Raw genomic sequence first — 57671 nt, forward strand, 5'->3', positions numbered from 1 at the left:
CTCCCGGGACGGCGTCGTCGCCGGTATGTTTCTGCAGGCCGCGCAGGAACTCGTCGCGCAGGACAGTTGCCATCCGGTAGGTGACGTCTTCACCGGTGAAGCCCGGGCCCTTGGCGTAGAAGTCCTCGGCATCGTTCGTGTATGCGAGCCACTGCGCGTCAGCAGGTTCGATGAACCGCTCGAAATTCCACTTGCCTTCTTCGGCCATGCCCGGAGTGATGATGTACGTGTTGTACAGCATGTACGCGGCGTCGACTTCGTTGTCGATCGTGCTGGAACCCTTGCCACGGTCGACGAGTGAGAACTCGCCCGCACTCAGCCGGTTCACGAAGTCCTCCGAGTAGAGCCTGAGCATCATGTGCCGCGAGACCTCGCGGGTGCGGGGAAGATCGGCGATCTGGTCGTCGACGGCTTTCAGTCGAGGATCGGACTCTTCGTAGTCCTTGTAGTCGGCGTTTGCATCCGAGTCGTGGAAGTAGAGAAGGTCGGCATCCGTGGTCACCGGTGCAACATCGCCGGCGACGGCTGGAAACGCACCGGTCAGCCCTTGCGCGAAGTTCTCGGCGCTGTCCACGGCACGGTCCACACCCGACGAGGTCAAGGTGATGGTGCCCTGTTGCGCTGCGATGGCGTCGAACAGTTGGGGGAGGCGTTCAGTGACCCGCGCGCCGAGCTGTCTGTGTTCGGTGATCCCGCGTCCGCTGAGGTTGCCGTACCCCAGCTTCTTGTTGGCGGCCATGAGATCACGGAGGGCCGGGCCGAATTCCTTGCCGACGGGAGTCAATGCGTTCTCGGCTTCGGCGATTTCCCACAGCTGCAGGCTCAGGTCGTCGTACTTCAGGCTCGACAGTGCTCTGGAACCATGGCGCGCAACACTTTCCGTGTACACGGGGGAGTATCCCGTCGGCGGCGCCTGATAGTCGGCGATGCGCTGGCCGGGAGTGTAGGGCGTCTTGGACGTGAAGCCGCCGTCGCTGACGGTTGGTATCTCTGTCGAACCGGAGCTCGAACCGGCGTCGAGCGAACCGAACGGTGACGCCGTGGCGATGGACTGGACGCTGCTGGTGACAAGCACTAGTCCGACAGCGCCGGCAGCGGCCAGCACGCCGAAGCGTGAGCTTCGCATGGTGAGTTGATCCTCTCCGTCGGTGCCGAGGTGACACGACGGAAGGAAAGTTAGAACAGCTAAGCGTCCGAATTGCACCTATTTGCCCATGTGCAGATGGACGCGGGGTTACAAGTTTCGGATTCGCAGAGCTCAGGAGGGTTTGGCGGCAATCCCGATCGACACGGAGAGCGACAAAGCGATGAGGGTCATGGCCAGCCACTGGTAGCTCTTGGGCGTGGGCTGCTTCTTACGTCCGAACTTGCTCACTGATGTCTCCCGTTTGTCCGTGGGTACTCAGCACATATTACTGTTCCATTACCCCAATGGCGCGGTCGACCGGAAACTGTGCGCGATCAGACAGCAGGCGGACCGCGAAGTCCGCCCGCTGCCCCGCGATCAAGAGATCGTGCGCAGTTCCCGTCGCAGTATCTTGCCGGTGACGGTCTTGGGCAGTTCCTCCACCAGCACCACGGAGCGTGGGTACTTGTACGCCGCCATCCGCTGCTTGCAGTGATCGATCAGATCTTCCGGGGTGACGGACGCCCCCGCGACGAGGCTGACAAACGCCTTCACCGTCTCACCGCGGTATTCGTCGGCGATCCCGACGACTGCCGCCTCACGGACTGCGGGATGCTCGGCAAGAACGTCCTCGACCTCGCGTGGCCACACCTTGTAGCCGGACGCGATGATCATGTCCTTCTTACGGTCGACGACGTAGAACCAGCCGGCTTCGTCCATGAAACCGACGTCGCCGGTGTGGAACCACCCGTCGCGAATGGCCGACGCACTCTCCTCCGGCTTGTTCCAGTAACCGCGCACCACCTGTGGACCTCGGACGACCAGTTCGCCGATCTCTCCGATCGGCAGGACCGCACCGCCCTCGTCTTCGATGCGGACCACGGTGTTGGGTACTGGAACGCCGACGGACAGTGCTCCGGATGTGGGGTCGACGGGGGTATCTGCCCCGACGGGAACGGCGTGAGTGGGCGACGTGGTCTCGGTCAGCCCGTAGATGTTGTGCAGCGCAGCACCGGTCATGGCGCGGACTGCTTCGGCGGCTGTCGGCGAGATGGGTGCGCCGCCGGAATACAGCAACCGCATGGAGGTGAAGTCTTCCGGCGCGCAACCCGGAGTGTTGAGCAGTGCGGTGAACGCAGTGATGGCGCCGACTGTGAATGTCGGGCGGTGCTCACGAATCGCGTCGAGCATCACCTCGGGCTGGAAGCGATAGGCCAGCACCAGCGGCATTCTCGCCAGGACGGACACCGCGATGTGACCGATCAACCCCGTGATGTGGAAGAGCGGTGCGACGCCGAGAACCGTGTCTTTCGGGGTGAGCCCCAGCCAGTCACGGTAGACCTGGGCGTTGAAGGTCATGTTCGCGTGAGAGGTCATCGCTCCCTTCGGCGGACCTGTGGTTCCCGACGTATAGGTCAGTACCGCAATGTCTTCCGGTGCAGCGTCGGTAGTGATCGGATCGCCGAGACGATGCTGGTCGATCAGCGTCGCAAGATCGTCGGTACCGAGGTCCTTCTTCACGATTCCGTCGAAAATCCTCGGATCGTTGCGGCTTTGGTACTCGAGTTCCGAGGTGGTGATGACTCGCCTGACCGGCGAGTCGGAGACGACATTGCGGCCGACGGACTCGTAGAGCCCCTCGAGAGCGATCAGAACCGCTGCTCCGGAATCTTCGAGTTGGTATCCCAGTTCTCGTTCACGGCTCATGGGATTGATCGAGACTGCGACGCCGCCGGCTTTCCAGATTCCGGCGAGCGCAAGCACGAACTGCGGAACGTTCTGAAGGAACAGAGCGACGCGGTCACCCTTCACCAGTCCACCGGCTCGGAGTGCTCGGGCCAGGGCGTCACTCTGCTGATCCAGTTCGGCGAAACTGAGTTGACCGTCGAAGTACTTCACAGCCGTGGCGTCCGGATCAGAGCGGACCGCCGCTGCCAACATTTCGAGCATCGTGGGGTGTTCGACGTCGATGTCGGGGGGAACGTCGTTGCGGTACAACGCCAACCAAGGGCGATCTTCGTATGTCATTTGATGGCAACCGGATTCACGGGAGAGCCGCTGGCCTTGGCAACCTTGAGTGGTGCGGCGACGTACAGGAACGTGTACTGGCCGTCGGCCGCGCAGTCCGCGGCCAACTTCTCCAGATCGCAGATCTCGGTGAATACCACTCCGAGGTTGCGCATCAATGCGTTGTGGAGAACCAGTGCCACACCGTTTTCGGGGTCGGTGGTGACCTCGTTGGCAATGGTGTCAGTGACAAGGTTGGGGATCTCCATGTCCTGGAACCACTGCACGAGTTCGGGGCTGTAGATCAAGCCGGGCTCGCAGAAGCCCTCGTAGAAGGCTTCGCCCTGGTCGAAGAACAGCTTGAGGAAGTTGGTGCGGATGACGAGGATGTCACGCTTCTCGATGGTGACGCCCTGCGCTTCGGCACAGGCCAAAAGATCATGGTGCGTGAATGTTTCGGCCTTGTCGAGGTTTTCCTTGCCGCGGAACTTCGCCATGTCGAGAAGTACTGCGCGTCCGACGACGCCACGGTCGGCAATCGGTTCGACGCTGGCCTTCTCGAGGCCGCCGACAGTGGTGTCAGCGGAGTATCCGTTCCACAGGGCGCCGTCGTACCAGACATGGCCGAGTGCGTCGTACTGCGTCGAGCCCTGCAGGAACGCGTCGATCTTGTCGTCCGCGTAATGCAGGCCGCCGGGGAAGTTGGGTGCGTCGTCGCCGTCCCAGCTGCTCTCGTCGAAGATCTGTGTGCGCTCGGCGGGGCTCCGGCCCGGCCAGACCGGATCACCCTTGGGGTCGCCGATGAGCCGTTGAAGCGTGAACACGGAACCCTGCTTGATGGTTCCGACGCCACGAAGCACCTGTCCGGCGTCGAGGTAGTTCAGTGAACCGACCTCGTCGGACTCTCCCCACTTGCCCCAGTTGCTGGGTGCGTCGCGCAGGAGTTCTCCAAGATATGGCGCCTCGGTCATGGTGATTCGATCCTCTCGCTACCGACACCGAACGATCGCTCGGGCGGACCTGGGTCTTTGTGATCCACATCATGTTCAGGCCGATAATCAGTAGTCAACAGGTTCATCGATTGCCGTGGTCATCGCATTGTTGGAAATCCAATGTTCGGGAATACTGAACACTGTGACCGAATTCGAGAATGCCGTCCTGATCGGAGCGTCGATCCGGCAAGCGCGGCGTCACAGCGGGCTCTCGCTGCGTGAATTGGCCAGGCGTCTCGATGTCAGCCCGGCTACCCTCAGCGCTGTCGAGACCGGAAAGACCAGAGTCAGCGTCGACCGGTTGGCGGCAATCGGCGGGATTCTCGGAGTGCGTTTCGACGCTCTGCTCCCGGCTGCGATAGTGCGTCCGCCAGAACAGCCACGATGGGGAGGCGACGACGCCGACCCGAACGCACATTTTCGCCCGAACGAGTGGCGAAGGTTCGGCCCGAGTTCGTTCGATCCGGTGTTGGCGGCCGCGCTCGCGGAGATGGTGAAGACCGGATATCACGGTGCTGCGATGCGTGAGATCGCCAAACGTGCGCAGATGAGTGTTCCGGGTCTGTATCACCACTATTCCAGCAAGCAACAGATGTTGGCCGAAATTCTCGACCTCACCATGGCTGAACTGAACACGAGATCGTTGGCGGCTATCGACGAGGGCGAAAGTCCCTCCGAAAGGCTGGCTTTCCTCGTCGAATGTGTGACCTTGTTCCATATCTATCGGCGTGATCAAGGATTTCTCGGTGCCAGCGAAATGCGCAGTCTCACAGCCGAGAACAGGTTGCGCATCACGGAATCACGCAACTACCAGCAATGGTTGATGACGAAGCAGGTCGACGACGGAATCGCTGCCGGTGTGTTCGGGACGGATCGGCCGCGACAGGCCGCGCGTGCAATAGTCGTGATGTGTGTCTCTGTCGCGCAATGGTATCGGCCGAGCGGACCACAAACGCCCGAGGAAATTGCACGCGACTACGCGCGTTTTGCACTGGATCTGGTGCGCCTTCAGCGACCGTGACGGACGTCATCCGGTTCGGGTGATGCGCCAGCGGGCAAAGGGGTCCATGCTTGGAAGGTATCCGTACCGCGACTCGAGTAAGGAACGAAACCCAATGTCTTCCAAGCTGTCTCACAAGGCCTACATGATCGGTGCCGGCATCGGAAACCTCTCGGCTGCCGTCTATTTGATTCGAGACGGTGAGTGGAGCGGTGAGGACATCACCATCATGGGGCTGGACATGCATGGAGCGAACGACGGCGAATCTGCCGCTACCTTCCAGCACCAGTACGGTCATCGCGAGCTGGGCAACGACGCGGGCTTCGTCAATCGTGGCGGTCGCATGCTCAACGAGGAGACCTATGAGAACCTCTGGGACGTGCTGAGTGTGGTTCCGTCGCTGGACAACCCGGGAAAATCGGTGACGGATGACATTCTCGATTTCGACCACGCGCATCCAACGCACGACGTCGCACGATTGATCGATCGCGACGGCATTCGCAACAAGGGTGAAAACGACTACAAGCACATGCAATTCGACAACAAGGATCGGTACTTGTTGACGAAGCTGATGACGATGCCGGAGTCGGACGAGGCAAAACTCGACGACATCAGTATCGAGCAGTGGTTCGAGGACACTCCGCACTTCTTCACCACCAACTTCTGGTACATGTGGGAGACCACATTTGCTTTCAAGCGGGTGAGTTCGGCGATGGAGCTGCGCCGGTACATGAACCGAATGATTCTCGAGTTCAGTCGGATTCAAACTCTTGCCGGTGTCACCAGATCCCCGTACAACCAGTACGAGAGCATCATCTTGCCGATGCGGGCCTTCCTCGAAGGCAAGGGCGTGAAGTTCGTCAACGAACTGAAGATCACGGAGTTCGTGTTCAAGGACACCCCGCTACGAGACGAGATCATCGTGACGGGACTCGATTACGAAAACGTCCGCACCGGTGAGAAGGGCCGAATCGACGTGGCGGAAGGCGATTTCGTCTTCGACACCAACGGCAGCATCACCGACAGTTCGTCGATCGGCGATCTCGACACCCCGATCGTCGAAGACATGAGATACGCACCGAGTGCGCTGCTGTGGAAGCAGGCCACCGAGCATTTCTACGATCTCGGGAATCCCGACAAGTTCTTCGGGGACCGGGCGCAGAGTGAGTGGACCAGCTTCACCGTCACCACTTCGTCACACGAGCTCATCAACGAGATTTCCCGAATCACCAAGCAGCTCCCCGGAAATGCGCTCAACACATTCGTGGACTCGAACGTGCTTCTGTCGATCGTGGTCCACCATCAGCCGCACTACCACGCGCAGAAGGAGAACGAAGGAGTCTTCTGGGGTTACTGTCTGTTCCCGCGCAAGGACGGCGACTACGTGAAGAAGCCGTTCATCGAGATGACCGGGCGGGAAATGCTGGAAGAGACGCTCGGACACCTCGAGGCGCTCGACGAGAGCGGTGCGCTCGCCGCGCGTCGACAAGAGATTATGGACAGCGTCGTGAATTCGATACCCAGCCATATGCCTTACGCCAGTGCGCTGTTCAATCGGCGCGCCGTCGGCGACCGGCCGCTGGTGGTGCCGAAGCACTCCAAGAACCTGGCGTTCATCAGTCAGTTCGCGGAGCTGCCGTTCGACATGGTGTTCACCGAGCAGTACTCGGTGCGCTGTGCTCAGGTAGCCGTCTACAAGTTCCTGGGGATTCCGGAAGACAAGCTCACCAAGATGCATCACTACGAGAAGGATCCGAAGGTCCTCGCCAAGGCCGCAGTGACGATGTTCCGCTGAGGGGTGCTCAGCGACCGTGCCGCTTCTCGTAGTCCTCGCGAGTGCGATCGGCACGGCGCTGGGCCTTCTCGTCGAGCAATTCGGGATCGAGTCCGTGGCTCAGCAGGCGGTGACGGCGGTAGATGGTCCCGAGCGCCACGACGAAGTACGCGAGCGGGATGAGCAGCAAAGCCATCATGGCCAAGGGAATCCAGATCGGTCCCGGAATCAACAGGAACAGCAGAAGAATCAGCGTCGCCGGCACGGTGAAACGAATGATGTAGCGAGCCTGCGCACCCGGTCCGACCAGATCGTTCCGCACCCAGTCCTGGTACCGGTCGGGGAGCGTCTTCCCCAGGAGGTATCCGCAGTACTGGGGAAAGTTCGGGCGAGTCTGTTCGGCCATGGCCTCCAGGATAGTGCCTGGTACTGCCGCTTACGCCGGTGCCTTGAACGTGCGTCGGTAGGCGCTCGGTGAAACGCCGAGCGCCTCGTTCATGTGTTGACGCATCGATGTCGCGGTCCCGAAGCCGGTTCGAGCTGCAATTGCATCGATCGACAGATCGGATTCCTCCAGTAGTTCCCGCGCCCGATCGACGCGTCTGCTGGTCAACCAGCGGTTCGGTGTGGTTCCGACTTCGTCGCGGAATCGACGGCTGAACGTGCGGACGCTCATGTTGGCGCGCGTCGCCAGGTCCGCCAGGGTGATCGGGTCGTCGAGATGTTCGAGGGCCCAGTGCCGAGCGTCGGCAGTCGATTCCGAAGGCTTGTCGGCCAGGGGGCGTCGGATGTACTGAGCTTGGCCACCGTCGCGCCACGGCGGTACGACGCAACGCCTCGCGACGGTGTTCGCCACTTCCATGCCGTGGTCACGCCTGACGATATGCAGGCAGAGGTCGACTCCCGACGCCACCCCGGCCGAGGTCAGGATGTGGCCTTCGTCGACGAACAGCACGTCCGGATCCACGTTCACCTTGGGATAGACACGCTGGAAATGGTCGGTGTTGCGCCAGTGCGTCGTGGCGCGGAGTCCGTCGAGCAGACCCGCCGCGGCGAGGATGTACGACCCGGTGCAGATCGAGACCAGCCGAGTGCCCGGCCGGATGTGTTGGAAAGCTGCGGCCAACTCGGGGGAGAGGTAACCGTCTTCGTAGGCCGGACCCAACTCGTACGACGCGGGGATGACGACGGTGTCGGCGGTGGCGAGCAACTCGCTCCCGTGGTCGACCGAGATGCTGAAGTCTGCGTCGGTCTGCACGGGATTGCCGTCGACGGTGCACGTCAGGATCTCGTACAGCGGCCGATCCTCGACGTCGAGGGCACGTCCGAAGATGCGCGCCGGGATGCCGAGTTCGAAGGGGATGACTCCATTCAGAGCCAGTACGACGACGCGATGCGGACCAGACATGGCTTGATTCTTTCATATATTGGCAATCTGGCCACTGTTCTCGATCGAATCCGAACTGCAGAATTCTCTCTGTGACTTCTGAGACCGCTCTCCCCGAATCAGGCCAACAGCAGGTGAGCCCGCCGCGCTTTCACCGCGCCTGGTCCGTCGCGATCGTGGCATTCCTGGCGTTGGTCGGTGCGGCGAGCTTCCGCGCTGCCCCATCGGTGCTGATCGATCCGCTGCACGAGGATTTCGGGTGGTCGCGCGCCAGCATCTCGGCGGCCGTCTCGGTCAACCTGATTCTGTACGGGTTGACCTCGCCGTTCGCTGCTGCCTTGATGGAGAGGTTCGGTATCCGGGCGGTCGTCACCTCGGCGTTGGCGCTCATCTCGCTCGGCAGTGGTCTCACCATCTTCATGACCTCGAGTTGGCAGCTCATTCTGCTGTGGGGTGTCTTCGTCGGTCTCGGTACCGGTTCGATGGCGCTGGCGTTTGTCGCCACCGTCGTCGATCGCTGGTTCGTCGAGAAGCGTGGTCTCGTGACCGGCATCCTGACGGCCGGTGGTGCTGCCGGTCAGCTGGTGTTCCTTCCGGTCCTGGCGAAGATCGCCGAAACGTACGACTGGAAGAGCGTCGCCTTCACAGTTTCGTTTGCCGCACTGGCCGTTGTGCCGTTCGTTCTGCTGTTCCTGCGTAACTATCCGTCAGACGTGGGTACGACGCCTTACGGCGCGCCCGCCGATTACGCCCCACCAGCCAAGCCTGTCTACCAGCGCGGCGGTGCCGGAGGCCGGGCGATCTCGGTGCTGGTGATGGCGTCGAAGACCAAGGTGTTCTGGCTTCTCGCCGGTACCTTCGCGATCTGCGGCGCGAGCACCAACGGCCTGATCGGCACGCACTTCGTCCCGGCGTCGCACGACCACGGAATGCCGATCACGACTGCCGCGTCCCTGTTGGCGTTGATCGGAATCCTCGACATGGTCGGCACCATCGCTTCGGGTTGGTTCACCGACCGCATGGACTCGCGAAAACTTCTCGGCATCTACTACCTGTTCCGCGGAATCTCGCTGCTCTTCCTGCCGTTGTTGCTCGCCAACACCGTGAATCCGCCGATGATCGCGTTTGTCATCTTCTACGGGCTCGATTGGGTGGCGACGGTTCCGCCGACCGTCGCGCTGTGCCGTCAACACTTCGGCGCCGACGCCCCCATCGTGTTCGGTTGGGTGCTGGCATCGCACCAGATCGGTGCGGGTCTGGTGGCCTTCTTGGCCGGTCTCGTTCGTGATCAGATCGGCTCGTACGACGCTGCCTTCTTGGTGGCCGGCGCGCTCTGCGCGATCGCTGCAGTCATGTCGTTGTTGATCGCAAAACGTCCGAAAGAGGCAGTATTGGTTGACTCTGTCTGATTCGGCACTGTGATCGGTACCACCGACGGGGTAAGTTGTGTGTAACTCCAAGAACTACTCACCAGTAGGGGTACTGAAATGCCTGCTCCGTCCGCTGCGACCTTCTCGCGGCTCGCCGATCTGATCGCCATCGACAATGTTGCCGATCGCCCGACGAAGTCCATCACCGAGGTGTTCACCGGCAAGGAGCTGGCGACCATCCCCGTCGGCACCGCCGACGACGCACTTGCGGCCATCGCCCGTGCCCGCGTCGCCCAGAAGGAATGGGCCAAGCGCTCCGTCCTCGACCGCGCTGCCGTCTTCCACCGCTACCGCGATCTCATCCTCGAGAACCGCGACGCCCTCATGGACATGGCTCAGGCCGAGACCGGAAAGTCGCGTACCGCAGCTCAGGAAGAAGTCCTCGACATCTCGATGACGTCGCGGCACTACGCACGTGTGGCTCCGAAGCTGCTGCGTCCGCGTCGCGTCTCCGGCATGCTCCCGGGCCTGACGAAGACCGTCGTCCGCTACCAGCCCAAGGGCGTAGTCGGCGTCATCTCGCCGTGGAACTACCCGATGACGCTGGCCGTGTCCGACGCCATCGCCGCGCTGCTCGCCGGTAACGCCGTTGTCCTCAAGCCGGACAGCCAGACGCCGTACTGCGCGCTCGCCTGCGTCGAACTGCTCTACAAGGCGGGTCTGCCTCGCGACCTCTTCGCCGTGGTTCCCGGGCCGGGCTCCGTCGTCGGCACCGCCCTGGTTGAGAACACCGACTACCTCATGTTCACCGGTTCCACCGCGACCGGTCAGCTCCTCGCCGAGCAGGCCGGCCGTCGACTGATCGGCTTCTCCGCCGAACTCGGTGGCAAGAACCCGATGATCGTCGCGGCCGGCGCAGACCTGCGCGAGGTCACCGACGCCGCTGTGCGTGCGTGCTTCTCCAACTCCGGTCAGCTGTGCATCTCCATCGAGCGCATCTACGTCGAAGAGTCCATCGCACCCGAGTTCATCCGCATGTTCGGTGACCGCGTCAAGAAGATGAACCTCGCCGCCGGATACGAATTCGGAATCGAGATGGGCAGCCTCGTCTCCGAGGCGCAGGTCAAGGCAATCTCCGCTCATGTCGACGACGCAGTGGTCAAGGGCGCCACCGTCATTGCCGGTGGCAAGGCTCGGCCGGACATCGGACCGCTGTTCTACGAGCCCACCCTGCTCACCGGGGTTCCCGAAGACGCCGAGTGCTACCGCGACGAGACCTTCGGGCCGCTCGTCTCGATCTACCCCGTCAAGGACGTCGAAGAGGCCATCGCTGCGGCCAACGACACCGAGTACGGCCTCAACGCCAGTGTGTGGGCGGGAAGCAAGGCTGCCGGTGAAGCCATCGCAGCGCGCATCCACGCCGGCACCGTCAACGTCGACGAGGGTTACGCACCGACCTGGGGCAGCACCGCAGCACCGATGGGCGGTATGGGTGTCTCGGGCGTCGGTCGTCGTCACGGCGCCGAGGGGCTGATCAAGTACACCGAACCGCAGACCGTTGCCACCACTCGCGTCATGAATCTCGGTGGACCGCGCGGACTTCCGGCCAAGGTGTGGGCAAAGCTCATGCCTCACGCCATCAAGATCATGTCCTGGGTTCCGGGCCGGTAACGGGTGGAAACCGCCAGCGCGTACATCGAGGCAACGCCGGTATCGGTGTGGAAGGTTGTCAGCGACATCGAAGGTATGGGTCGCTTCAGTCCTGAAAATACCGGTGGAACATGGACTTCCGGAACTCCGGGCACTGTGGGTGCAAAGTTCAAGGGCACCAACAAGCATGGTCTGATTCGGTGGAGCACGCACTGCACGGTGGTCGACGTGGTCGACTGCCGGAGGTTCTCCTTCGAATCGGACGAGCCGAAAGCGCGGTGGACCTATGTGCTCGAGCCTTCGGGAACGGGCACCGTGCTTACCGAGACTCGTGAGATCTATGCGACGCCAGCGCTTTACGTGCGCATGATGTCGGGTAGCGGCCTACTCGGTCGGGGTCGAGATCAGCTGATGCAGACCGGAATGGAAACCACCCTGGCGCGCATCAAGGCGTTTCTGGAGAGCTAGAAACTGACACAAGTGGGGCTGCACTCGATTCGAGTGCGGTCCCACTTCTGTTGTTGGAGATCTAGTTTGCAGTGCTGATGAGCGCAGCGTCGATGAGCGCGGTGTAGACACGCTCCGGTTCTTCGGCGATGCGATTGAGTACGTACAGCCACCACTGTGTTCCGAAGATGACGTATTCGCGTGTGGTGAAGCCCGCTCCTCGGAGTGCGTCCAGTTGCTCGGTGCCGAGGCCGAGCAGCATCTCGAACTCGACGTGCTCGCCTCTGAGCTTCGAATCATGTTCGGCGCGTAGTGCTTCGAGGATGTCGCGGTCATGTGTCGCGATGGAGACCTGGTGACCCGAGTCGACGATTCGGGCTGCGTAGTCGAGATACGCGCTGCGCAGTTCGGCACTACCGCGTGGGTAGGCGACGGACTCGGCTTCGAGGAAGGCGCCCTTTACGAGACGGATGCGACCGGGTCGGTCCAGCAGAGCGGTGAGATCCTTTGCCGTGCGGTGCAGTCGGGCCTGAACGGTGATCCCCACGTGAGTGAACCGCTCGGCCAGTCGCGCGTGCATGTCGAGGACCAGGTCGGTGCGGTCGGACGCTTCGGCGGAGATGATCAGCTCAGCACCGGCGCGTTCAGTGGTCTCGGCCAGGCGCACGACATTGCGAAAGCACTGCTCTGGATCGATCACCAAGCCGATGTGCGAGAGGTCGAACGACACGGTGCTGTCGACGCCCGACGTTCCGATCCGTTCCGCCAATTCCACGAACACATCGGTTTCGGCGTTCGCGAGTTCGGGATCCCGGACGCTTTCCCCGGTGTATTCGATGCTCGCCTTGTGTCCTCGCGCGAAGATCGAGGGGAGTCGGTCGAAAGCGTCGTCGATGGTTTCGCCGCCGATGTAGCGAGCGGCGACTTTCCGTGCGAGTGCTGCCGTCGCAGCGTCCGCCATGGTGCGTTCTTTCAGGGATTCGTCGAGTGCGAGGCGGCGTAGGGCGTCCGCGGCCTGGGCTTGTAGATCCGTGTTCACGGCTTCAGCGTATCCGGACGAGGGTGCGGGAATTATTCTACGAACTCTTGCGTTCGATCTATTGTCGATATATCGTCGATACGTCAAACAAACACAGACAGTCCAGGAGGACAACATGTACGCCCCACACAACAACCCAGAAATGCAAGAACGTCGCGAGCATGGCCGCCGAGGCCCGCATCGTGGACACGGTTTCCGTCGAGGATTCGAGGGCGAGCGACCCGAGGGTCGCTTCGAAGACCGAGCAGAAGGACGCCCCGAAGGCCGGCGCGGTCGACTTGACCAGCGCGGACACGGTCGGCCTCACTTCGGTGAAGCCGGCGCAGCGCTCCGTCCCGCGATGGGCCTACTCCGAGGTGCCGCTGTCGCGGTAGCCGCAGGTGGGACCGCCGAGCAGGTAGCCAAGGCCGAGGCAATTCTCGCCGAGGCACGCCGAGCACTGTTCGAGATGCTGGCGGAAAAGCCGGCTGACGCGCAGCAGGCTCACGCAGAATCTACCGCCACGCTGCCGGCAGAGTGATCACGGCGCTCAGGCGCCGACGGTGACTTCCTCGCTGTTCATGCCGGAAACGTGGCCGTCGGCGCCCTCTCGCCAGTACCCGACAACATTGTGCTTGTCGCGAGCAATTCCTCGAACTTCCCTCAGATGCTTACGAATGCGACGGCTTGTTGCGCTTTCGCATGCCACCCACGCGTAGATGTCGGCCGATTCGGATTCGGGAAACTCGACCTTCTCCACAGCCTCGAACAGTGCGCTCGGCGCCTTTCCGAGGCCACTCCCCACGAGCCACGTGTACGTGACGTCGCCGCGAGTGACAAATTCCTGTCGATCCTCTTCGGTTTCGACCTCGATGATCGCCTGTGCGACATCGCCTTCACGAAGTTCTTCGACAATCCTGCCCAGTCCGGGGAGACCCGTGGCGTCTGCGACCAGCAGCTGCCAGCGAGGACCCGCCGGTGCTTGGTAGTGGGACCGCGAACTGTCCGACCAGAAGACGCCTAGTAGGTGACCTGGTTCGGCCCGCAGGGCCCAATCCGCTGCAATACCGCCAGGGTGCACGACGAAGTCGATGTCCAGACGTCGGCCGCCGTCGTGCACCTTGCGCACGGTGTAGTGCCGCCACGGTGGCTCGGTTCCGAGATCGGTCTTGCCGTAGTCGGGATTGTTGAAGTAGTCGTATTCTGCTTCTGTTTCACCGGGTTTCGGGAACGCGAGGTCGATGCGCTCGTCGCCTTGTCCGCCGGTCGGCCAGTGCCAGTCGCCTTCTGCCTCGATGCTGATTCGCCGCATGTGCGGGGTCAGGGACGTGACGGTGACAACGCGGGCGGGTTCGCAGAAAGACATGCCTCGACCCTATGGGTCCGGCGTGTCGAAGTGGAGACAGATGCTGTCGCAAGACGGACATCGAGCGCAGCTGAAAACGCCAGCGTATGCCCCGGGGCATGATTCTTCCCCGGTGCACACGCTGGCCTTTTCAGTTATGTCGGTTCACGCCGCTGTCGGTGGGCTGTTCCCGCCGATCGGCTGTTGATACGGATCAACCGACATCGGTGGATAGAACACCGATTTCCGATCCGGGCCGATCTCCACCCGCCACTCCGTGTGGTGCAGCGTCCGGTGGTGATGACCGCACAACAAGATCAGGTTGTCGAGATCTGTTGGGCCACCATCGTTCCAGTGAACAATATGATGGGCATCGCACCACCCCGACGGAGTTCCGCACCCGGGAAACGCACACCCGCCATCACGAACCGCCAACGCTCGCCGCTGCGGCACCGTCGCCGTTCTCGCTTCCTTACCGCAGTCGAGCGGAACACCATTCTCATCCAACAAAATTCGCGTGACTGTGCAATCGCAGGCCAACATCCGGGCAGTGTCGATACTGATCGGGCCCACCCAATCCGTCCACGCGAAACCCAGTTCCTGAGTCGACGGCAACATATCCTTCAATGCTTTGAGGTCGGTCATGTCTTTCGCCGACGCAGTCACCGTGATGTGCGGTTTCACCCCGCCCTCGATCGGACCCAACCCCGCCCGCTCGTACCGCCGCAGTAGTTCGCAAAACCCGTCCGCACGTCGTAGCGCCGGCGTACGGGTGTCCTTGACGCCGTCATTCTCCGGCGTCGGCGCAGACAGGCTCGACAGCAACGTGATCAGACGGGCCCCGTTCACCGCATCCAGGTCGCCCTTCACCGACACCCGCCCGTACAAGCCTTTCGAGGCGTAGAACTCGTTACGCTCCGAATCCTCACCGACCGGGACCCCGTCCTCACGCTTGCCGTACTGCTTCTCGATCCGCCGAATCGCCGCCCGCACCGCATCACAATCGGCGATGTTCTTCGACGCCAAACCCAACAGAATCCCGCGGGCCTTGTCCACATCCGCCAGGGTCATGTTCTTCGGCGGATGCTGACAAAACGACGCCACCTGCCGCGCCTTCAACGCATCAACATCCCCGCGGTGAAACGCATCCGCGACAACAGGTTCGAGCATCAACAACCGCGCCAACCCGACCAGCAGGCTGCACTCACCGATCTCCAGATTCGTCGAACCATGCAACCACTGTGCGATCGCCCGAAAACCCTTCCCGCCGAGAACGTCCCGGGAAAACATCTCCACGATCAACAACACCATCCGCGACTGCAACTCGTGCCGGGCGCGCACCAGGTCCAGAACCTCACCCTTGAGGTCCTCGCCATCCAGTTGCCACGCATCCCGACCGCCCATACTCAAAGTTTAATCGAACAAAGTTTCGAACACAAGAGAATCGCAGGCGAAAATTGCTGCTGTCCAGCTACTTTCGACAATTCGGGCAAATGTCATATCGAACCCAGCTCCCGCGCACGAGCTACCGCCGACGTCCGCGACTTCACTCCCAACTTGCCGAAGATGTGAACCAGGTGCGACTTGACCGTGGTCTCACTCAGGAACAGTTCTTTGCCGATCTCTCGGTTGGAGCGACCCGCCGCCACCAACTTCAGAACTTCGATTTCCCTTGGGCTGAGGCTGGTTTCGGGTTTGCGTACCCGAGTCATGAGCTTCGACGCGATGGCGGGGGAGAGAACGCTGTCCCCGCTCGCAGCGGCGCGGACGGCTGACAGCAACTCGACCGGTGGTGTGTCCTTGAGTAGGTACCCGCTGGCCCCGGCCTCGACAGCGCTCAAGATGTCTGCATCCGTGTCGTAGTTGGTCACAACGAGTACGTGCGGCGGATTCGGAAGCGCGCACACCGCGCGGGTGGCGTCGACGCCCGTCTTCCCGGGGCCGAATCGCAGGTCCATGAGCACGAGGTCGACCGGCGTGGTGGCGCAGAAGGCTATGGCTTCCTCGGCGGTGCCCGCTTCGCCGACTACCTCGATGTCGGCTTCGCTTTCGAGCAGCGCTCGTAACCCGGCGCGCACGATCGCGTGATCGTCGGCGAGCAGCAGGCGGATCACGGTTCGCCGACTTCGAGAGGAAACGTCACTGCGACGGCCGTGTGTCCCGGCTCGGACTCGATGGAGAAAGTCCCGCCCTGCAGTTCGACGCGCCGGCGAATTGCGTTGAGGCCAAAAGATTCCGCCGGGCCACGTTCGAGAACTGCCACGTCGAAACCGCGACCGTTGTCGACCACGTCGAGGCTGACGGTGTCATCGGAATAGGTCAGTGTCACAGCCATTCTGGTTGCATCGGCATGGCGGAGAACATTGGACACCGCGCCCTGAGCGATGCGTACCAATGTTGCTTCGAGGGGCATCGGCAGCCGCACTGCCTCGCCTTCGACCACGGAGCGCGCTTCCAGTTCAGGACTGCTCGCGCGTTCGCAGATTCGACGAAGCGCGTCGGCGAGCGACTGACCGTCCAAGGCCGCGGGCGTCAATTCGGCTATGAGTTGGCGGGTTTCGGCAAGACTGTCCGCGGCAGTTTCCCGTGCGAGGCTGATCTGACGGATGGCCGGGCTGTCCGGATCGGCGCGTTCGGCAGCGTGAAGGAGCATCTGGATGCTCGAAAGTCCTTGGGCCACGGTGTCGTGAATCTCGGCGGCGAGTCTTTCACGTTCCGCGAATTTTCCGGCATCGCGAGACGTCGACGCCAATTCTTCACGAGTATTCATCAACTCGTCGATGAGACGACCGCGCTCGGCTGCCTCGCGGTACAGCGCTTGATATCCGAGGCCGATTGCAACCGCTACGGCAGCGCCGATGATCGGGCCGACGGCGCCGGCAATCGTCCATCCACGATGCAGGCCGGTGCCGACCACGGCGACAGCCGTTGCCGCGGTGACGGCGAGAAGACTCCAGGGGCGTCGCAGAATATGGAGATAGAGGAAGAAGAGTCCGAACGCGAGGTAGGCGGCGTCGGCGGATACCGCCATCGTCGCGATCCAGACGAGGGTCAGCACGGCCAGCCACCAGCGGGCAGCGTTGCCGCGCAGCCTTTTGGCGACCCCGAAAAGATAGACGGCAACAAAGATCACGGCCAACGCGATGATTGTTGCGGTCAGGTCGGATTCGTCGATCAGCGCTCGAAGAAACACCACACCGGCCAGCGCCATGACAAGGACATGCAGGCCCAGTTGTAGGCCGGCGAAGACAGGCGTGAGCGGAGATCGGTGCATCTCGCCCAGCTTAGCGAGGTTCGGGCCTGGTTCATCCATCAAAAGTTGTAAACCGGGATGGTTCTTTCGAGCGCTGGAATGTCGATCCGAGGTGCGATGGAAAGAGTCTGCATCCGCGAGAGCGTAGAGGCAAGCACAGGAAAGGAATTCACAGTGTTTGTCGCAATGAGGGACTTACGGGCAGCGCGAGGTCGTTTCGCGCTGATCTCCGTCGTGGTTCTGTTGGTTGCACTTCTGGTCAGTTTTCTCAGCGGGTTGACTGCAGGACTTCGCCATCAGAACGTGTCGGCCATCGAGGCCATGAATGCCGACACGGTGGTGTTCGCCGACACCGGAGCCGGGGCGTCGTTCGACGAGTCGGCGCTCACGCAGGACCAGGTCAACGCTTGGACCTCCACGTCGAAGGACGTCGATCCCATCGGAATCGGTCGCGGGAAAGCGGGATTGGCCGACGGAAATCAGAAGTCGGTGGCCCTGTTCGGCGCTGATGGCGGTTTCGGTGACGTGACGCCGTCGGCGTCAGGCACTGTGGTGTTGAGCGAAGGTGCCGCCCGCGAACTGGGGGCGGGCGCCGGCGATCAGGTGAGCGTCGGTACGAAGCAGTTCACCGTCAGCGCCGTTCGCGGTGACGACTGGTACAGCCATTCGCCCGTCGTCTGGATGACGCTCGACGACTGGCAGGCGGCCAATCCACGCGGCGGAGTTGCGACAGTACTGGCTGTCACCGGAGCCTCTGACGCTTCCGCAACGGACAAGGCGGCTGCGACGACGTCGACGACGGTCAGCGGTTCGCTCGACGCGATCGGTTCGTACAAGTCGGAGAACGGGTCGTTGACGTTGATGACGCTCATGTTGTTCGCGATCTCAGCCCTGGTGATCGGTGCGTTCTTCACGGTGTGGACGATCCAGCGAACTCCGGACATCGCGACGCTGAAAGCGCTCGGTGCGACTACCGGTTCGCTGGTGCGCGACGCACTGGGTCAGGCGCTCATCGTTCTGATTGCCGGTGTCACCGTCGGAATCGGGCTGACGGCCGTGGCCGGATCGCTGATCGGTGACGCCATGCCGTTTGTCCTGGACGCATCCACCACCGTCGTACCTGCCGTGGCATTGATCGGGCTCGGTCTGCTCGGCGCGGCCTTTGCACTTCGATTCCTCTCGACCACCGATCCACTCACAGCATTGGGGAGCGCACGATGACCATGACAACCGGCACCACAGTTCTCGACATCCAGAACGTCGATCTGACGTTTCCCGATGGGCAATCGCGGGTGACGGCGCTGGACGACGTGTCTCTGCGACTGCACCGCGGCGAGATCGCCGCGATCACCGGGCCTTCGGGTTCGGGTAAGTCCAGCCTGTTGGCGGTGGCGTCGACGCTGATCCGTCCGGATTCCGGGCACGTCTATCTCCGGACGCCGGAAGGCAGCACCGACATCGCTGCGCTGAGTCGGCGGGCGGCGTCGGAGCTGCGACGCTCGTCGATCGGCATCGTCTTCCAACAGTCGAACCTGGTGTCTTCGCTGACTGCACTGGAGCAGCTCGAGGTGATGGCGCATCTGGGGCAGTCCGTGTTCACGTCACGGGCCCGTCGCAAGGCCGTGAAATCAAAAGCGATGGATTTGCTGGACGCTGTCGGGCTCGCGGATCAGAGCGGAAAACGGCCGTCCCAGCTGTCGGGCGGGCAGCGACAGCGCGTCAATCTCGCGCGAGCATTGATGAACGATCCGCAGCTTCTCGTGGTCGACGAGCCCACGAGTGCGCTCGATCAGGAGCGCGGTGCCGCTGTCATGGATCTGATCATCGGGGTGGTGCGGGAACGCGAGGCGGCAACCCTTCTCGTGACACACGACCGAAGTCACCTGTCTCGGATGGATACTGTCTATCGTGTTGTTGACGGTTCCTTGGCGGAGGATCAGGAGGCGCTCGCGGCGTGACTCAGGCGGGCACGATTCGGGCATTCGTCACTGCATCCGGGCGGGAAGTCAACCCGCGATTTGCTGGGCAGTTAGACTGTTGTCGACTCGGGCAACTTGAGAGGACGTGTTATGGAACGCCGCCGCAACGTTGCGCAGCCGCCACAATCGCCGATTGCGGATCTGGAGCAGATGCCTGCCCTGATTCTCCTCGACAGGCTTCCGGTGCCGGTCATGGCCGTTCACCGCGACGGCAGCATCGTTTTTGCCAATCCGTCCTTCGCTGACATGCTGGGATATCCCAAGAAGGCCGTCTCGGCGTTGCGTTTGCAGGACATCCTCTACGACAAGGATGCCGACGACGTCAGTGCAGAGCAGGCCCATCGTGAACTGAGTTCCGAGCCGGGCTCGGTCAAGGAGTTCGTGCACTCCGACTCCACGTTGGTGCGCGCGACGGTCAGCCAGTCTCTGCTCCGACGGGACGACGACACGATCACCCTTGCCGTCCTCCACGATCTGACGGAGCGCCTGTGGAACAACCCACGGCACATCGACGACAAGCCCACCAAGTAATCCCAGCTACTTCCGGGATTTGACGGTTCGGTCCAGGCCGAGGGTGGCGGCAAGGGTGTTGACCACCCATTCTTCGTACTGTTGGCCGGTCCAACCCGCGCCGACCACGAGGTCTGTGTAGGTCTCGGGACTGAGCAGCGTGAGTGCGACGTTCACGGCTGTTTCGAGGTCGACGGTTGGCGCTTTTTCGACGATGCCGACCATCAGATGTTCCTGCACCGTGCGTCTCTGAGTGCGGTTGATTTGCCACAGACGGGCGGCGTCCTCGTCGGCGGAAGCGGCGGCCCGCAGTGCCAGCAGGATGTCTGCGGTGCGTTCCAGAATGAGCCGTCCGTGGTGAACCTGAATCCGGAGTTGCCCGAGTGGATGTGGGGCGCCGAGTGCTGCCGCCACCCACGGACGGTCGAGAGTTGCCGTCTTTTCCTCGTCGCCCGCAACGGCCACGTCGAGCAGTGCTGACAGCACGCTCGGCTTGTTGCCGAACACGAAATAGACACTCTGCACCGACACGCCCGCCGCCGCGGCAAGCTGCTTGATCGTGGCGGCCGCGTAGCCGGGATCGACAAAAACCTCACGCGCTGCCTCGATGATCTTGCGCCGCGCCGACGTGTCTTCCCGAAGAACCTCAGTCATGATTAGAGTCTAACTCTAGAGTCGAACTCTAGCGACTCGGGAGGCGAAGTAATGACGAAGGTTCTTGTACTCGGTGGCTACGGTGCCGTCGGGATTCCCCTGATGAAACAACTCGCGAAGGTCCCCGAAATCTCCGCGTACTCCGCCGGCCGTGACCCTGCCCGCGCGGACGTCGTCGTTGATCTTAAAGAACCAGGCGCGTATTCGACTGTGGTTCGAGACTTCGATGTCGTGGTGAATGCGTCGGGTTTCGAGGATGTTCGCCTGGCCGACGAAGCGGTACGCGGTGGGGCGGCATTCGTCGACATCACGGCGACCTCGAGCTACTGCGAAGAATTGGAAGCGGTCGACGGACCCGTTCTCATGGGCGCCGGGTTGGCGCCGGGATTGACCAGTGTCCTTGCAACCGAGGCGCATCGACTCGGCGACGGACCCGTGGACATCCTGATCGGCCTCGGCGGTGGAGAACTACACGGGCCGGCCGCAACGGCGTGGACGTACGGGATGTTGGGCACGAGGTTTCCTGATCCCGACGGACGATCGGTCCGCAACTACACCGGGATGAAGACGTTTCGAATACCGGCCGATGCGACCGGCTACCGCACCGGTCCTGCTGTGCGGGCCGACTTTTCGGACCAGCATGCGTTGACGCGAGACCTCGGTGTTCCGGTCAGGACGTACCTGCGATTGGACACGTCCACCGCGACGCTCGGACTTGCCGCCATGACGTGGGCACCCGCGCTACAGAAGGTCGTGCCGAAGAAGCTGTGGGGCTCGGATCGTTGGGTAGCGATGGCCCGAGCGGATACCGGCCCGGCGCTGTGGGTTTCGGGGCGTAGCCAGTCGGTCGCGACGGCAGCTATCGCCGCGCGCGCCGTGCAGGTGATTCGGGATGCCGCGATCTCGAAGCCGACGTGGTTCCACGCGGTGGAAACCACCGAGTCGTTGCAAGCGGCGGTTCCCGAACTGTCAGTGCGGCAATGGGATGGTGCGAGCCGATCGTCCGGCAAGACTGTCCACTAGTCGGGGCGAGCCGAGAAACGGCAATCCGGCGGCCGCATTGGTGAGACAACCGGGTACGACGACGCGGACGACGTGCAGGCCGGCGTGGAGAACATCAGTTGTGGTGAGATCGACCCATGCCGGCCGGAAACCGGCTGCCGTCAGAGCGCTTTCGGTGCCGGCGGCTGATGTCAGAGAGTCGAGTCCCACCTCGCCGACGACGGCACCGACCAGCTCACTCTCGAATCGTGCTTGGATCTCCGGGTCCAGGTGAAGTTGCAAGTGGCATCCGTAGTCCATCACGTCGGCAAAATCCGATCGGTAGGCGCCTGCATAGCTTCGGTCAGCTCGCCAAGGCGCAAGCGGACTGGTCGGGGAGGCCGCGGCTCGACCGATGCCGCTCTGCGGGTTGTCGTAGTCGGCGGAAAGCAGCTGCAGCTGAAGCGCTTCGCCGAGTGACTTGAACGCAGCGGTCTGGGCGTCTTCGTGGCAGGCGGTACCGATGGTCGAGTATCCGGTGAGTCCGTCGTGGATGAGGGCGCCGAGCACCGGGATCCCGAAATCGCTGTCGAATGACAACCACCTGGTCGAGAGGGTGCCGTGATTCCCCAGTCGCCGAAGCACCTCGGGAATGCCGGTGACGACCCGAACACCACGCCGCCCGGTCCAGGACAGCGTCATCGCGTCTCGTTCGACTATCTCGCGCAAGGCATTGTCGATTGCGAACTTCACCGAGGGTCCGGCGGCGAGACCCGCCTGAGCTACCGGAGAGATCGCCGGACCCGTCCGGGCGACGAAATGAGGATACGAACCCCAGACGAGTTCGGCCGGTACCCAGATATCCGAACCCGTGATCAGGTCGGCTCCGCGAGTCCAGTCCATCTCCAGATCGTCGGTTGGTTCGACGAACGGGAACTGTGGCCGCGCGCACTGGGCGGCGTCGAAACGCGCGAGTTGTGACAGGTCGATGCTTGCTCCCATCAAGGCATCGGCCGACCCGCGGACGATCGGTTTGGCGACGATGTTGCCGCAATATCGTTCCACCGCTTCGCCTATCGCAGCTGCGGTAGGCCGCGCACGGTCACCCAGATCGAAGCAATATCCGGCGCCGGCCGAGTCACTGGACCAGGGTGAAAAGCGTGCTGAATCACTGACATACGAGTGAATCAGCTTGAACTCGGGCGGAAAGTGCTGGGGAACAACGGCGTCGACCAGCTCTCGAATGATCCCAGTTCGGCGGTCGACGAGCGAAGATGTCATGCGAGGGGGACCGGCAGATGCAGATGGGTGGTCGATGCGCTGGTCAATCTGCTACCTCCAAGAAGGGGAAAGGCTGCCGGGGCGTTGTTGTACAGGCCCGGAGTCAGGATGCGGACGACGTGCAACCCGGCAATCGAGATGTCGCCGGTGGTGAGATCGACGGAAATCGGCTGGTGTCCCCGTGACGTCAGAAGCGCTACGAGAGAAGCCAGATCCAACGGCGCTTCGTCGGGAATCTCTGATACCGAGAGTGTTTCGGTATAGTCGAAGAGATGTTCCTCCGCGGCCAGGGCCATCGTGGGATCAAGATAAAGCTGGGCAACGGTCGGCAGATCGACGACGTCTTTCCATTGCGGATCGAACTCGTCCCGGTAACGACGGTCGGCCCGAAAGGGTTTGTACAGATGCGCCGGCAGCGTTCCGTCCGCCACGCTGCGCCAGGTCGGCCCGTCGGGGTCGGCGAGGTCGATCGTGATGGCAAGTACGGCATACGCCTCGACAAGCGCCTTCGAGACTGCCGCCTCCATCGTCGGTCGACAAGCTGTGCCCAGCGCGACCAATCCACGTCGGTCATCGCGGATCCACACTGCGGCGACGGGAATGCCGAAGGGGGAGGGAAGCAGCAGCACTCGAACGCTCCGGGTCTGGCTCTCCAGATCCCCGAGTTGGCGGTGCGCAGGCAACCGCTCCCAGTCGGAAAGCTCGATCGCCGGCTGTGACCGGTCCCCGCACCACCACAGCGCGGTGGCATCGCGTTCGAGAAGTTCCAGCAGAGCTGACATCTCGGCCTCGTCGCGTGAGCGTCCCGCTGCGATTCCGGCGTACTGCAACGACGCAATCGGTGGCTCGCAGCGACGGGTGCCTGTGTAGTACCCGAGATAAGTCAGGGCCGCAGGCACGTAGGTGGGCACTTTCTCGTCCATGGTGTGACCCAATGCCCAGCGAATGTTCAGATCAGAGGTGAAGGGAACAAAGGGGAATCCGGGAAGGCGGTACTGATCCTCGCTGTACAACGCAAATTTCGCCGGATCGACGACCCGTGAGCCGGCCAGTTCCAGCGCTGACGCACTGCTGCGGACCAGATCTTCGGGGACCACGTTGCCGCAATATCTTTCGACGGCCTCACCGGTTGCCGCCCCGCGGGCCGCTGCATCGTTGCGTATCGAAGCCCCGAATCCGTAAGGGTCCGCGCGAAACAGTGAACCGCTGCCGCCGAAGTTTCTGGTGTCGGCCACCCTCGCGGCCCAACCGACCCAGCCTGTCGGCATGTCCGAGCGAATGTGTGGTTCCAGTGAGGTCAGCACGCCGCTCCGGTCGTCGACCAGCAAGTCATCCACCGGCAGTTCCTCCGCGTATCGGCAGGGTCAACGACCCGGAAAATGATTGGTGCAGTGCGGTACTGCGTGTTCCTCGATAGCGATCACCGTCTCCGAGATTGCGTGCGAGTCGTGGGAAGTCCGAGCCGGCGATCCGCAGCGTCAAGACATCACCCGCGCGCACAGTGTGCAACACGGGATCCAGATCGATTGTCACCATCGTCGGCTGCAGGCTGACACCCGCGCCCCGTGCGATCGATCTGGTAACTCCAGCGGGATCGACGACGCTCAGTTCGGCGATCCAATCGGCTTCGCCCTCGGGTGAATACACTTTCAGCTCCACCGATGGTGTTCCGGAGAGTACGGAGTCGTGCTTGATATCGAAAGTCAAGACAACACAGTTGTTTCGGTCCCGTGAGGCGTCATACAGGAAGCTGCAGGCCGCATCCTTCCGATCTGGTTCGAGATGAACGCGATTCGCACCCGTGACAAACGGTTCGGTCGACCATTCGCCGACACCCCGGTCGAATACCCGATTGATGGTCAGGGGCCGCGCAGCGAATACCGATTCCATCCACTCGACCTGAAGGCGGCCGAAACTTGTCTCGCCGACCATTCCAGGGCGGAGGTCGTGCGCCCAGGGGCCCACGATCAAACTCTGCGGCCCGCGCCCAACGGACGTGAAGTGCCGCAGTGTCTCCCGAATCATCGCATCGTCCCAACCGCCGATGTGCAGCCCGGCGATGTCGAGTTCGGAGAGTTCGTCCGCGGACACCAGATCATCGCCACCGAAGTCTTCGCGTTTACGAGCGCGAAGGATCGGCGTCAACCAGCCCGGTGAATCGGAGGTCAGGCCGACCTCCTCGATCATCGACTGCACCGGGAGATGTTCCAGCAAAGACGAATCCGAACGCATCAGTTCAGGGATGAAACCCTCACGAGAGGAAGACGAATCTCCGTGCTCGCCCCACCACGCCAGATGCTCGGCGAGGAGAAGTATCCCCGAGGGATCACGTTTGACGCGGTCGCTTCCGATGGTCGGCACCTTGGAGACGACGCCGTCTACACGAAATGACCGATCGGCGCTGTTGGTCTCGGCAGCAAATGCCCAGGCGGTTCCGGCCGCATACGAAGCCCCGCTTGCGATGACGCACTCCGGTGTCCACGGCTGATCCTGCAGCCACTCGGCAAGGGCGGCGCTGTCCTCGCGCTCGTGGACGTAGGGTTCCCAAGATCCGGTGGAATCGTGCCGTCCACGTACGTCCTGACAGATGAAGGCAATTCCTCGCAATCGCCATTCGATCCCCTCCGCCAGATGCCATCCACGCCCGTACGGGGTGCGGATCACGATCAGTCCCCGCGGTGAAGAATCCGGTGGGAGAAGCACATCCGTAGCCAACGAAGAACCCTCTGCCGCCGGGATCTTCACTCCGAGTGAGATCACCGGAGCGTCGGCGAAGGCTCGAGAACGCCGCCCGGCAGAGGTAGCACGGGATGGCGAGTCATCATGAGGGTTCGCGGATTCATCCGGATCTGGTGGTGAAGGTGTGATGGCGGTGCGCCATGTACACCAGCCACGACGTCCGAACATGCAAGCGCACTGGCCATTGCGGCTGCGGTGGGTGAAAGTTCGAGCGGGCGAGGTTCGCTGCCGGCGAGGTGATTCCACAGTGCCTGCAGATGATCCGGGACGCGCGACGCAGCAAGCCGTCGACCGCAGACGTCCCGGTAGCTTGCGCTGCCGATACCGCCGAAGAAGGGTCCGATGCAGATCTCACCCAGCTCCGCGTGGACGCGTTGCCACGGTGTTTGGTTTCGGCGGCACCAGGTATCGAGTTCCGACCACTCGTCGTGAGGAGGAGCACCGGCAACCGACAGTACGAGGTCCGACGACGCAACGTCGTCTTCGATTGGCGCAGTGGTGGATACGACCTCGAGATGCGGAAGAGCCTTGGAGAGCAGGGCGATGCAAGCATCGGCAACGGGTCCGATCCCGTCCATCAGCACACGCTGTGGACCCGGAATCTCCGGCGCTTGACCCGGAACAACCAGCACGCCGCGAGAGACGAGGGCGTCGGCGATCTCGATAGCTCCCGGGCCGAGCACCGAACCAGAGCGCCTGAGAAAGTTGTCGAGTTCCGCGAGGTCTTCGGCCGGCGCGCCGATCGTGACCGCGTTCTCGTCCGGTGTCAGGTAATGCCAAACACCGTCCGGGGTCGGATACAGCTGGTGTCCGTCGGCGAGGGCGTACACGGATCTCCTTGTCGGTGCCCGCACCCGACGAGTCGGATGCGGGCGGGGTCATCGGCAGATCAGACTGTCGAAACAGTCTGGATCAGGGGAGGTTTCAGCTCTGGAAGCTGAACGGGTTGTCGACGAGGGCGTTGGTGCCCACACCCTGCAGGGCGTGTGCGGACGTTGCCTCGGCAACCGGCTCGAAGGTAAACGGGTTGTCGACGAGAGCGTTGGTGCCGACGCCCTGGAGTGCATTGGCCGGAGCCGAGTTGGAGACGCTGTCGAACGAAATGTTGCTCATTGTCATCCCTTCCGTAATGGAAACCATTTCCATTACGATGCCACCGTACGAAAGATCGCCACGGAGAGCAACAGGTACAAGAGAGTGCATACATGAGCGAGACCCCGACGACGGGATCCGTCGAAGCGCAACCACATGTCTTTCGGGACAGATCGTTTCGATTGTTCTTCACGGCTCGTACGATTGCCGTAGCCGGTGCGGCGGTCACCGGAGTGGCCATGCCGATCCTGGTGTTCGACATCAGCCGGTCTCCGTTTCTCACCTCGCTCGCGGCTGCGGGGACGGTTCTGCCGTATCTCGTGTTCGGCTTGTTCGCCGGCGCCGTGGCAGACCGAGTCAACCGGCGGACGGTCATCCTGTGTGCGCAGGCCGTAGCTGCACTTGCTTTGGCGAGTATTCCGGCGGCGCAGGCACTCGGCGTATTGACGGCGTGGCATGCCGTCGGCGTATCGATGTGCATCGGAACGTGTTTCGTGTGGTTCGACGCCGCTGCTTTCGGAGCGCTGCCTGCTCTGGTCGGTCGGCAGAGGATACCGGCGGCCAACAGCGCGCTGTGGACGTCCAGCACGCTGATCGATGTTGTCTTTCCGGCGATAGCCGGCGTGCTTGTGGCCTCGATCGGCCCGGCCTACGCATTGGGTGCTGATGCACTGGCTTACGTACTGGCCGGGCTGGCCATGGCCTCGATCGGAGCCTCGTTTTCGATTACTCCTGCGGCGCCGAAGAAGTCGGGAACCGGAATTGCGCGTGACATACGCGAAGGCCTCAGCTTCCTCTGGCGGTCGCCGCTTCTGCGAGCCTTGACCGGCGTCGGCTTCGTCAATTCCCTGACGCAGGGTGCGGTTACGGCGCTCCTGGTGGTGTACGCATCCGAGAGGCTTGGGATTTCGACGTCGAGTCCGATGATCGGCGCCGTGTGGACGGCCGTCTCCGTGGGTGGAGTGGTCGGGGCGCTCGTGCTTCCACGCCTACCGGCGCAGTGGCCGGTCGGGGCGATCACTGTCGGGGCGCTGACCATCGCCCCGGTGGTGCTGTTCGTCGTTGCGACAACCGGCAACACCGGCGCCGCGATCACGGCGCTCGTCGTCTACTCCGGCTGTGCGACCGTCACCATCCTCAATGGCATCGGTGCACGTCAGCGCCTGACTCCGGATCGTCTGCAGGGGCGCGTGAACACCACGGCGAGGATGGTCGCCTGGGGTGGTTCGCCGGTCGGCGCCTTGATTGCCGGGGCAATCGCAGGACGCTGGGACATCGGCACCGCCTACCTCGTTGCGTGCATCTTTGCGCTGGTCGGGGCGCTCTTCGCGTGGGCGAGCGCGCTGCGGACCGACCCTTATCCGCACAAATGAGCATGTGACTATTAATGAAAACGACTGTCGTTATGGTTAGATCCACCTGTTCATGACTGCGAACCCCACCGACTCAGGAGTGCGATGACGCTGACCAGCGAGGCAGCACCACGAGTGCCGTCGCGTCCACATCCCGTCGGCGAGCGCGGGTACGTCCCGTTTCTGTTGGCCACGGCGGTTGTGCTTGTCGCGGTCTCCACCGTCGCGGTGTGGTCGGGTGCCGCGTCGGTGTCCTTTGCCGACGTGTTCGCGGTGTTGTACGCACACGTCGGCGGTCCGCCGGTCGACCCGTTGCTCGATCGGATCGTGTGGGGATTGCGGGTACCGCGCATTCTGATTGCGGCATTGGCGGGCGCCGGGCTGTCGCTGGCCGGCGCCGTGCTGCAAGCGTTGGTGCGCAACCCGATTGCCGATCCGTACATTCTGGGCGTGGGTTCCGGAGCATCCTTCGGTGCAGTACTGATCATGACGACCGGCATCGGCACCGGCCTGTCGATCGGTGTCCCGGTGGCAGCCTTCCTGGGGGCCATGGTCTCCCTGATCGCGGTTCTCGTACTGGGTCGGCGAGAGGGAATGCTCGTCCCGCTGCGCATGGTCCTGGCCGGAGTTGCCATCGGCTATCTACTCTCGGCTGCAACAAGTTTTGTGCAGTTGCGCGCCGATCCGAGTCAGCTTTCGGGAGTGCTCTTCTGGTTGCTGGGCTCGGTGAGCGGGGCCAGTTGGTCGGATCTCGGTGTGCCCGCCGCGGTGATCACCGTCTGTGCGGCAATTCTGTTGACACAATCGCGCCAACTCAACGCGTTGGCCATGGGAGACGAGAGCGCGCAATCGGTCGGCGTGGACGTGCGCCGTACCAGGTTGCTACTACTGGTGATCGCGTCGTTGCTGACCGCGGTTGTCGTATCCGTCGCCGGGGGAATCGGTTTCGTGGGGCTGCTCGTGCCGCACGCCGTACGACTTCTGGTCGGTTCCGATCACGGCAAGCTGCTCCCCGCGACCGCGTTGGTTGGTGCCACCTTCCTGGTGATCGTCGATCTTGCGGCTCGGATGTTGGATGCGCCCAACGAATTACCACTCGGGATCATCACCGCCGGATTGGGTGCACCGTTCTTCCTCTGGTTGCTTCGACGGGACGGCGGTGCGCAGTCATGAGATTGTCGGCCAGCGGAATTCACGTCGTTCGGGGCGGACGCCTCGTGGTTTCGGGTGTAGACCTCGAAGCGCCCGAGGGAAGCGTGGTCGGACTCGTCGGACCGAACGGCAGTGGAAAGTCCTCCCTCCTTCGCGCGTTGTATCGCTCGATGAAGCCTCGAAGCGGAATCGTGAAGGTGGACGAGGTGAATGTTTGGGACGATCTCTCGCCTCGATCGGCGGCACGCATCATCGGTGTTGTGGGGCAGGAGCATTCATCCGATTTCTCGTTCAGGGTCCGCGAGGTGGTTGCAACGGGTCGGACGCCGCATCACAGCGCGTTCTCTCGACTCGGCGAGATCGACCGAGACATCGTCAGCGCAGCACTGATGCGAACCGGTATGCAGGGCTTTGGATCACGTCTCTTCGCCGAACTGTCCGGCGGAGAAAAGCAGCGTGTGATGTTGGCCCGGGCGATCGCTCAACAACCGTCGGTGCTGGTCCTGGACGAGCCCACCAACCACCTCGACATCCGTGCTCAACTCGAATTGATGGAATTGGTCGCCGAACTCGGTACCACGACGATTGTCGCGATCCATGAACTCGCCTTGGCCGCAGCGTATTGCGACTACGTCTGTCTGCTCTCCGGCGGGGTAGTTGTCGCGACAGGACCAACGGCCGAGGTCCTCACCGAGGACCTGCTGTCCGAAGTATTCGGGGTTCAGGTGCATCTCGGCACTCATCCGTTGACCGGGCGCCCCCTGCTCTCGTTCGCCCCTCCGCTCCTACACACGAAAGAAGCAGTGTCTTGAAATCCTCGATACGTACTGCCGCGCTGTTGTGCTCGGCCGTTACCGCCACCGCAGTACTGACCGCATGCGGAAACTCCACGGCGGATTCGGCGGCGTCGTCGTCCGAGAAGATCACCGTCACCAATTGTGATCGCGAGGTCACGGTGCCCAAGACGGCGGAGCGGATTGTCTCGCTGTATCCGTCGATGACGGAACTTCTCATTCAGCTCGGCGCCGCCGACCGCATTGTCGGACAATCGAATACCGACCTCTCTCCTCCCAGCCCCGAACTCGCTGATCAGTTCGCGGCCGTGCCGGTACTGAGCACCGGAGTTCCCGCGAAAGAAGCATTGCTCGACGCCCGTCCGGATCTGATCGTCTCCGACGGGGAATACTGGTTCGACGGTGACCGATTGCAGACCATGGACGAATTGCGTGACCTCGGCATCCCGATCTTCGTGAACAGCGGCTACTGCCACAAGGCCGTCACCGAGGGGCGGATCGACGACGTCTGGTCCGACCTCGACGGTCTCGGCGCCTTGACCGGAACAAGTGAGGCGGCAGCAACCCTCCTGGCCGACGGCAAGAAGTCCCTCGCAGCAACCGAGGCATCTGTCGCCGGGCAGGAGCCGGTTCCCACTGTGATGGTTCAGGTTTCGGAGGGACAGTCCTATGCTCTGGCCAGGGGCCTCTACAGCAGTGTGCTCGAGGCCGCCGGGGGAAGCAATCTTTTCGAGAACGACCTTCCCGACGGAAAGTACTTCGGCCAGGTAGCCACGGAATCGGTGCTCGCGAAGTCGCCGAAGGCTGTCCTCGTCGTCTACTCCACCGAGTCGGCTCGGGAATCCACCCTGGATGCTGCGCGGACGGCATTTGCCGGAACCCCCGCCGCGGCGTCGAATGCGATCTTTGCCGTTCCGGAGGCGTGGTTCGCCGGCGAGTTGGTCTCGATCGACGGGGCCGGCGAGGTGTCTCGCCTGCTGCACCCGGGTTCGTGACCGCACTCGAGCGAATCGAGGCCGTCGTATCGCTGCATGCAGTGTTGGACCGGACGGTGAGTCCGTCGGAGCTACCGTTCGACGAGCACGCACTGCCGCCGGTGACGTGTGAATCCGTGGAACTGCCGGCCGCGACGCCACTGCCGGCCTGCGGGTTCGCGGACGTCTTGCAGGCACGACGGAGCCGCTACGACCCCGCACAGACGGCACTCCGAGCAGGCGAGCTGTCAAACATGTTGCACCACAGTGTTGTCAGCAGCCCGACGGCGGGCGGGATGTGCGAACTGACGCTGTCGTTTGTTCTCAGCCGACCCGGAGACGAGCTCGGAGCCGGGGTATACCGATATGCCCGAGGCCGCGCCGAAGCTGTCCGGCCAGGCGACGTGCGAGAGCACCTTCGAGCGAGCCTTCTCCAACCCGAGTTCGTCGACGTGTTCCCGGTTCTTTTGTTTGTGGTCGCCGACGTTGAAGCGCCGCTCGAGAAGTACGCGATGCGGCACTACCGCACGATGCACGTGGATGCCGGTGTGCTGGTTCAGAATCTGTACCTCGTGACCGAGGCGATGGGACTTGTGGGCTGCGCCATCGCAGGATTCACGGATGCGCGAGTGGCATCTCTGTTGAATCTCGCGACGACGCAGCTTCCCGTCATGGCTTTTGCCCTCGGGAGGCGCAGCTAGGTCAGGCGAGGATGCGCGCCTTCTGGGTCTCGAACTCGGCCTCGGTCAATACTCCCGCATTCTTGAGTTCGCCCAGCTTGGTGAGCTGTTCGAGCTTCAAGTCCATCGATGCTGCCGGAGCTGCCTGCGGTGGCAGGGGTGGTAGATCGGGAATCGGAGGCACCGGCTGGGCCTGCGCTGCGCGAGCCTGATCTTCGGCGGCCCAACGGGTCCGCTGACGGCGCTGAACATTGCCGTGAATGGAGCTTGCGACGGCTACCCGGCCGGCTCGCCTCAAGAAACTCATGCGTCCTTCTCCGTATTGCCTGGTGCGGTGTTGTCGAGTGCGGTGGCAAGTTCGTCCAAGCTCAGGTGACCTTCGGTGACAATCTTTGCGCCGCTGCGTGTCCACGCGTCGATCACTGGCAGTATGGCCAGTTCCTCGTAAACAAGCACGGCGGCAACACTACCGGTGGCCAACTCGTCACCGACGGCGGCGATGTCGCCGGCGTCGAGCAGTCCGGAGGCTGCGCCGTCGAACTGCGCCAGATCGAAATCTGCGAGTTCGAAGGTCGATGCCGGTACGACGGCCACTGATCCATCGGCGGCTTTGGTGACGAACTCGAGGTCGAGGATGCGGATCACGCCGGAGTCGACGAGAGTGAGCAGCTGCTCGAATCCTGCGGAGGTCGGTGCACCGCCGGGAAACTCGACGGCAACGTATTCGATCGGACCGAATTGGTCTTGGTTGGACATCGGTTACTTCTTGCCCTTCGTGGGTTGCGGTTCTTCCAGAGCAGGTACTTCGTCGGGCATGCGGCCGGCCGGAATGATGGCGAGCAGGGAGAGTCCGGCGAGGACGAGTAGCGAGGTTCGCAGGGCGCGCAAGCGCGCTTCGGTGTTGATCCGGATGGCTTCGTCGATCTGTGCTTGTGTCGCCGAGGTGTTTTCGAGCGTCACGACGAGTTGATCGTTGGGGACGAAGTTGACCTGGTCGAGATTGATCCCGGACTCGACCTTGAGCGATGCAGGGATGGTGGGGTTGTCGATCAGCTGCGAGCTGACGAGGGTACCGAGGATTCCGACGGCGAAGACGCTGGCCACCGCGATGCCGACGCTGCCGGACATGTTGTGTACCAGTCCCCGCCAGGCACCGACGTCGCCGGCCAGTTCCTTGGGGGCTGCGGTGAGGAGGGTGTTGAACACCAGCGCAACGATGGCGCCCTGCCCGAGGCCGAGGGTGATCAGTCCGATGATGACAAAGATCTGATGCCAGTCGCCACGAATGGTGAAGGCCAACAAGATGAGTCCAGCGGCAACGACGACGAACCCGGCTCGTGCGATCAGACGCGGGGAGTACGTCTTGTACAGACGCGCGACGACGGTACTCGCGATGAAGATCGAAAGTGTGTACGGGATGATCGAGAACGACGTCTGCAAGCTGCTGCGGCCCTGGATGATCTGCATGTACAGCGGAATGAGGAAGTTGGCCGCGGTTCCCACGAACATCATCGTCGCCATGCAAATCGTGGTGGCGCGCTCGGCGCCGGTCTTGAGGACGTCGAGGTTGAAGAGCTGAGGCTTGTTCTGCGCCTTGCGGCTTCGCGTCCACTGGAAGAATCCCTGCGCGCAGATGGTGCCGAGGACGATCAGGATGGCCGCGGGTGAGACACCGATGACCGAGAACGGCGCAGCGTCGGTGGCCAGGATGACGCCCCACGAGTTCAGGCCGCTGAAACCGAAGCTGAGCAGGATGACGGCAACGGCAGCAATGGCGGCGCCGGCCCAGTCGATGGTGATGTCCTTCTGCGGGGGAACAGGTTTGACCCGGAAGCTCAGGATCAGGTTGACCACCGCGAGAGCCACGACGAGGGCGAACGAGTATCGCCACCCGATCGTCGTCGCGAAGGAACCGGCGATGAGCAGCGCCAGCACACCGGCCGCCGGGATTGCTGCTGCCAGGTAACCGATGGCCTTTGCCTGCTGATCGCCACTGAAGTTCGTGGCGATGAAGACCGTCAACGCGGGAGCGATGAGGGCGATCACGGCGCCGGATGCAGCTTGCGCCACGAACAGCATTGCCGGGCTCTGACTCAGGGCGACCGCGGCCATTGCGAGGCCGTGAATCGCGACGGCAATCTGGAAGACCAGACGCGTTCCGTAACGGGCGCCGATCTTGGCCCCCAACAGAATGAAGGCAGCCATGGCGAAGGTGCCCGCGGTGATCGCGGTGCCGACACTTGTTGCGGGCGTGTCGAGATCGGTGGTGATGCCGGCCATCGAGACGGTCAGGGCGTTGACGGCGAACGACGCCTGAATCTGGGTGAGGACCACCACGATGAGTGGTAGCCAGGAGGCGGTGCTCACGGCGGCCGTTGTGGCGGCCGCGCCAGGCTTTACGGACATGATGGGTCACGCCTTCCTCGACACTGCGTGTACTCGCGACGTGCCCGGATCAGCCACGCACGGCTACATTAGCCGGAATTGTGCTGAATGGTCGCCTGCAAGTGGTTGGTTTCTTCGCGGTAGACCACCATCTCCCGGTGCAAGGCGCGACGGAAGCGCGGTTGCTCGGCCAGGAGTACGGCCAGCACGGTCAGCAACAGCCACGTCGCGGCCGCGCTCGCGAGGAGCAGCAGGACCGGAATCCACGGACCGCCCATCTGCTCGAGCAGCGTCGTCTTTGCCCAGACGCGCCAGTAGAGCATCAGATTGACGATCAGTCCGACACCGTACGAGATGACGAAGGACAGCAGGAACTGCTTCCACGTGCCGTCGTGGCGCCGCGCCGTCATCGGTTCTGCTCGCAGCGGCAAGCTCACCGACATCACGTTCGCGACCCCCAACCAGAGCAGGATCATGGTCAGCACCTGGCCGCACGCCTTCACCAGGTCGGCACTGCTTCCGGAGCGCCACGCGAGGACGGCGCTGAGCAGGAACCCGGCGCTGCCGACGAGAAGCAGCATCACCGCGTTTTTCGCGACCAGTACGTGCCAGAGTCTGGTTCCACCTGACAACGCAGCACGGACGCGGCCGGCGTCGAAGCTGAGCGCATTGGTGCACACGACGCTTCCGACCACACCCGAGAGTGCGTACAGCGCAAGATAAGGCAGTCGATCTTCCTTGGCGTCCCACTGGAAGAGGCGAATGAATGCCAGGTACGCCAAGCCCATTCCGAGGCTCAGCCCCAGCCGAAAAGCGATCGACCGAGGCTTACCACTCACCACGTGCCGTGCTTCCTCACGGATCCGGGAGCCGAGATCCTGCACGTGGCGGACGACGGGGTTGCCAGAGTTCAGCGGGACGTAACCGCGGATCGCGGCGGCGACGGTATCGGTGTCACCGGCATCGAGCGCGGCGACGCGTGCTTCGAGAACCGCAAGGTGGGCGGCGCGCAAGGCTATCCGTGCGGTGGTCACCGCGGCGACGGCGTCGGCCTCGGCCTGCGCGGCGGTGCCGATGCCGGCGTCGGCGGGCAGTGGCGGCTGCAACGTCGTGATCAGTTCGAGTTGGCGCGCCATGTGCGGCGACGGCGACAACCCGCTGTACGATGGTCGGCTCAGCGCTGATCGTTCGTCGTCGAGCGAATCACGGACGGCCGCGGCAGCCTTGCGGACGGCTGCCGGGTTGTGCCAGCGCACCGACCGGGCGTCACGCTCGGCGGCGACGGCCCGGGAGGCAACCTCGGTCAGATCCTCGACCGCTGTCAATGTCTGCTCCACTCGGTTTAGGTTGGTTTCATGACCACCAACTCGGAAAAGGAAGATCTCCAGCGGTACCTGCAGGCAGCGCGCGACGTGCTCGTCTGGAAGCTCGACGGGCTGTCGGAGTATGACATTCGGCGCCCGATGACCCGGACAGGGACCAACTTGTTGGGTCTGGTCAAACACATGATCGGCGTCGAGCTCGGGTATTTCGGTCCTACGTTCGGCCGTCGGGTTCCCGATCTCCCCGCGTGGTTGCGTTCGGAGGAACTCAACGTCGACATGTGGGCCCGCGCCGACGAGTCCACTGCCGACATCGTCGAAACCTATCGCCGCACCTGGGCTTTCGCCGACGCCACGATCGAGGAGCACGATCTGGACGCCCCCGGCTTCGTGAAGCACTGGCCGGAGGATCGTCGCGACGTCACACTGCACCGGATACTCGTTCACGTTGTCACCGAGATCCATCGGCACGCCGGCCACGCGGACATCGTGCGGGAGCTGATCGACGGCGCCGCTGGGATGAAGGCGGGCGACAACAATCTGGCTCCCGGTGATGAGGCGTGGTGGGCCGAGTACACCGACCGTCTGGAGACGGCGGCACGCGAGGCCCACCACGCCTGAACTACTCGAATACCGCTGCTGCGCCGATCACCACGACAACGATCACGAAGTTGATCAGTAGCAGTGGCCAGACGAAGCGCAGGAACTTGTCGTAGCCGACCTTCGCCATGGCCAACCCGCCGACAACGACGACGTTGGTCGGGGCAACCATCAGCATCAGGCCGTGGCCCATCTGGAAGGCGGTGATGACGAGTGCTCGGCTGACTCCGGCAAAGTCGCCCAGCGGCGCGAGCAGCGGCATCGCCAGGGTGGCGTGACCGGAACTGGACGGGATCAGGAACGCCAGCGGGATGTTGACGAGCATCACCAGGATCGCGAAGACCCCCGCCGAAGCGCCGCTGACCAATTGCTCCATCGCGTTGAGGATGGTGTCGAGGGTTTCGGTGTTGGTCATGATCACCGAGACGCCGCGAGCGAGCAGGATGACGATCGCCGGTCCGACCATGTCGCCGGCTCCACGCGTGATCAGGGAGACGATCTTCTTCTCACCCATCTTCGCGACTATGCCGACGAGAACGGCGGCGAGGATGAACAGCATCGCCAATTGCGGGAACCACCAGTTCAACTCGAACCAGTAGGGCTCGGTTGCCGTGACGTGGTACGCGTCGTACTCGGCCGGACCGGTGGTGGCGCCGAAGATGCTCGACCACGGGATGACGGAGAAGATCATCAGTCCGAAGGTGAGTCCGGTGATGAGCAGTACCAGCTTCTGAGTTCCGGTGAGCTTGCCGTCGATGTCCACCGGCTCGGCCGGCTCTTCGTCTTCGTCGTCCGCGATGTCGAAACCGACAAGCGACTTGGACGGATCCTTCTTCACCTTTGCGGCGTAGCGGAGAACGAATGCCACTGCCACAGCAGTCAATACGATCCACAGGATCACGCGCAGCACGATGCCGTCACCGATGGAGACGCCTGCCTCACCGGAGGCGACGCCGATCGAGAACGGATTGACGGTCGACGCCATGTTTCCGACCAGAGCGCCGAGGATGATCATGGTGGCCGCGACCATGCGGTCGTAGCCCAGTGCCGTCATCAGCGGTATGAGCAGGGCGTAGAAGCCGAACGTCTCGACCGAGAAGCCCATTGTCGAACCGAGCAGCGAGAACAGCACCATGATGACGGTGATGAGCAACCAGCCCTTGTCGCTGAGCTTGGTAGCGAGTTGGGAGACAGCGGTTTCCAGGCTGCGGGTGGCAAAGCTGACCGAGATGAACGCACCGAGCGCCATGATGAAGAGGACTACGCCGACCGAACCGAAGAGCCGTCCGATGTTGTCGGTGTCGACGAACCCGGTGATCGAATCCTGGACGCCGTAGAGGCCGTTCACGGGGGAGAGGATCAGTTGCTGGATTCGTTCCCAGAACGAGAGCGGAGACGTGACGGTCTCGAAGCTGCCGGGAACGGGTGAGCCGTCCACGTCGACGCCGAAGCGTCCGGCCGGAATGAACAGTGCCGCAACCCAGACCAGAATGGTGACGATCGCGAGCATCGTGACCGCGCCGGGGAACTCGAACTTCTTCTTGGCCGGAGTAGGTGCGGACCCCGTGTCGGTCTCGGTGCTCATTTCTTCCCCTCGAAGGTGTGTGCGTACTCCTGGAAGAACAGTGCTTTGGCGACGACGGCCTTCTCGAGCTCGTCGAGCAGGACGCGTTCGTTGGGGCCGTGGATGTTCGCGTAACCGTCGGTGGCGCCGAACAACAGCTTCTCGGCGGTGGGCACTGCTGTATCCAAGGCCATCACGAGGGGGATCGAGCCGCCGCCTGCCATCAGCCCGGCCGGCTCACCCCACGACTGCGATAATGCAGACAATGCCGCGTCGAAGGCCGGTCCACCTTCGGCTGCCGCAAACCCGTCGCCGGTTTCTCCCGCGGTGACAGTCAGTTGTAAACCGAAGGGGCGCAGGGCTTCCAGGTGTCGGACCAGAGCAGCCTGCGCCTCGATGGCAGGTTGGCGCGGGTGTACGCGCAGATTGATCACGGCGCGGGCAGTGCTTGCGACGGCGTTGACCGCACCGTCCACAGGGGGAGCGTCGATTCCCGTCACGGTGATGGCCGGGCCCGACCAGATGCGTTCGCCGATGCCGCCGGTTCCGAGCAGCGGAAGCCCGTCTTGGATCTCGGCGAGGGTGCGGAACTCGTCCTCGGTGTATGAACTGCCGGTCCACGGTTCGCGCAGGAGGCCGTCGATCGCCACGTCACCGTTGTCGTCGTGCAGCGACGCCAGTGCGCGGATGAGCGCGAGGCGGGCGTCCGGTGCGGCGCCGCCGTAGAGGCCGTTGTGCTTGTCGGCTCCGAGAGTGGTGAGTTCGACGATCACCTGGGCCGATCCGCGCAGTGCGACGGTCAGGGTCGGTGATCCGGGTCGAACGCTCCCGACGTCGGCGATGACCATTGCGTCGGCCGCAAACAATTCGGGGGCTTCCGGCGGATAGTTGTCGAAGGGGCTGCCGAATTCTTCCTGGCCTTCGATGACGAGCTTGACCGTCACCGGCGGCTTTCCGTCGAAGACGCGAAGCGCGCCGATCATGCCGATGACGTTTGCCTTCGAATCTGCCGTACCGCGGCCGTAAATCGCGCCGTCACGCTTGCTCGGTTCGAAAGGCGGTGAATCCCAGAGTTCGACGTCGTCGGCGGGAACGACGTCGTAATGCGAATACATCACTACGGTCGGGGCTCCCTCTGGACCGGGAACTGTTGCAATGATGACCGGCGCAGTTTTACCTGTTATTTCGAGTTTCTCTATCTTCGTGACTCCGGACTTCTCCAATAGAGAAACGATCAGGTCGTGAGCCTCGAACAGGGGCTCGCTGGGGAAACCTTCTGTTGCTATCGACGGAATACGAACAAGTTCGACGAGTTCCGACTCCAGTGCCGGCATCAAAGCTGCAACTGTTTCCTTGATTGTGGAATAGGAGGGCGAGGCGGATTCTTCCGGCACGGAATTGACTCCTTCTGGGAAAGGCGAAAAACATTAGAGGCAGAGTCTTACACCCGATATGCGGGGTGTGAAAGGGTGACCCGAACAAAAAGCCGAAGTGGGGCGCCGGGCTCGCGATTCTTGACATTGACGTCAACGTCAACACACACTGTGACGGTGACCACCAGTGAAACGCAGGAGCGAGCGCGGACAGCCCGCAAACTCGGCGACGGTCCACGCCGTGCCGGACTGCTCGACACCGCTGCCCTCTGCTTCGGCGAACTCGGATACGACGCCGTGACGGTCGAGACGATCACGACCAGGGCTGATGTGTCCCGGGCGACCTTCTACGCGTACTTCTCGTCGAAGGACGAGGTCTTCCGCGCCGTCGCCGAAATGATGTGCCGACGCTTCCTCGACGCTCAGCACATGGAGGGCCCGGCGGCCGAGGATCTACGCGAAGTTCTCCGAACGACCACGTCGGCGTTCATCACGGCCGTGTACACCTACGGTGACCTGCTCGCGGTGATCGAGCATCGGGCGCGGGTGGATTCCGAGGTCGAGCGCAGTTGGTCGGCGGTTCGCGAAAAGCTCGTGAGCCGCTACGTCCGCTTTGTCGAACGGATTCGACAGGTTCACGACGTAGATCCCTGTGTTTCGCCCCCGGTGCTCGTTCAGATGATCTCGGACGCACAGATGGCCGGTGGAGCACGACTGAGTAAGGCGAGTGTCGAAGAGCAGAACCAGTTCATTGCAGATATGACGACGATGTCCGAGCGGTTGATCGGGTTCGAAGAGTCGAAATAGATTTCTTTTACGAATGGAGTGATCGGTGGCAGAACAAGAAGTGCTCGAAGCGGCTCTGGCGGAGATCTCTGCGCTGCAACAAGCGCATTGGCCCGCCGGCATTCCCCGCGCCGTCGAGTATCCGCTCGAAGGTGGGGGACTTGTCGATTACTTGCGGCATTGGGCGATCGAGCGGCCGGATACTCCTGCCATCGTCTTCTACGGCCGGGTCATCACGTATTCCGAATACGACGAGCTTTCGGATCGTTTTGCCGGATGGCTGCTGTCACTCGGAGTCGAACGCGGCGATCGCGTCGGCGTTCACCTGGTCAATTGCCCTCAGTTCCATATCGCGATGCTCGGCATTCTCAAGGTCGGTGCGGTTCACGTGCCGATCAATCCACTCTTCCGTGAACATGAATTGATTCACGAACTCAACGATGCCGGCGTCAAGGTCCTACTGACGCAGAACACCTTCTCGAAGTTGGTGAAGAAGGTTCGCTCACAGACTCCACTCGAACACGTCGCGAAGACTGCAGTGTCGGACATGCTGACGGCGATCCCGACCGTCGAACTGCCCTTCGAGGTCGACGATCCGCGCCTGAGCGACTGGCAGTCGATCATCACCAGTGAGCGGGCGACTCCTGTCGCCACCGAACTCGATTCCCTCGCCGCCCTGAACTACACGGGCGGAACGACGGGAATGCCCAAGGGCTGTGAGCACACTCAGCGCCACATGGTTTACACCGCGGCTACCGCGACGCTTGCGGGCGGTGACCAGGTGGGTGCCAATCCGCCGGTGTCCCTGGTGTTTCTGCCGATCTTCTGGATCGCAGGTGAGGACTTCGGCATCCTGGTTCCGCTCGTCAACGGCGGAACCGTGGTCCTGCTGAATCGTTGGGATGCGGAGACCACGCTCGACGCTGTCGAGGCTTACGGCGTGACCTCGCTGGTCGGAACTGTCGACAATTACGTCGAACTGATGGACACGCCAGGATTCGCGGAGCGAAATCTCTCGACACTCCAGAACGTCATGGCAGTTTCGTTCGTTCTCAAACTCGATCCGGCCACGCGCCAGCGGTGGCGCGAGGCTACAGGCGGCGTTCTGCGCGAAGCGAGCTACGGCATGACCGAAACCCACACCGCGGACACGATCACCCTCGGCTTCCAGGACGGCGACTACGACCTGAAAAGCGAGCCGGTGTTCTGCGGAATTCCGGTGCCCGGCACCGACGTTCTGATCGTCGATCACGACGGCAGGCCGGTTCCCGTCGGCGAGCACGGGCAGATCATCGTGCGCAGCCCGTCCATCCTTTCCGCGTACTACCGCAACGAGGCGGCCACCGCCGACGCCATCCGTGACGGCTGGCTGCAGACCGGTGACGTCGGAAAGTTCAGTGAGCGTGGCGGTTTGCACTATTTGGCGCGGAACAAGGAAATGATCAAGACCAACGGCATGAGTGTCTTTCCCTCCGAGGTGGAAGCGCTGCTCATGCTGCACCCGGCGATCGAAAAGGCTGCGGTGGTGCCGAAACCGGACCCGGACAAGGGGCAGGTGGCTTTTGCGTTTGTCCAACTGGTCGAGGGTTCCGACACTGTGGCCGACGAGATCGTCTCGTGGGCGAAGGAGAACATGGCCACGTACAAGGTGCCCGAAGTGGAAGTGCTCGAGGCGCTTCCGATGACAGCGACAGGAAAGGTGCGCAAGGGCGATCTGTTCGAGCGCACTCAGGGGGACAAGTGAGACTGCTGATTGCGAACCGCGGCGAAATTGCGCTGCGGATCATTCGAACTGCCCGTGAACTCGGGATCGAGACGGTGTCGGTGTACGCCGAGGACGACGCGTCCAGTCCGCACGTCGCGGCGGCCACGGAGTCGGTGCCGCTCGGAGCGTCGGGCGCATCCGCGTACCTGGATCAGAGCGCACTGCTGAAGATCGCGGCCGAAACGGGCGCCACGCACGTGCACCCGGGCTACGGATTTCTCAGTGAGAATGCCGAATTCGCGCAGGCGTGCACAGAGGCGGGCATCGTCTTCGTCGGCCCGGACGCCCAGGTTCTCCGGACTTTCGGCGACAAGGCCAGTGCCCGCACCGCGGCGGTCGACTCAGGAGTGCCGGTCCTGCCGTCGACATCGGCGAACGCCGACCTCGACGAGGTGCGTGAATTCTTCGAGCGCAACTCCCGCGGCATCATGATCAAGGCGCTCAGCGGCGGCGGTGGCCGCGGCATGCGCGCGGTGCGCGACCCGAAAGCGCTCGACGACGCGTACCGTGTGTGTGCGGCCGAAGCCCAGTCGGGATTCGGCAGTTCGGCACTGTTCGCCGAGGTACTCAGTGAGCACGCTCGGCACATCGAAGTGCAGATCGTGGCGGCACCGGGGCAAGGTGGAACCCACGCGCTCGCTCTGGGTGACCGCGATTGCAGCGTCCAACGTCGCCATCAGAAGTTGATCGAGGTTGCGCCCGCGCAGGGGCTGTCGGGGGCCCTGCGCGAGCGTCTTCACGCTGCGGCGGCGAGGCTGTGCGCCGAGGTCGGCTATCGAGGCATCGCGACGGTCGAGTTCCTGGTCGAGGAACGCGGGTTCGTCTTCCTCGAAGTCAATCCCCGAATTCAGGTGGAGCACACGGTGACCGAAGAGGTCACCGGAATCGATCTCGTCGCCGTGCAGCTCGCGATCGCGGACGGAGTTCCGTTCGAGAACCTGGACCTGCCAACAGGGATCACCGCTGTCGAGAAGGCCTCGGAGACAGTCGGATCCGTGGCAAACGCTTCGGGGATTGCGATACAGGCCCGCGTCAATATGGAAACCATGACGCCGGACGGCAATGCGCTGCCGTCCTCCGGCACGCTCGACAACTTCACTCCTCCGGGCGGACCCGGCGTGCGAGTGGACACCTTCGGTACGGTCGGACTCTCGCCGAGTGCGCGTTACGATTCGCTGCTGGCGAAGGTCGTCACCCACACGCGGCGATCGGATTTTCCTGCCGCGGTGCGCAAGTCGATTGCTGCTCTAAGTGAGTTCGCCATCGACGGCGTAGCGACCAACATCGAGTTCCTGCAGGCAATACTGTCGGACAAGGACTTCCGCGACGGCCTGGTCGACGTCGACTGGTTGGGTTCTCGATTGGCGGACCTCGTCCCCGACGTTGGCCCACAAACGCCCTCCTCGTCTGTGGACGTGGCACCGGACGAGGATGTGGTCCGTGCACAGATGGCGGGCATCGTCGTCGAACTCGCGGCAGTCGGTGACGGCGTCCATGCGGGTGGCCAGGTTGCCGTCCTCGAGGCGATGAAGATGCAGCATGTTCTCTCGGCGCCCGGTGATCTCGAAGTGGTCCGGGTCCTGTCGTCACCGGGGAGGTCGGTGGGTGCGGGCGAACCGTTGCTCGTCGTCCGTAGTGCAAGCGCGGGATCGAAGCTCGCCGAGGTCGACGAGGTGGACCTCGACGACGTGCGTCCCGATCTCGCGGAGATCATCGCTCGCCACGAGGTGACCCTGGACCCGGCCCGGCCCGCAGCCGTGGCGAAGCGTCACAAGCTGGGACGCCGGACTGCTCGCGAGAACGTCTACGACCTGGTCGACGACGACAGCCTGGTCGAGTACGGCGCTCTCGCGCTGGCGGCGCAGCGGAGTCGGCGAAGCGAGGAAGACCTGATCGCCAACACTCCTGCCGACGGGTTGATCGGCGGAGTGGCGACCATCAGCGGCGGCGAGAGCGTCGTGATCTCGTACGACTACTCGGTGCTCGCCGGTACCCAGGGCATGCGCAATCACGCCAAGACCGACCGCCTGCTCGAGATCGCCGATCGCAAGCGAGTTCCGGTGGTGCTGTTCGCGGAAGGTGGCGGCGGTCGCCCCGGTGACACCGACGCCGGCGCCGGGGCGGGCCTCGAGCTGGGAACCTTCCGCGCCATGGCGGCGCTGAGCGGGCGGGTGCCCATGGTCGCCGTCGTGTCCGGGCGCTGTTTCGCAGGCAACGCGGCCCTGGCCGGCGCGTGCGACGTCCTGATCGCGACACCGGACGCCAACATCGGGATGGGTGGTCCTGCCATGGTCGAGGGCGGCGGGCTCGGAAACTTTCGCCCCGAGGACATCGGCCCCATCGACGTGCAGCGCCGCAACGGCGTCGTACACCTGGTCGCTGACGACGACGCTCATGCGGTGGCGCTGGCCAAGCAGTACCTCGGCTACTTCCAGGGTGCGAGCGGAGAGTGGACGGCTCCGGATCCGCGGCTCTCGCGGCATGTGGTGCCGGAGAATCGCCTGCGCTCGTACGACGTTCGTGGAGCGATCGACGCAATCGCGGACGTCGACAGCGTCCTGGAACTGCGTCGAGACTACGGACGCGGTGTAGTAACCGCACTCGTTCGTGTCGAAGGAGTTCCGTACGGTGTGCTGGCGAACAGCAGCGAGCATCTCGGCGGCGCGATCGACGCGGAAGCCTCGGACAAGGCTTCGGATTTCCTGGAACTGCTCGAAGCGCACCGCATCCCTCTGGTGACGCTGTGCGACACACCGGGATTCATGGTGGGCCCGGATTCGGAGGAGGAGGCGACGGTTCGAAGGTTCGGCAGGTTCTTCGTTGCCGGTGCTCGCCTCACCGTGCCGTTCGGAACGATCATCCTGCGCAAGGGTTACGGGTTGGGCGCCATGGCAATGGCCGGCGGTTCCTTCCACGCCCCCGAGTTCACGGTCGCGTGGCCGACGGGCGAGATCGGGCCGATGGGTCTGGAAGGTGCTGTGCGTCTCGGTTTCCGCAAGGAACTCGAGTCCGTCGAAGATCCGGTGGCTCGGGAAACGCTGTTCGGTCAGTTCGTAGAACTGGCCTACGCACAGGGCAAGGCGCTGATGGCGGCGACCACGTTCGAACTGGACGACGTCATCGATCCGGCCGATACCCGCGGATGGATCAGACAGCTCGGCAGAAACAGTTGAGATCCTGCTGATTCGAGCTGTTGCCGCACGTGGGCGGGGCAACTAGCCTTGCCCACGTGTCGGCTGCGCGAGATAACGTCCTGATCATTCATTGGCACGACCTGGGCCGACACCTCGCGAGTTACGGTGTCGCCGGGGTCAACAGCCCCAACCTGGACCGGCTGGCGGCAGAGGGCATCCGGTTCACCGACGCACACGCGACGGCGCCGCTGTGCTCACCTTCGCGCGGTTCTCTCTTCTCGGGCAGGTATCCGCACAACAACGGTCTGATCGGGTTGGCGCACCACGGCTGGGAGTACCACGCGGAGGTGCAGACGCTCCCGCAGATCCTCTCCGACAACGGTTGGTACACCTCGCTGTTCGGCATGCAGCACGAGACTGCGTATCCGAAGCGACTGGGCTATCACGAGTACGACGTCACGAACTCGTTCTGCGACTACGTGGTTCCGCGTGCCCAGAACTGGCTACGACGCTTCCCGCCCGAGCCGTTCCTGCTCACCACGGGATTCTTCGAAACGCATCGCCCGTACCCCGCCGATCGCTATACCCCGGCGGACACCGCAGCCCTGGAGGTCCCCGGATACCTTCCGGACGTGCCACAGGTGCGCGAGGATCTGGCCGAATTCCACGGCAGCGTAGAGGTGGCCGACGCCGCGGTGGGGGAACTGCTCGCGACCCTCGAGGAAGAGGGGCTCGACGAGAACACCTGGGTCTTCTTCCTCACTGATCACGGCGCGGCGTTCCCGCGCGCCAAGTCGACGCTCTACGCCCCGGGCACCGGTATTGCCTTGATCGCTCGGCCTCCCGCGCGGTATCGCAGTGGCGGTAAGGAATACGAGACACTGTTCAGCGGTGTGGACCTCGTTCCGACCATTCTCGATCTGCTCGGAATCGACGTCCCCACCGAGGTGGAAGGGCGCTCGCACGCCGATGCCCTCGTCGACCGCGGAACCGAGCCGTCCGAACCCGTTCGTACTTACCTGTTCACGGAGAAGACCTTTCACGACAGCTTCGATCCCATTCGTGCGGTGCGCACCAAGGACTACAGCTACATCGAGAACTACGCCGTCCGCCCCGCTCTGGATCTACCGCTCGACATCGAGGACAGTCTTTCCGGAAAGGCGCTCGGCACCGAGCATCTTGCGGTACGCGCACCCCGGGAGCTGTACGACCTCCGTGCCGACCCGGACGAGAAGATCAATCTGATCGATCGACCGGAAGTCTCGGCAATACAGGCGGAATTGTCCTCGCAGCTTCACACGTGGCGCGCCGAAACCGATGATCGTCTCCCGGACGAGGCATTGGGAAGCGCGATGGCGGTGCACCGCATGGCGGCGTACCTCGAGAAGATCGGTGTCCGACCCAACGTGCGGTCCGCCTACAGTGCGGACCGCGGTTACCTCGAGTCGGACACCGAAAACCCCTAGGGCCTTGCGGTCTCGCGCTCCTCCAACAATGCGATGACCCGCTCGACCAGTTCGTTGATGTCAGCGCCGGTTGTGTCGAATGCCAGGTCCGGGTCCTCCGGCGTCTCGTAAGGCGCGTCGATTCCGGTGAGCCCCTTCAGTTCACCCGCCCGCGCACGTGCGTACAGGCCCTTGGGATCTCGACGTTCGCATTCTTCGACGGGAGTGGTGACGGCAACTTCGAGGAAGGTGAGTCCGGCAGCTTCGTTGAGAGCGCGCGCAATTGCTCGATCCGAACGCAGCGGCGAAACCATCGACGCGATCGCCACGACGCCGGCGTCGGCGAACAGTCGAGTGAGATGCCCGACGCGTCGGATGTTCTCGGCTCGGTCTCCCGGCGAGAACCCGAGATCGTCGGAGATACCGTGGCGGACGTTGTCACCGTCCAGCAGATACGCGGTGCGTCCCGCGTCGACGAGCGCACGTTCGACAGCGACTGCGACGGTGGATTTTCCGGATGCAGGTAGGCCGGTCAACCAGATCGTCGCGCCCCTCTGGGTGGTAGACGCCCATCGCCGTTGACGTTCGAGTGAGGACGGATGCCACTTGATGTCGTTGCGGGTCTGCTCGCCGGGAACGACGACGCGTGGTTCGAGAATGGTGCCGGCGCCGACGGTGTCGTTGCTCTGCTCGTCGATCAGGATGAAGGCGCCAGAGTCCCGATTGTGGTCGTAGGTGTCGGCGACCACCACGGAACTGGTTCGGAGCGTGACCGTTCCGATGTCGTTGAGTCCCAGTTCGACTGGGCTGTCCTGCTCGTCGAGCGTTTCAGGATCGAGACGGGTGTGCAGTTCTTGGACGGTCGCTCGCACGGTCCGGGACGTGTGTTTGAGCGCTATCCGATCGCCCGCGCGCAACGGTGTGTTGGACAACCAGCAGATGGTGGCTTCGAGTTCTCGGGCCAGAACCGGCAAATGAGCCTGCGCACCGCCACTGACCAGAACGTCGCCACGTCCGACGTCGATGTCGTCGGCCAGTTCCACCGAAACCGACAGTGGTGCAACGGCAGTACTGCGGTTGTCGTCGAGAGTGTCCAGACTGATCACGGTGCTCTTCGATCCGGACGGCAGGACCACTACCTCGTCTCCGACGCTCAGTGTGCCTGCCGAGATCCGGCCGGTGTACCGGCGACGATTCTGCGGATCGGGGCGCGAAACCCATTGCACGGGAAGCCGAAGCTCCTCGATGTGCGTCGCGGGCGCATGGAGTTCGACGCCTTCGAGGTACTCGAGGAGCGTCGGCCCCTCGTACCACGCGGTGTTCTCGGACCGCGTCACGACATTGTCGCCGGCTTTCGCGGAGACCGGTATGGCGAGTACGTCCTCGCGTCCGACTTGCCGTGCCAAGGCCCGCAATTCTTCCTGCACCTGAGCGAATCTCGCTTCGTCGAAGTCCACCAGATCGATCTTGTTCACCACGGCTACAAGGTTCGGAACACCGAGCAGTGCGGCGATTCTGGCGTGCCGACGGGTCTGACGCAGCACGCCGGTCCTCGCGTCGACCAGCAGGACCGCTACGTGAGCGTTGGATGCTCCGGTGAACATGTTGCGCGTGTAGCGTTCGTGCCCCGGGGTGTCGGCGAGTACGTAACTTCTGGTTGGAGTGGAGAAGAATCGGTACGCGACGTCGATCGTGATGCCCTGTTCACGCTCGGCACGTAGTCCGTCGGAGAGTGCAGCCAGGTCGGCGACACCGTACTCGTCGGTGACGGAATCGAGGTGATCGGTTGGCAGACTGTCGGTGTCATGCAACAGTCGGCCGATCAGCGTGCTCTTGCCGTCGTCGACGCTACCCGCCGTGGCCAGTCGCAGGAGTTGGCGAGTGATGGTGGTCGTCATCAGAAGTAGCCCTCACGCTTTCGGTCTTCCATCGCGGCGACCGACGTTCGGTCGTCTGCGCGAGTCTCGCCTCGTTCGGAAACCGTCGCGGCCGAGATTTCGGTGACGACGTCGTCGATAGTGGTGGCGTGCGATCGAACGGCGCCGGTGATGGTCAGATCGCCGACGGTTCGATATCGCACCCACTCGGTCGTTGCCGCGGCGTTCTCGGCGTCGGTGCTGAATTCGGAAGCAGCGAGGAGCATTCCGTCGCGCTCGAATACCCTCCGCTGGTGCGCGAAATAGATGGACGGCAGTTCCAGTTCCTCCTGGGCTATGTAGCGCCAGATGTCGAGCTCGGTCCAGTTGCTCAGCGGGAAGACACGAACGGACTCGCCGCGTCTGATCCGACCGTTGTAGAGCGACCACGGTTCGGCCCGTTGCGCTCGCGGGTCCCACTGGCCGAACTCGTCACGGAAGCTGAGGACTCTTTCCTTGGCGCGCGCACGTTCCTCGTCCCGGCGGGCGCCGCCGAACGCGGCGTCGAACCTTCCAGCTTCGAGAGCGTCGAGCAGGGTTCTGGTCTGCAGGCGGTTTCGCGATCCGCTGGTCTCGGTCGACTCCTGCACTCTGCCCTGGTCGATCGAATCCTGAACGGAAGCAACCAGAAGTGTGTGCCCGCCCTCCTTGATTCGGCGGTCGCGAAATTCGATGACCTCCTCGAAATTGTGACCGGTGTCGACGTGCAGGACCGCGAAAGGGAGTGGGGAGGGCCGAAACGCCTTCTCGGCCAGACGAAGCAGGACTATCGAGTCCTTGCCGGCCGAGAAGAGCAGTACCGGTCTCTCGAGTTCTGCCACCACCTCTCGAATGATGTGAACCGCTTCGGATTCGAGAACTCGGAGTTCGTCGACGACATCGGTGACGGTGCTCATGTGACGGGATATCCGTTCTGTTCGGCGTCGATGCGATAACGCTGCACCCATTCGCGGGATCGTCCGTCGCTCTGACGACGCAGCGGCGGTGGCGGGGCCAGTTGTCCGTCGAGGCCGAGGGAGATGAGGGTTTTTGCGACCACGGACTGCGGGTCTTCGGTGAGATCGCGGAACCCGACTTCGATGGGAGAGATGTCCTCTTCCTCGAACCAGCGCTTCCATTGGCGTTCCTGCTCGCCGAGAATCGTCACCAGGTGCGCGATTCCGACTGCGTTGTACTGCGCACCGTCCGAGAGATTCGGTGGAGTCGCGTCGTCGCGCCAAACCTGTGTCTGCACGGCGCGCCACATCGACACAGCTTGAGCGACGACATCTTCTCGATAGACGTGGATGAACTGCAGGTCGTGATCGAGGGTGTCGTGGAGTGCGGAACGTAGGTCCGTCCCACTGCGCCAGGGCAATCCGGCCGCGCGATCGAGTAGGAGCGGCGTCTGGTTCCACATCAGCTTGCCACCCCAGACTCCGTTGGGGGTTCGGCCGAGTTCGAGAAGTTGTGTGCGCCACTGTTCGGAGGTGCGAGTGTCCGGCGTGCCCGGGTGGAACGGGGCGAGCAGACCCAGGACGGACTCGTCCGTGACGTCTTCGAACCACTGCCTCGGTTGCGGCGATCGCGAGGTCTCGGGGAGGTACTGGAAGAACTCTTCCGGCTCACCCGCGACCCCGGTTGCTCGCAGGGATTCGACCAGCAAAGTACTGCCGCTGCGCTGCGAAGCGCAGACGAGAAACGAGCGTTGGGCCTCCGTCATGCGAGCAACGCTAAGGGGGGCCGGAAACCGCCGCAAGCTGGGAAAATAAACTCACGTAGAGGTTAAATCTCGACGTGAAACGTTAAATGTGCGGGTCACGAAATGTCGCGCTGAGGCACGTCTTACGCAGTTGTCGCAAGGGCCGCGGCAAGCCCGAATGCGATGGCCATGAAGACAACTTCACCGATGGCGCGACGCAGGGATCCGTCCGAACTCATGCGGTGTGCAGCGCTCGCGACCACCCATGTCCGGCGCCACCACCATCCCAGGGCGACGAGCAGTCCGATCGCCACGATCTTGGCGAGGATCACCCGACCGTATGCGGTGTCGTAGAAGGCGGAGAGTGAGTCGAGTCGCACGACGGCGTTGACGATACCGGTGACGACCAGCGCGAGGACGCATCGCCAGGCGAGAGCGGAGTACTTGGGCAACCAGATCGCCCAGGCACCGCGCGACGGTACGGCAAGCGCGAGTGCGGCGAGCACGCCGAACCACAAGGCCGCAGCGAGGACGTGAACGGCGTCGAGGATCGATCCGAAGCTCTGCTGCGCCATGTGCCCGGTGATCGGGCGGGCAGCGAGCGCCAACGCGGAGACGACCAATGCCGGTGCGACGGGCACCGTCTCGGGATTGGTGAATCCGTAGATGCCGTAACAGACGACGGCAAACGCGCACGCGATGATCGCGACGCCGACGCGGCCGACGTTGACCTCGGAGACGAATGCGCCGAAGTGCCCGATGGTCAGCGAGGTGACCGGGGCGCCGTCGGCCGCTGCGGCATTGAGCACGAGGAGCGTGATCTCGGCGACGAGCCACACTGCTGCCACCGCGGTGAGCTGAGTCCACATGACGGCGGGGGTTGTCGCCGGGCGGCGTTCACTGCGGCCCATCCAGGCGAGCGTCGCGATGCCGAGGGTCAACGAACCACATCCGATCGCGAGAACGCGGACCGTGCTCGACGATTCGGGTCCCGACGGGCTGGCGAGGCCCCAGGCGATCAGGACTCCCAGCAGAGCTGTGGGTACGGCAAACAGCAACCACCACCTGTTTGCCGTACCCGTCACGCGATCAGCTCGACTTCGGCTTACGGAGCACGAAGAACAGCGCACCGCCGAACACGACGACGCCGGCGACGATGAAGATCCACACCGGCATGCTGCCGGACTCCGACTCACCCGTACTCGACGCGGCGGCAGCGCCGGGAGTGCCCGACCCTGCCTCGGTGAGGGTGAACGTCAGGGTTCCGTTGACGGGGTGACCGTCAGCGGAGGTGACGCGGTACGCGATGGTGTAGACGCCGGTCGGCCCGAGATCGCCGAGGTCTGCACTGACAGTGGGTCCTTCGACGGCCGGATCGCTCTTGGTCCAGAGGTTGCCGTCGGGACCGGTGACCGTCAGCGCCGCGAACTGTGCCTGCAGAGCCTCGTTGAACGTGACCGAAACCGTGTCAGGCGCAACCTGAATGGACGCACCGTTTTCCGGGTTGGAGCCGACCACCGCGGAGTGTGCACTGGCCGTGCCCATTCCGAGCATCGTGGCCAGCATCGCGAGCATGCCGACGGCGATGACCTTGATCCGGGTACTCATCAGCGCTTGCTCCTGACCAGTGCGCCGAGGCCGAGTGCAGCGCCCAACGCGCCGAGCACCAGGCCGACGCCGCCTAGCCAGCGGGCGGTGTTGTCCGACGAAGAGTCAGCGGCTTCGGATGCGGCGGACGTCTCGGCAGTGTTATCGGCAGAGGGGGCTCCGTGGGCATCGCCGGTGGACGCGGCGAGAGTCAGCGTCGGGGCGGGCTTGTCCGGCTCGCTGCCGTCGGCAAGCTCTTCCTGATCCCAGTTGACGACGTTGCCGTCGCTGTACGTCTGGACAGCCTTGAACTCGACCTCGTCCTGCTCCGGCAGCGGGCCGGCAGAAAGGACGAACTGCTGGAACTGGCCGGGGGCGATTCCGACGCCAGGGTCGGCGGTCCACGTCACGGACTTGGCGACCAACGAGGTGGGGTCCTTCTCCACGACGGCGGTCCAGCCGGGCATCGGTTCGGTGCGTGCCGACTTGAGGTCGGGGAGCGCCACCGTCAGTTTGGTGGTCGAAGCGGTGTCGGATTCGGTGGGCACGCGGAACGTGAGAACGGAGTATCCGCCCTGCGCAGCTCCTGGTGCGACGACGCTGACGTGTGCTGAAGCAATTCCGGCGGCCAGCAGCACGGCGCTGCCGGTAGCGACGGTCGTGACAACCGCGCGCGAAATCAGGGTGTTCTTCATGTCGGGAAGTGTCCTCTTGGTCTGGTGAAGGGGGGCATTCTACGAATCTTCAGACCAGGGCAGGAGGACCGCGCCGCGAGATGCTGGCGCGAAGTAGAGCGTCGACAGGTCCGTGATGGATTCCGGTCGAGACGGTGTGGCCGCGAGAAGTGACAGCGGCGGGAGCCAGAGACGCCAGGACGACGTGGAGAGCGTGGGTGACAACGCGGTAGAGGCGCTCGGCGGCCAGGACCGCCACCGCACAAGCGACGGTGGCACCGGCGTGAGCACCGAGCATCACCAATCCCGGAGCGGGCGAATGAGCGTGCTCGGAGAGCGTCATGGTGGTGTGCGCGGCGAGCTGACCCAGACCCAGAGCAACGATCAAGGCAGCGGGCCCCCGAGAGAGGGCGGGAAGGGTGGCCGTCACGGCGCCGACGGTTGCGCAGACGGCGAGCAACAGGGTCAGCGACGACGACTGTGGCAGCTCGCCTCCGCCGATCCCGTGCGCGGCGACAGCGAGAGCAGCCGAAGCGGAACCGACAGCTGTCCCCCGGAGGGTCGCGGTCTGCTCGGCTGCTCTCACTGGAGTTCTCAGGTCTAGCGCACGCCGAGACGTGCGAGCAGATCTGCTTCGACGCCGTCGAGTTCGGAAGAAATCGCCTGGTGAGCTGCCTTACGGCGAGCCTGCGGCATCTGCTCGGCAGCGCGAACTGCCGTGCTGAGGTCGCCGAGGCGCTCACGGATGGCGGCGGCGAAACGCTGCGTCTCCGCGTCGTCGGGCTTGCGGCTGAGGATCTCGGTGACCGAGCTCTCGGCGCCGGCGATACGAGCGCTCAACTTCGCGCCGTGACCGGTGTAGTCACCGAGCTGGTCGACGGCGATGCCCATCTTCTGTGCACGCGTGGTGTCGAGCTGGGCGCGCACCGCCGTGGCTGCGCGGTAAGCGATCGGCAGGAGAACGGGGGCAAGCAGACGTGCCACTCCCAGGTACTTACGCACCTTGGCGACGGTCAGGCCCTGATTCGCAGCGGCCTTCTCCTGCGCCTTCAGGGTCGCGATCTGCGCCTTTTCGATCTTGTGCTGGAACTCGATCTCGGCTTTCTCCAGCTTCTTGAGCGACTTGGTCTCGACCTTGTCGCGCTTACGCTGGCTCTTGGCGTTGAGCTTCGCCTCGACCTCAGCCTTGTGCTTGAGAGCCTTTGCCTCCGCCTTGCGGGTGGCACGAGACTTTCGCTTCTTGAACAACCCCATCGAAAAGGACCCCGTTTCCAGGTGTTTGTGTGTTGCCAGGTACCTGCGCTTCGGCTTCAGCCTAGGGGAGCACATAATCTTCGTCATCGTGTGTTCCGTTAACAACCCCGCGCCCCAGCTCCCGATCATCGATTCGGGGGCGTTGACCCGATGCCGTCATCGGGTGCGTCTGGACGGGTTGTTTCCCGGGAAATCGGCTTCGGAACCCGTCGACACCGGCATCAAGCAGCGCCAGGATGCCGCGATCGCGAAGCGCGCGGAGATCGCCGAACTCGTGATCGGTGCTGCTCCCGAGCGTTGGGTGAAGATCAACCCCGACCAATCGGCGTCGGCTCAGGCTCGCGACACCTTGGCTGCCTGTGAGGCCGGCGCAGACCGGATCTGGGGCGCGGTCTTGCCGGTCGAGCGCGACACCGGACGCAAGGGCCGCTGCGAAATGCTCATCCGTGACGACGAGGGTGGCGGGTACATCCCCGTCATTGTCGTCAATCACAAGGTGACCGATCCCGGCCAGGGCGCGATCACCTCGGGGCTCTTCGAATGGGAGCCCGCGGCCGATCCCAAACGCAAGGTCCGCAGTCAGGTCCGCGATCAGATGCGCGTCGCGCAGGTCTATCGGATGCTCGAGCGTCGTGGGCTGGCGAGCCCGTCGCTGACGGCAGGCGCGATCGGATACAACGGAGACTGCATCCTCGTCCACGACCTCAGCGCGATTCTCGACGATTACGACAAGCGTTTCGCCGACCGTATCGCTGTGGCCCGCGGTGAGGTGCTGACGTCTCCGTCACAGGTGAGCGAGTGCAAGTCGTGCCCGTGGTGGACCGAATGCAAGCAGGAGTTGGTCCGCAACCGCGACGTCAGCCTGGTGGCTGTCGGATCGCGGGCCGAGCTTCTGCGCGACGTGGGCTGCAACACGATCGATCAGCTGGCCGCCTGGGACGGTGAGCCGCTCGAGGATTGGCCGCACGGAAATTTCGACGACGCAGTCGTGATCGCCAAGGCGTGGTTGGTGGATGCTCCGTTGGTGCGGCGGTTCGAGAAGATCTCGGTGACTCGGGCGGACATCGAGATCGACGTCGACATGGAGAGCTATCAGGAGCACGGCGCGTACCTGTGGGGGACGTTGCTCAATGTCGGCGGCTTCTCGATGTATCGAGGATTTGCGACGTGGGATCCGCTGCCGACGCGTGACGAGGCGCGGTCGTTCGCAGAGTTCTGGGGCTGGCTGATGGCGGAGCGTGCCGCGGCCGCTGCTTCGGGTAAAACCTTTGCCGCATACTGTTATTCGCGTTCAGCCGAGGATAAGTGGTTGTTGGACTCGGCGCGCAGGTTTGCCGGTGAACCCGGGATTCCGAGTAAGGACGAGATTCGCGAGTTCATCGACAGTCCGCAGTGGGTCGACATTTATCAAGCAGTGAGTGATCAGTTCATCTGCCCGAACGGCAAGGGGCTCAAGAAGATTGCACCCGTCGCCGGCTTCAACTGGCGTGACGCCGAGGCCGGGGGTGAAGCGTCGATGGCGTGGTACCGCGAGGCGGTCGGCTACGACGGTGAGCCGGACGAGACGCAGCGGACACGCATCCTGCAGTACAACGAGGACGACGTCATTGCCACCAAGGTCCTCCGTGAGTGGATGACGGACCGCGCGGAGAAGGAAATTCCGCTGGCTTCCGAGTTGTAGCGCTGATCCGTTCTGTCGCGATTGTCTGAAACATCCTATTGAACAGTATGTTTCAACTCGTAGTTTCTCGTCATCGTGTGTCCGGAACCCGCATCCGCGCTACCTTCATCTGGTCGGCTCCACGATGGAGGGTGTTGCATGCTGAGCAGGCTGACTTCGAGTGCGAGCGACGCCGAACTGTCTGACGTCGAGCGGCGCGACCTCTTCGCACGCCAGATACTGCAGGTGACGACGGTCGCGCCACTGGCCAACATGGTCAATGTACTCAGCGTGTGCGCTTTGCTTGTGTATGTCGTACCCCCCGGTCACAACGAGTTTCGGGTGATCTGGGGTTCTGCGGCCTTCTTGGTCGTCCTCAATTCGGTGCGCGTCTGGATACCGCGAGTCGTCCTGAAGGGCCGGTACACGCCCAAACATACGACGAGGTACGACTACTGGGCGCTCATGCTCGAGGTGATCCTGCTCGGGCTTCTGCTTGTCGTTCTCGCCGCCGCGATGCTTCCCGTGACGGACAACTCGCGAAAGCTTGTGCTTCTAGCGACATTCGCCGGAGTCATGGGCGCCGGCGCCGTAGCATTGTCGACGGTTCGGTCGATAGCGGTAGCGTGGATTCTGGTGCACAGCATCGGATTGCTCGTCGTTATCCTGCCCAAGAGAACTACGGAATATGCTGTCCTCTCGTTCCAGTTGGTCGTTTACTCGGTGACACTGATTATCGGCGTCGTGTACCTCTGGGCGTCGTTCCGAAGTCGTTGTCTCGCCGAGTTCGAGGCTGCTGCCGAGCGCCAGACGGTCAGTTTGCTTCTCGACGATTTCGAGGGTGGGTCACGCGACTGGCTGTGGGAAGTCGACACCACCGGGACGTTGTCGCACACCTCCGCTCGGCTGTCGCAGATCTCGGGAGTTCCCGTCTCCGACCTGCGAACCCTGTCGCTGCGCGGATTGTTGGATCGGCTCGACGTGGGTTCGACGAAGAGTGGCCGAGCCGCGGTCCAGGTCATCGGAGATCACCTCGACCGCCTCATGCCGTTTCGAGAGGTCGTCATTCCCGTTCGTGTCGACGGCGTCGACCGATGGTGGTCTCTGTCGGGTCATCCCAGGCTATCCGAGGCCACGGAGTTCGTGGGTTGGCGAGGCGTGGGCTCGGACATCACCGAGAAGTACAACTACGAGCGGCGAATTCTGTGGCTTGCTGCAACCGACGGACTGACCGGGCTCCCGAATCGCCGGACGTTCGGCTCGGAGCTGTCCGACGCGCTCGGCACCGTCCGAACCGGCGAGGAAGTCCTTGTCGGAATCCTCGACCTGGACAATTTCAAGTCGGTGAACGACACGTTAGGGCACCCTGTCGGTGACAAATTGTTGATTTCCGTTGCTGCACGGCTCAATCGGGTGGTCGACGGCGCCATGTGCGCGCGAATCGGTGGTGACGAATTCGGCGTCGTCTTGCGGGGAACAGGGGACGGCGGAGAGGTGTTCGCTCGCTATCTGGATGCATTGCGTGAGCCGTTTTACGTGCGGGGGAATCGCATCGAGGTTCGTGCATCGATCGGCTATGCCGGCGCACCCGCAGATTCCGAAGATGCGGACACGCTTGTCATGTCCGCCGACCTGGCGCTGTATGCGGCAAAATCCGCCGGCAAGAACCGGGTAGGAAGATACTCACCGGTGCTGCGGGCGCGGGCCAGGGAGCGAGCATCGGCCCTGCAAGAACTTGGGCTTGCGATCGAGTCTCGGCAGTTCGAGCTGTACTACCAACCGCAGGTTCGTGCGGACACCGGCCGCGTCGAGGGTTTCGAGGCACTGCTTCGCTGGAATCACCCGGTGCGGGGCGTGCTTGCACCGCACATTTTCATCGATGTCGCGGAGGAGACCGGCCTGATAGTCCCTCTGGGGCTTCAGGTACTGAACATGGCGTGCGCCGAAGCCGCGACGTGGCCCGACGACACTTACGTGACGGTGAACGTCTCTCCGGTGCAACTGATGTCGTCCGGCTTCGGATCGGCCGTGAACGATGCGCTGGAGGCAAGCGGTCTGTCCGGCAAACGGCTTCAGCTGGAAATCACAGAGACGGGAGCAGTGGAGGAGCTTGCCGTCGCCGAGTTGGATCGCCTGCGTGCCACCGGAATTGCGATTGCCCTGGACGACTTCGGAACCGGCTATTCGTCTTTCGAGAGTTTGAAGAAACTGCCGTTGGACATCCTCAAGATCGACCGGTCGTTCATCACCGAATTGAACGAGGGTGATTCGGCAGTTGTCACTTCGGTGGTCGAGGTGGCGAAGGCGCTCGGTATGCAGTCATTGGCGGAAGGCGTGGAGACGGCCGACCAGCTGAGGCTCTTGCTTACCGCCGGTTGTGAATTGGTTCAGGGTTACTACGTCAGCCGACCGATGCCGGCGAAGGAAGTGGCCGAGTACCTCAGCGCAACTGCCCACTCCAACGGTGGGTATTTTCATTCGTTCTGACAACTGTGCGCCTTTATTAACCGCGGGCGGTTAATAAAGGCGCACAGCAGGGAGGTTAGCGCGGCGCCATGCGCAGTGCGCCGTCCATGCGGATGGTCTCGCCGTTGAGGTAGTCGTGCTCGACGATCATCTGCGCGAGCTGCGCGTACTCGGACGGCTGGCCCAGGCGCGACGGGAACGGAACGCCGGCCTCGAGGCCCTTGCGGTACTCGTCGGTGACGCCTGCGAGCATCGGGGTGTCGATGATGCCGGGAGCGATCGTGTTGACGCGGATGCCGAACTGCGCAAGGTCACGGGCAGCCGGAACCGTCATGCCGTGCACGCCGCCCTTGGAGGCGGAGTACGCGATCTGGCCGATCTGGCCTTCGAAGGCAGCAACGGAAGCGGTGTTGATGACAACGCCGCGCTGGCCCGACTCGTCGACGGCCTCGGTCTTGGCGATGGCGTCGGCGGCCAGGCGCATGACGTTGAAGGTGCCGAG

53 protein-coding genes (2 of these 53 only partly in view) are annotated in these 57671 nt (G+C 63.1%); 22 read left to right on the plus strand and 31 right to left on the minus strand.

What is annotated here, in order from left to right; translation table 11 throughout:
- The 3 genes from ACN50D_RS23250 to ACN50D_RS23260 all read right to left on the minus strand — a co-directional run.
- On the minus strand, nucleotides 1-1126 hold the 5' portion of the coding sequence (locus ACN50D_RS23250) for a histidine-type phosphatase (protein ID WP_003943593.1). 323 nt of this gene lie to the left of the window's left edge; only the first 1126 of its 1449 coding nucleotides appear in the window; it begins with the start codon at nucleotides 1124-1126; the stop codon falls past the left edge of the window.
- A 378-nt stretch (nucleotides 1127-1504) separates the two neighbouring features.
- A complete protein-coding gene (locus ACN50D_RS23255) occupies nucleotides 1505-3154 on the minus strand; it encodes a class I adenylate-forming enzyme family protein (RefSeq protein WP_007735858.1) in 1650 nt (549 codons plus the stop codon).
- A complete protein-coding gene (locus tag ACN50D_RS23260) occupies nucleotides 3151-4104 on the minus strand; it encodes a cyclase family protein (RefSeq protein WP_007735859.1) in 954 nt (317 codons plus the stop codon). The genes ACN50D_RS23255 and ACN50D_RS23260 overlap by 4 nt, the downstream gene beginning before the upstream one ends.
- A 163-nt stretch (nucleotides 4105-4267) precedes the next feature.
- Here ACN50D_RS23260 and ACN50D_RS23265 point away from each other — a divergent pair, with 163 nt between their 5' ends.
- Together ACN50D_RS23265 and ACN50D_RS23270 are read left to right on the plus strand one after the other, a co-directional pair.
- On the plus strand, nucleotides 4268-5146 hold the full coding sequence (locus ACN50D_RS23265) for a TetR family transcriptional regulator (protein WP_307850573.1): 879 nt from the start codon (nucleotides 4268-4270) through the stop codon (nucleotides 5144-5146).
- A gap of 46 nt (nucleotides 5147-5192) precedes the next feature.
- Nucleotides 5193-6920, plus strand: coding sequence for an oleate hydratase (locus ACN50D_RS23270; RefSeq protein ID WP_212634042.1), 1728 nt, complete (start codon nucleotides 5193-5195; stop codon nucleotides 6918-6920).
- 7 nt (nucleotides 6921-6927) lie between these two features.
- Here ACN50D_RS23270 and ACN50D_RS23275 read toward each other — a convergent pair whose 3' ends face one another.
- Both ACN50D_RS23275 and ACN50D_RS23280 read right to left on the minus strand, forming a co-directional pair.
- Complete coding sequence (locus ACN50D_RS23275; protein ID WP_003943558.1) at nucleotides 6928-7305, minus strand: DUF5313 family protein; 378 nt, start codon at nucleotides 7303-7305, stop codon at nucleotides 6928-6930.
- 30 nt (nucleotides 7306-7335) lie between these two features.
- Nucleotides 7336-8307 (minus strand): GlxA family transcriptional regulator, encoded by a 972-nt coding sequence (locus tag ACN50D_RS23280; RefSeq protein ID WP_212634043.1) that lies wholly within the window; start codon nucleotides 8305-8307, stop codon nucleotides 7336-7338.
- 71 nt (nucleotides 8308-8378) lie between these two features.
- Between ACN50D_RS23280 and ACN50D_RS23285 the strand changes: the two genes are divergently transcribed.
- The 3 genes from ACN50D_RS23285 (at nucleotide 8379) to ACN50D_RS23295 (ending at nucleotide 11774) form a co-directional block, all read left to right on the plus strand.
- Complete coding sequence (locus tag ACN50D_RS23285; protein ID WP_030536659.1) at nucleotides 8379-9695, plus strand: MFS transporter; 1317 nt, start codon at nucleotides 8379-8381, stop codon at nucleotides 9693-9695.
- Between the two features lie 78 nt (nucleotides 9696-9773).
- Nucleotides 9774-11327 (plus strand): succinic semialdehyde dehydrogenase, encoded by a 1554-nt coding sequence (locus tag ACN50D_RS23290; protein WP_003943578.1) that lies wholly within the window; start codon nucleotides 9774-9776, stop codon nucleotides 11325-11327.
- A 3-nt stretch (nucleotides 11328-11330) separates the two neighbouring features.
- On the plus strand, nucleotides 11331-11774 hold the full coding sequence (locus ACN50D_RS23295) for an SRPBCC family protein (protein WP_030536658.1): 444 nt from the start codon (nucleotides 11331-11333) through the stop codon (nucleotides 11772-11774).
- A gap of 61 nt (nucleotides 11775-11835) precedes the next feature.
- Here the strand turns inward: ACN50D_RS23295 and ACN50D_RS23300 are convergent, their stop codons facing one another.
- Nucleotides 11836-12792 carry a proline dehydrogenase family protein gene (locus ACN50D_RS23300; RefSeq protein ID WP_064688029.1) on the minus strand — a complete coding sequence of 319 codons (957 nt, stop codon included), beginning with the start codon at nucleotides 12790-12792 and terminating at the stop codon, nucleotides 11836-11838.
- Between the two features lie 115 nt (nucleotides 12793-12907).
- Here ACN50D_RS23300 and ACN50D_RS23305 point away from each other — a divergent pair, with 115 nt between their 5' ends.
- A complete protein-coding gene (locus ACN50D_RS23305; RefSeq protein WP_228232358.1) occupies nucleotides 12908-13312 on the plus strand; it encodes a hypothetical protein in 405 nt (134 codons plus the stop codon).
- A gap of 9 nt (nucleotides 13313-13321) precedes the next feature.
- Here ACN50D_RS23305 and ACN50D_RS23310 read toward each other — a convergent pair whose 3' ends face one another.
- The 4 genes from ACN50D_RS23310 to ACN50D_RS23325 form a co-directional block, all read right to left on the minus strand.
- Nucleotides 13322-14137, minus strand: a complete 816-nt coding sequence (locus ACN50D_RS23310; protein WP_212634044.1) for a siderophore-interacting protein — start codon at nucleotides 14135-14137, stop codon at nucleotides 13322-13324.
- A 144-nt stretch (nucleotides 14138-14281) separates the two neighbouring features.
- On the minus strand, nucleotides 14282-15520 hold the full coding sequence (locus ACN50D_RS23315) for an HNH endonuclease signature motif containing protein (RefSeq protein ID WP_212634045.1): 1239 nt from the start codon (nucleotides 15518-15520) through the stop codon (nucleotides 14282-14284).
- 92 nt (nucleotides 15521-15612) lie between these two features.
- Nucleotides 15613-16230, minus strand: coding sequence for a response regulator (locus ACN50D_RS23320; RefSeq protein WP_003943536.1), 618 nt, complete (start codon nucleotides 16228-16230; stop codon nucleotides 15613-15615).
- The gene (locus tag ACN50D_RS23325) at nucleotides 16227-17429 is read right to left on the minus strand and encodes a sensor histidine kinase (RefSeq protein WP_003943587.1); all 1203 of its coding nucleotides are present in this window, start codon (nucleotides 17427-17429) and stop codon (nucleotides 16227-16229) included. Before ACN50D_RS23325 ends, ACN50D_RS23320 begins: the two co-directional genes overlap by 4 nt.
- 114 nt (nucleotides 17430-17543) lie before the next feature.
- Here ACN50D_RS23325 and ACN50D_RS23330 point away from each other — a divergent pair, with 114 nt between their 5' ends.
- From ACN50D_RS23330 to ACN50D_RS23340, 3 genes are all read left to right on the plus strand, one after another.
- A complete protein-coding gene (locus ACN50D_RS23330) occupies nucleotides 17544-18590 on the plus strand; it encodes an ABC transporter permease (RefSeq protein WP_042920776.1) in 1047 nt (348 codons plus the stop codon).
- Entirely contained in the window at nucleotides 18587-19327 is a 741-nt protein-coding gene (locus ACN50D_RS23335; protein WP_003943539.1) for an ABC transporter ATP-binding protein, read from the plus strand. Before ACN50D_RS23330 ends, ACN50D_RS23335 begins: the two co-directional genes overlap by 4 nt.
- A gap of 111 nt (nucleotides 19328-19438) precedes the next feature.
- Nucleotides 19439-19879 carry a PAS domain S-box protein gene (locus ACN50D_RS23340; protein ID WP_003943598.1) on the plus strand — a complete coding sequence of 147 codons (441 nt, stop codon included), beginning with the start codon at nucleotides 19439-19441 and terminating at the stop codon, nucleotides 19877-19879.
- 6 nt (nucleotides 19880-19885) lie between these two features.
- Here ACN50D_RS23340 and ACN50D_RS23345 read toward each other — a convergent pair whose 3' ends face one another.
- Nucleotides 19886-20512, minus strand: a complete 627-nt coding sequence (locus tag ACN50D_RS23345) for a TetR/AcrR family transcriptional regulator (RefSeq protein WP_003943606.1) — start codon at nucleotides 20510-20512, stop codon at nucleotides 19886-19888.
- 51 nt (nucleotides 20513-20563) lie between these two features.
- Between ACN50D_RS23345 and ACN50D_RS23350 the strand changes: the two genes are divergently transcribed.
- The gene (locus tag ACN50D_RS23350; protein ID WP_212634046.1) at nucleotides 20564-21535 is read left to right on the plus strand and encodes a hypothetical protein; all 972 of its coding nucleotides are present in this window, start codon (nucleotides 20564-20566) and stop codon (nucleotides 21533-21535) included.
- On the opposite strand, the gene ACN50D_RS23355 is transcribed toward ACN50D_RS23350, so the two are convergent.
- From ACN50D_RS23355 to ACN50D_RS23375, 5 genes are all read right to left on the minus strand, one after another.
- Complete coding sequence (locus tag ACN50D_RS23355) at nucleotides 21482-22774, minus strand: YcaO-like family protein (protein ID WP_212634047.1); 1293 nt, start codon at nucleotides 22772-22774, stop codon at nucleotides 21482-21484. The genes ACN50D_RS23350 and ACN50D_RS23355 overlap by 54 nt on opposite strands.
- Nucleotides 22771-24111 carry a YcaO-like family protein gene (locus ACN50D_RS23360; RefSeq protein ID WP_212634048.1) on the minus strand — a complete coding sequence of 447 codons (1341 nt, stop codon included), beginning with the start codon at nucleotides 24109-24111 and terminating at the stop codon, nucleotides 22771-22773. Before ACN50D_RS23360 ends, ACN50D_RS23355 begins: the two co-directional genes overlap by 4 nt.
- Nucleotides 24104-25534 (minus strand): CocE/NonD family hydrolase, encoded by a 1431-nt coding sequence (locus ACN50D_RS23365; protein WP_212634049.1) that lies wholly within the window; start codon nucleotides 25532-25534, stop codon nucleotides 24104-24106. Before ACN50D_RS23365 ends, ACN50D_RS23360 begins: the two co-directional genes overlap by 8 nt.
- On the minus strand, nucleotides 25531-26343 hold the full coding sequence (locus ACN50D_RS23370; RefSeq protein WP_212634050.1) for a hypothetical protein: 813 nt from the start codon (nucleotides 26341-26343) through the stop codon (nucleotides 25531-25533). The genes ACN50D_RS23365 and ACN50D_RS23370 overlap by 4 nt, the downstream gene beginning before the upstream one ends.
- A gap of 94 nt (nucleotides 26344-26437) precedes the next feature.
- A complete protein-coding gene (locus tag ACN50D_RS23375) occupies nucleotides 26438-26626 on the minus strand; it encodes a streptamidine-related RiPP repeat protein (RefSeq protein WP_003943543.1) in 189 nt (62 codons plus the stop codon).
- A gap of 92 nt (nucleotides 26627-26718) precedes the next feature.
- Between ACN50D_RS23375 and ACN50D_RS23380 the strand changes: the two genes are divergently transcribed.
- The 5 genes from ACN50D_RS23380 (at nucleotide 26719) to ACN50D_RS23400 (ending at nucleotide 31578) form a co-directional block, all read left to right on the plus strand.
- Complete coding sequence (locus tag ACN50D_RS23380; RefSeq protein ID WP_042920631.1) at nucleotides 26719-27978, plus strand: MFS transporter; 1260 nt, start codon at nucleotides 26719-26721, stop codon at nucleotides 27976-27978.
- 84 nt (nucleotides 27979-28062) lie between these two features.
- Entirely contained in the window at nucleotides 28063-29130 is a 1068-nt protein-coding gene (locus ACN50D_RS23385; protein ID WP_042920630.1) for a FecCD family ABC transporter permease, read from the plus strand.
- Complete coding sequence (locus ACN50D_RS23390) at nucleotides 29127-29921, plus strand: ABC transporter ATP-binding protein (RefSeq protein ID WP_192712834.1); 795 nt, start codon at nucleotides 29127-29129, stop codon at nucleotides 29919-29921. Before ACN50D_RS23385 ends, ACN50D_RS23390 begins: the two co-directional genes overlap by 4 nt.
- Nucleotides 29918-30898 carry an ABC transporter substrate-binding protein gene (locus ACN50D_RS23395; RefSeq protein WP_054188694.1) on the plus strand — a complete coding sequence of 327 codons (981 nt, stop codon included), beginning with the start codon at nucleotides 29918-29920 and terminating at the stop codon, nucleotides 30896-30898. Before ACN50D_RS23390 ends, ACN50D_RS23395 begins: the two co-directional genes overlap by 4 nt.
- Nucleotides 30895-31578, plus strand: a complete 684-nt coding sequence (locus tag ACN50D_RS23400) for a SagB family peptide dehydrogenase (RefSeq protein WP_192712835.1) — start codon at nucleotides 30895-30897, stop codon at nucleotides 31576-31578. Before ACN50D_RS23395 ends, ACN50D_RS23400 begins: the two co-directional genes overlap by 4 nt.
- Before the next feature lies 1 nt (nucleotide 31579).
- Here the strand turns inward: ACN50D_RS23400 and ACN50D_RS23405 are convergent, their stop codons facing one another.
- The 4 genes from ACN50D_RS23405 to ACN50D_RS23420 form a co-directional block, all read right to left on the minus strand.
- Nucleotides 31580-31864 (minus strand): SHOCT domain-containing protein, encoded by a 285-nt coding sequence (locus ACN50D_RS23405; RefSeq protein ID WP_007735909.1) that lies wholly within the window; start codon nucleotides 31862-31864, stop codon nucleotides 31580-31582.
- Nucleotides 31861-32313, minus strand: a complete 453-nt coding sequence (locus ACN50D_RS23410; RefSeq protein ID WP_007735911.1) for a DUF6325 family protein — start codon at nucleotides 32311-32313, stop codon at nucleotides 31861-31863. The genes ACN50D_RS23405 and ACN50D_RS23410 overlap by 4 nt, the downstream gene beginning before the upstream one ends.
- 3 nt (nucleotides 32314-32316) lie before the next feature.
- Nucleotides 32317-33963 (minus strand): MFS transporter, encoded by a 1647-nt coding sequence (locus ACN50D_RS23415; protein ID WP_192712837.1) that lies wholly within the window; start codon nucleotides 33961-33963, stop codon nucleotides 32317-32319.
- 68 nt (nucleotides 33964-34031) lie between these two features.
- The gene (locus ACN50D_RS23420) at nucleotides 34032-35279 is read right to left on the minus strand and encodes a hypothetical protein (RefSeq protein ID WP_042453265.1); all 1248 of its coding nucleotides are present in this window, start codon (nucleotides 35277-35279) and stop codon (nucleotides 34032-34034) included.
- A gap of 18 nt (nucleotides 35280-35297) precedes the next feature.
- Between ACN50D_RS23420 and ACN50D_RS23425 the strand changes: the two genes are divergently transcribed.
- Nucleotides 35298-35885 carry a DinB family protein gene (locus ACN50D_RS23425; RefSeq protein ID WP_192712839.1) on the plus strand — a complete coding sequence of 196 codons (588 nt, stop codon included), beginning with the start codon at nucleotides 35298-35300 and terminating at the stop codon, nucleotides 35883-35885.
- Nucleotide 35886: 1 nt separating this feature from the next.
- Here ACN50D_RS23425 and ACN50D_RS23430 read toward each other — a convergent pair whose 3' ends face one another.
- Nucleotides 35887-37449 (minus strand): YfcC family protein, encoded by a 1563-nt coding sequence (locus ACN50D_RS23430; protein WP_058038092.1) that lies wholly within the window; start codon nucleotides 37447-37449, stop codon nucleotides 35887-35889.
- The gene (locus ACN50D_RS23435) at nucleotides 37446-38822 is read right to left on the minus strand and encodes a M20/M25/M40 family metallo-hydrolase (RefSeq protein WP_212634051.1); all 1377 of its coding nucleotides are present in this window, start codon (nucleotides 38820-38822) and stop codon (nucleotides 37446-37448) included. Before ACN50D_RS23435 ends, ACN50D_RS23430 begins: the two co-directional genes overlap by 4 nt.
- Before the next feature lie 150 nt (nucleotides 38823-38972).
- Here ACN50D_RS23435 and ACN50D_RS23440 point away from each other — a divergent pair, with 150 nt between their 5' ends.
- From ACN50D_RS23440 to ACN50D_RS23455, 4 genes are read left to right on the plus strand one after another with little or no spacing between them, the layout of a single operon-like run.
- Nucleotides 38973-39608, plus strand: a complete 636-nt coding sequence (locus ACN50D_RS23440) for a TetR/AcrR family transcriptional regulator (RefSeq protein WP_019746323.1) — start codon at nucleotides 38973-38975, stop codon at nucleotides 39606-39608.
- Between the two features lie 25 nt (nucleotides 39609-39633).
- The gene (locus ACN50D_RS23445; RefSeq protein WP_212634052.1) at nucleotides 39634-41331 is read left to right on the plus strand and encodes an AMP-binding protein; all 1698 of its coding nucleotides are present in this window, start codon (nucleotides 39634-39636) and stop codon (nucleotides 41329-41331) included.
- Entirely contained in the window at nucleotides 41328-44525 is a 3198-nt protein-coding gene (locus ACN50D_RS23450) for a carboxyl transferase domain-containing protein (protein ID WP_158170483.1), read from the plus strand. Before ACN50D_RS23445 ends, ACN50D_RS23450 begins: the two co-directional genes overlap by 4 nt.
- Nucleotides 44526-44581: 56 nt before the next feature.
- Nucleotides 44582-45952, plus strand: a complete 1371-nt coding sequence (locus ACN50D_RS23455; protein WP_212634053.1) for a sulfatase — start codon at nucleotides 44582-44584, stop codon at nucleotides 45950-45952.
- Here ACN50D_RS23455 and cysC read toward each other — a convergent pair.
- From cysC to ACN50D_RS23495, 8 genes are all read right to left on the minus strand, one after another.
- Nucleotides 45949-47829, minus strand: coding sequence for an adenylyl-sulfate kinase (cysC, locus tag ACN50D_RS23460; protein WP_212634054.1), 1881 nt, complete (start codon nucleotides 47827-47829; stop codon nucleotides 45949-45951). The genes ACN50D_RS23455 and cysC overlap by 4 nt on opposite strands.
- Nucleotides 47829-48743, minus strand: coding sequence for a sulfate adenylyltransferase subunit CysD (gene cysD, locus ACN50D_RS23465; RefSeq protein WP_007735932.1), 915 nt, complete (start codon nucleotides 48741-48743; stop codon nucleotides 47829-47831). Before cysD ends, cysC begins: the two co-directional genes overlap by 1 nt.
- Entirely contained in the window at nucleotides 48740-49549 is an 810-nt protein-coding gene (gene stf0, locus ACN50D_RS23470; RefSeq protein ID WP_007735934.1) for a trehalose 2-sulfotransferase, read from the minus strand. Before stf0 ends, cysD begins: the two co-directional genes overlap by 4 nt.
- A gap of 122 nt (nucleotides 49550-49671) precedes the next feature.
- Complete coding sequence (locus ACN50D_RS23475) at nucleotides 49672-50613, minus strand: copper resistance D family protein (RefSeq protein ID WP_003944164.1); 942 nt, start codon at nucleotides 50611-50613, stop codon at nucleotides 49672-49674.
- Between the two features lie 4 nt (nucleotides 50614-50617).
- Nucleotides 50618-51136, minus strand: coding sequence for a copper resistance CopC family protein (locus ACN50D_RS23480; RefSeq protein WP_064113837.1), 519 nt, complete (start codon nucleotides 51134-51136; stop codon nucleotides 50618-50620).
- The gene (locus ACN50D_RS23485; RefSeq protein WP_064688015.1) at nucleotides 51136-51810 is read right to left on the minus strand and encodes a YcnI family protein; all 675 of its coding nucleotides are present in this window, start codon (nucleotides 51808-51810) and stop codon (nucleotides 51136-51138) included. The genes ACN50D_RS23480 and ACN50D_RS23485 overlap by 1 nt, the downstream gene beginning before the upstream one ends.
- Before the next feature lie 49 nt (nucleotides 51811-51859).
- A complete protein-coding gene (locus tag ACN50D_RS23490; protein ID WP_003944165.1) occupies nucleotides 51860-52375 on the minus strand; it encodes a hypothetical protein in 516 nt (171 codons plus the stop codon).
- Between the two features lie 14 nt (nucleotides 52376-52389).
- On the minus strand, nucleotides 52390-53043 hold the full coding sequence (locus tag ACN50D_RS23495) for a DUF6474 family protein (protein WP_212634055.1): 654 nt from the start codon (nucleotides 53041-53043) through the stop codon (nucleotides 52390-52392).
- Nucleotides 53044-53167: 124 nt separating this feature from the next.
- On the opposite strand from ACN50D_RS23495, the gene ACN50D_RS23500 reads away from it, so the two are divergent.
- A complete protein-coding gene (locus ACN50D_RS23500; protein WP_063315974.1) occupies nucleotides 53168-54724 on the plus strand; it encodes a TM0106 family RecB-like putative nuclease in 1557 nt (518 codons plus the stop codon).
- Nucleotides 54725-54862: 138 nt separating this feature from the next.
- Nucleotides 54863-57190, plus strand: coding sequence for a putative bifunctional diguanylate cyclase/phosphodiesterase (locus ACN50D_RS23505; RefSeq protein WP_007735944.1), 2328 nt, complete (start codon nucleotides 54863-54865; stop codon nucleotides 57188-57190).
- Between the two features lie 55 nt (nucleotides 57191-57245).
- On the opposite strand, the gene ACN50D_RS23510 is transcribed toward ACN50D_RS23505, so the two are convergent.
- Nucleotides 57246-57671, minus strand: partial view of an SDR family NAD(P)-dependent oxidoreductase gene (locus ACN50D_RS23510; RefSeq protein ID WP_003944195.1) — the 3' portion only. The gene runs 342 nt beyond the window's last position; only the last 426 of its 768 coding nucleotides appear in the window; its start codon lies off the right edge, out of view — the gene reads right to left on this strand; the stop codon is at nucleotides 57246-57248.

Origin of the sequence: Rhodococcus sp. SB1D (assembly GCF_048573875.1) — a bacterium.
Classification (GTDB): domain Bacteria; phylum Actinomycetota; class Actinomycetes; order Mycobacteriales; family Mycobacteriaceae; genus Rhodococcus_F; species Rhodococcus_F qingshengii.

Bases quoted from the DNA above. Each gene is read 5' to 3' on its own strand.
- ACN50D_RS23480 (WP_064113837.1), bottom strand. From the start codon at position 51,136: ATGAGTACCCGGATCAAGGTCATCGCCGTCGGCATGCTCGCGATGCTG.
- ACN50D_RS23305 (WP_228232358.1), top strand. From the start codon at position 12,908: ATGTACGCCCCACACAACAACCCAGAAATGCAAGAACGTCGCGAGCAT.
- stf0 (WP_007735934.1), bottom strand. From the start codon at position 49,549: ATGACGGAGGCCCAACGCTCGTTTCTCGTCTGCGCTTCGCAGCGCAGC.
- ACN50D_RS23505 (WP_007735944.1), top strand. From the start codon at position 54,863: ATGCTGAGCAGGCTGACTTCGAGTGCGAGCGACGCCGAACTGTCTGAC.
- ACN50D_RS23415 (WP_192712837.1), bottom strand. From the start codon at position 33,963: ATGTCCGTAAAGCCTGGCGCGGCCGCCACAACGGCCGCCGTGAGCACC.
- ACN50D_RS23495 (WP_212634055.1), bottom strand. From the start codon at position 53,043: ATGGGGTTGTTCAAGAAGCGAAAGTCTCGTGCCACCCGCAAGGCGGAG.
- ACN50D_RS23425 (WP_192712839.1), top strand. From the start codon at position 35,298: ATGACCACCAACTCGGAAAAGGAAGATCTCCAGCGGTACCTGCAGGCA.
- ACN50D_RS23410 (WP_007735911.1), bottom strand. From the start codon at position 32,313: ATGTCCAACCAAGACCAATTCGGTCCGATCGAATACGTTGCCGTCGAG.
- ACN50D_RS23270 (WP_212634042.1), top strand. From the start codon at position 5,193: ATGCTTGGAAGGTATCCGTACCGCGACTCGAGTAAGGAACGAAACCCA.
- ACN50D_RS23390 (WP_192712834.1), top strand. From the start codon at position 29,127: ATGAGATTGTCGGCCAGCGGAATTCACGTCGTTCGGGGCGGACGCCTC.
- ACN50D_RS23355 (WP_212634047.1), bottom strand. From the start codon at position 22,774: ATGACATCTTCGCTCGTCGACCGCCGAACTGGGATCATTCGAGAGCTG.
- ACN50D_RS23280 (WP_212634043.1), bottom strand. From the start codon at position 8,307: ATGTCTGGTCCGCATCGCGTCGTCGTACTGGCTCTGAATGGAGTCATC.
- ACN50D_RS23405 (WP_007735909.1), bottom strand. From the start codon at position 31,864: ATGAGTTTCTTGAGGCGAGCCGGCCGGGTAGCCGTCGCAAGCTCCATT.
- ACN50D_RS23275 (WP_003943558.1), bottom strand. From the start codon at position 7,305: ATGGCCGAACAGACTCGCCCGAACTTTCCCCAGTACTGCGGATACCTC.
- ACN50D_RS23385 (WP_042920630.1), top strand. From the start codon at position 28,063: ATGACGCTGACCAGCGAGGCAGCACCACGAGTGCCGTCGCGTCCACAT.
- ACN50D_RS23430 (WP_058038092.1), bottom strand. From the start codon at position 37,449: ATGAGCACCGAGACCGACACGGGGTCCGCACCTACTCCGGCCAAGAAG.
- ACN50D_RS23315 (WP_212634045.1), bottom strand. From the start codon at position 15,520: ATGGGCGGTCGGGATGCGTGGCAACTGGATGGCGAGGACCTCAAGGGT.
- ACN50D_RS23290 (WP_003943578.1), top strand. From the start codon at position 9,774: ATGCCTGCTCCGTCCGCTGCGACCTTCTCGCGGCTCGCCGATCTGATC.
- ACN50D_RS23255 (WP_007735858.1), bottom strand. From the start codon at position 3,154: ATGACATACGAAGATCGCCCTTGGTTGGCGTTGTACCGCAACGACGTT.
- ACN50D_RS23380 (WP_042920631.1), top strand. From the start codon at position 26,719: ATGAGCGAGACCCCGACGACGGGATCCGTCGAAGCGCAACCACATGTC.
- ACN50D_RS23485 (WP_064688015.1), bottom strand. From the start codon at position 51,810: ATGAAGAACACCCTGATTTCGCGCGCGGTTGTCACGACCGTCGCTACC.
- ACN50D_RS23260 (WP_007735859.1), bottom strand. From the start codon at position 4,104: ATGACCGAGGCGCCATATCTTGGAGAACTCCTGCGCGACGCACCCAGC.
- ACN50D_RS23335 (WP_003943539.1), top strand. From the start codon at position 18,587: ATGACCATGACAACCGGCACCACAGTTCTCGACATCCAGAACGTCGAT.
- ACN50D_RS23345 (WP_003943606.1), bottom strand. From the start codon at position 20,512: ATGACTGAGGTTCTTCGGGAAGACACGTCGGCGCGGCGCAAGATCATC.
- ACN50D_RS23340 (WP_003943598.1), top strand. From the start codon at position 19,439: ATGGAACGCCGCCGCAACGTTGCGCAGCCGCCACAATCGCCGATTGCG.
- ACN50D_RS23325 (WP_003943587.1), bottom strand. From the start codon at position 17,429: ATGGATGAACCAGGCCCGAACCTCGCTAAGCTGGGCGAGATGCACCGA.
- cysD (WP_007735932.1), bottom strand. From the start codon at position 48,743: ATGAGCACCGTCACCGATGTCGTCGACGAACTCCGAGTTCTCGAATCC.
- cysC (WP_212634054.1), bottom strand. From the start codon at position 47,829: ATGACGACCACCATCACTCGCCAACTCCTGCGACTGGCCACGGCGGGT.
- ACN50D_RS23310 (WP_212634044.1), bottom strand. From the start codon at position 14,137: ATGTCTTTCTGCGAACCCGCCCGCGTTGTCACCGTCACGTCCCTGACC.
- ACN50D_RS23375 (WP_003943543.1), bottom strand. From the start codon at position 26,626: ATGAGCAACATTTCGTTCGACAGCGTCTCCAACTCGGCTCCGGCCAAT.
- ACN50D_RS23350 (WP_212634046.1), top strand. From the start codon at position 20,564: ATGACGAAGGTTCTTGTACTCGGTGGCTACGGTGCCGTCGGGATTCCC.